A 54,870-nucleotide genomic window follows, 5' to 3' on the forward strand; every position below is an offset into this window, starting at 1 on the left:
CGCCCGGCGGCCTATGTGTTCACCACCACCTATTGCCCGACCTGCCCGGACGCTTTTGAGCAGTTGAATGCCGCAGTGCTGGCGTCGCATAAAAAGGTCGAGTTGGCCGCCGTGGTGATGGATGTGCAGGGCGAGCGCGCGCTGGCCCACGCCCACCATTACCAGGGCGCCACCCGAATTTATGCCTTCGAGGGCTTCGAGCCCGAAATACGGCAGTCGGTTGACCCCAAGTGGCGCAACGTCACGCCCTACGTGGTGCTGATCGGGCGCAGCGGAGTGGTTCAACGCTGCATCGGCGCGCCCGATGCGGCGATGCTGAAAGCCTGGCTGGACTGAGCAACTTCGCATAAACAGGGCCTAAACAGGGTGCCTGGACATCGATATTTGGTGCGCATTGGGGTAAGCTGTCATCGGTTTAATTTAGACAACCCCAAGGAGCAAATATGAGTGATTCACAGAACACTGGTTTCGGTAAATTCGTCCCCGGCTTTGACTTTCTTCAGAACCTGACCAAAGGGGCCGCCGACAAGCTGCCGCAAATGCCGAACCTGGCCAGCTGGATTGCTCCGACCCTGAGCGTCGAGGAACTGGATAAGCGCATTTCTGAACTCAAGACCGTGCATTTCTGGCTCGATCAAAATTCCAAAGCCCTGGGCGCCACCATTCAGGCGCTTGAAGTGCAAAAAATGACGCTCGCCACGCTCAAGGGCATGAACGTCAACATTGGCGATATGGCCAATATGTTCAAAATGAAGGCCGCGCCCGAAAGTGCTGCCCCTACCTCCAAGACTATTTCGGAACTGGCCGCTGAAGCAGAAGCCGCCGCCCACAAAGTGCGCGAAGCCAGCAAGGCAGCAGCCGCTGCCGCCGCTTCCGCTGCTGCGCCAGAGGCGGCCGAGGCCGTTGTTACGCCGACACCTCCGATGGTGGATCCGATGCTGCTCTGGGGTGCGCTCACGCAACAGTTTCAGAACATCGCCGCCAGCGCACTGAAAGAAGTCGGCGCCAATGCCGCGATGGACGCCACCAAAAACCTGGCCGCCGGCATGGCCAAGGACGCGGTTGAGGCGACCAAAAAAGTAGTGGCCAGCGTTGTCAAAACCAGCACCCCAGCCAAGCCAGCTGCCAAAGCTCCGGTGAAGGCGGCTGCCAAGCCAGCAGCCAAGCCGGCCGCTAAGAAAACAACCAAATAATCTGCCAAGCGCGGCAGGATCGACACAACGAGCGAGTTCGGTGATGAAGCTTTTTCCCTATGGCCATGCCACGCACCCCCAGTGGCGCATGGCGGCCGGTTTGGTGTTGGCACAACTGCGGGCCCAAATGGCCCTGCACGGCTACGCCAGCAACCCGACGCTGGCGCTGCTCTACATCACCGACCATTACGTGGGCCATGCCCAAGAGATATTGGATCACCTGAGCGCCGAGTTGCCTGAGGTCACCGACTGGTCGGGCACCGTGGGCATTGGCGTGGCGTCCAACAACGTTGAGTATTTTGACGAGCCCGCGATGGTCGTCATGCTGTGCGATATACCGCCAGACCAGTACCGGGTGTTCTCCGGTGTCGCGCCTTTGGGTTTGGGTTTTGAAGCCCACACCGCCCTGATTCATGCCGATGCTGAAACCCACGATGTGGCCGAATTGATCGAGGAAATGGCTTCACGCACGACCTCAGGCTATCTGTTTGGCGGCTTGTCGGCGAGTCGTTCCAAGTCGGTTCAGTTTGCCGTGGGCGGCAACGGCAACATCAGCGGGCAGGGCGCTGCCAGTGGCGTCTTTAGCGGTGGCCTGAGCGGTGTGGCCTTTGGCGACGGCGTGAACCTGGTGTCGCGCGTGACGCAGGGTTGTTTGCCGGTTTCCAAGGCGCACCGGGTGACCGAAGCCGACAACCATGTGGTGTTCGGACTGGACGGTGAAGCGGCGCTGGATGTGATGTTGCGCGAACTCAATGTGACGCTGGAGCAGCCCGAGCAAGCGCTCATGGCGGTGCGCGCCACGCTGGTGGGCGTGATGCAGTCGGCTGACAGCGGTGGCCTGGCCGGTGATGGCGTGGCCGTGAGCCGCACCGGCAACTTTGGCAGCGACGTGCTGGTGCGCCACATCATCGGGCTGGACCCGGCGCGCCGCGGTGTCGCCGTGGCGACCGAGCTGCACGAAGGCATGCAACTGGCCTTTTGCCAGCGCAATGCCAAGGCCGCCAAGGCCGATTTGATGCGGGTGTGCGCCGAAATTCGCGAAGAACTGGAACCGCAGGAATTGCCGGTAGAAACTGTGAGCGCGCTGCTGGCCTCGGAAGCTGACGCAGCCCCGCATCCGGCACGCGGCATTGCGGGGGCGATTTACGTGAGTTGCTCCGGCCGTGGTGGCCCGCACTTTGGCGGCCCCAGTGCCGAACTGCAAATCGTGCGCCGGGCGCTGGGTGATGTACCGCTGGTCGGCTTCTTTGCCAGTGGCGAAATCGCCCGTAATCACCTGTATGGCTACACCGGTGTACTCGCCGTATTTACAAGTAATTAGCCTCTAGCCCCCGTTCTGCTTGCGTGAGTAGCTATTTATTTAATAGCGATTCAGGGCTTAAACCCCGCGCGCCCGATCAGCCTTGAATTGCACCCGGAACGCGGCAAACGCGCCCACGTCAAGCGCGGCGCGCACTTCGGTCATCAGCGCCAGGTAGTAATGCAGGTTGTGAATGCTGGCCAGCATGGGGCCGAGCATTTCGCCGCAGCGGTCGAGGTGGTGCAGGTAGGCGCGGCTGAAACCGGCGCGACCGCCATCGGCCCACGACACGCCAGCGCTGCCGGCGCAGGCGTAGCAGGTGCAGGTGGCGTCCAGCGGTTGCTCGTCGAGCTTGTGGCGGGCGTTGCGGATTTTGAGGTCGCCAAAGCGGGTGAACAGGGTGCCGTTGCGGGCATTGCGGGTCGGCATGACGCAGTCAAACATGTCTACACCCTCACTCACGCCTTGCACCAGGTCTTCCGGCGTGCCAACCCCCATCAGGTAGCGCGGTTTGTGCGCCGGCAGGCGGTGCGGCGTGTGCGCCATGATGCGCAACATTTCGTCCTTGGGCTCGCCGACGCTCACGCCACCCACGGCGTAACCGGGGAAATCCATCGCCACCAGCTGCTCCAGCGACTCCTGGCGCAGGTGCTCAAACATGCCGCCTTGCACGATGCCAAACAGCGCGTTGGGGTTTTCCAGTTTGGTGAATTCGGTCTGGCAGCGCTTGGCCCAGCGCAAGCTCAGTTCCATCGAGTAGCGCGCCTCGGCTTCGGTGGTGAGCTGGCCTTTGGTTTTGGGCTCGACCGAAATATAGGGTGTGCATTCGTCAAACTGCATCACGATGTCGCTGTTGAGCACGGTCTGGATTTGCATCGAAATCTCGGGCGTCAAAAAGAGCTTGTCGCCGTTGACCGGGCTGGAGAATTTGACGCCTTCTTCGGCAATCTTGCGCATTTCGCCCAGGCTCCAGACCTGAAAACCACCGGAGTCGGTGAGGATCGGTTTGTCCCATTTTTCGAACTGGTGCAGGCCGCCAAATTGGGCCATCACGTCCAGCCCGGGGCGCATCCACAGGTGAAAGGTGTTGCCCAGAATGATTTGGGCACCCATGTCTTCGAGGCTGGTCGGCGTGACACCTTTGACGGTGCCGTAGGTGCCCACGGGCATGAAGATGGGGGTTTGCACCACACCGTGGTTGAGCGTGAGTTGGCCACGACGGGCGTGACTGGTGGGGTCGTTTTGGAGCAGTTCAAATTTCAGCATGGGCGCTATTGTCTTTCATGCGCCCGACCGGTCTGCCAACCCGTCACATCTCAAAATGCTGGCGCACGCGGTCTTCGAGCAGTTTTTTGGTGTCGATCTCAGAGCAACCGGCCAGACGATCAAAAATGTCGCGCGCCATCGGGCGAAACACCGCCATCACGGCCGGGTCGAAGTGGCTGCCGGTGTCTTTCTCCAGAATCGCCATGGCGGCATCGAACCCCATCGGTTCCTTGTAAGGGCGCTTGGAACAGAGGGCATCAAAAACGTCGGCAACAGCGAAGATGCGGGCTGACAGCGCAATGTCGTTGCCGGCGAGTTGGCGCGGGTAGCCCGAGCCATTCCACTTTTCGTGGTGCCCGGCCACCACCGCATTGGCGCCATCGAGCCAGCCCATGCCGGTGACGATTTCTTCGCCCTGCGCGACGTGGGTGCGCATGATGACGAACTCGGCCTCGTCCAGCTTGCCGGGTTTGAGCAGGATGGCGTCCGGGATGCCGATCTTGCCGACATCGTGCAAAAAGCTGCCGGCTATCAGGGCCTGCATGGCGCTGCCGGTGATGCCCATTTGTTCGGCCATGCTGGCGCTGATCCAGGCCACCCGGTAGTTGTGCGCGCCGGTGTCGGAGTCGCGCTTGGCAATGGCACGCCCAAGCGCTTCCATCATCGAGATGTGAGAGTCGAGCACTTCACGTGCCTTGCGCTCGTTGTCGGCTGACAAGCGCACCACCACCGGGTACAGCACCCCGCCGCACAACAAGGAGGCCAGGCAGACCATCAGGGCGACGCTCAAGGCGTTCGCGCGAATCTGCTCACTTTGCCATGCGGGCACCACCCGCACGCCTTCAAAATAGCCTGTGACGGGCAGGCGCAGGTCGGTGGCCGAATCGCGCAGCGGCACGAATACGCGCATGACCCAGAGATCGCCGGGGAGTTTCAAACTTTCGTAGGAGGCCGTCACGTAGTTGGGCGCGCCATGCTTGGGCACCGAAGACTCTACGGCTTGACCTTCCCGGGTCATCGACTCGGCCATTTTTTCACCTTGGCGGTCGTAGATTTCTGCGATGTCAAACAAACCCCCCACAATGGTCTTGGCTGCTTTGGTTGCGTGCTCAGTGGCATCGGGCCCGGTCAAATTGATGGCGTTATGCTGGTGCAGCAGGCGCCCGGACTCCTCCATGGCCAGCAAAACAATGCCTTCTTCAGCATGTTCTCGGGCCACGAACCAGGCCACAGGGCTGGCCAGCGAAGCCAGCAAGATGCTGACGGCGGCGATACGAATGGCGGTGCGCTTTTGGAACGGGTTCATTTCGTTTGATTACTCAAATAAACAAGTTTATCGTTCAAAGCGTTGTTTATTCGACGTTAAATCAACGTTCTGAACGTGCCAATAACATCGCATCGCCATAGCTGAAAAACCGGTATTCGGTGGCAATAGCGTGGCGGTACAGGTCCATGACGCGCTCGTAACCGGCAAACGCGCTCACCAGCATCATCAGACTCGACTTGGGCAGGTGAAAGTTGGTGACCAGCACGTCCACCACCTTGAACTCAAAGCCCGGCGTGATGAAAATCTGGGTGTCGCCGGTGGTTTGGCCCGTTTGCGCCCACGACTCCAGTGTGCGCACGGTGGTGGTGCCGACCGCAATGATGCGGCCACCCCGCGCCCGACACTGCTCAATCGCGTGCTGGGTGGCGCCAGGCACCTCGTACCACTCGCTGTGCATCTGGTGCTCGGCCAGATTTTCAGTTTTGACCGGCTGAAACGTGCCCGCGCCCACATGCAGCGTGACATGGGCGCGCTCCACGCCCATGGCATCGAGTGCGTCCAGCAGTGCATTGTCAAAATGCAGTGCAGCGGTCGGTGCCGCCACGGCGCCCGGGTTTTTGGCAAACACCGTCTGGTAGCGCGCGGCATCTTCGGCCGAGTCAGCGTGGGTGATGTACGGCGGCAACGGCACATGACCGTGCAGCGCCATCAAGGTGTGAGGGTCGTCGCCCGCATCGTTGGACAGCACAAAGCGGAACATCGCCCCTTCGTCATCCGGCCAGCGGCCCAGCAGCGTGGCGCGCAGGTTGTCGTGCGTGCCGGGTGCGCCGACCAATGCAACGGTGGTGCCGACCTCGGGTTTTTTGCTAACGCGCATGTGGGCCGCCACCTGGTTGCCGCCCAGCACGCGTTCGACCAGCAGTTCCAGTTTGCCGCCGGTGGGCTTTTCGCCAAACAAGCGGGCGTTGAGCACTTTGGTGTCATTGAAGATCACCAGATCGCCCCGGCGCAGCAAGCTCGGCAGTTCGCGAAAAATCCGGTCCGAGGGCGTGGCGTTGGTGCCGTCGAGCAGCCGGGAGCCGCTGCGCTCGGTGGCGGGGAATTGGGCAATCAGTGCTTCTGGCAGTATGAAGTCGAAGTCGCTCAAACAGTAAGTGCGAGCGGCGTTGGGCGTAGATATAGGCATAGTGCTTGAGGGTTGGACGAACCCGTACCAAGTTGGATAAAGACCGGGATTGTCGCAGTCTGGGGCGTGATTCGCCGACCATGAACGGGAAACGTGGCAGGTGACTATTGAAGGGATGCCGCCTTAAGTAAACAATTTCCCGAGTTGAATAGTTGTAAGCGTGCGCAGCACGTGAGACTGTTATTAATTTTAAAAAATAAAGCAGCTCAAAGGCTGCTTTATTAATTCAGAACTTGGGAGGACGTATCGAAATTGCCAATCACCAATTTTCTACCATTTTTATGGTGTCACTCTTTGGCTTTGAGGTAAGGTCCGTTGGGTATGGCGTTGGGCCCCAGTACAAAAACTTGCTGGTTGGCCTGTTGGGTCAACGGCATGTAGTTCGGCGCTGCCCGAGCCACGGCTGCATTGATGGCCGCAGTAATCAACATGGCAAGTGGATTTCCCGAATTGTTGTTTTGCGGGGCGTACTGCATTTTTTGGTTGGCCTTCCAGATTTCGGTGCCGTCTTTGGCCACCATCCGATAGTCAAATTCCACAGTCACGGTGGTCGTGATAAGGGCGTACTGGGCATCCCAGCGCTTGATCGTGACGTACAAAACCGCATCGGCACCAAACAAGTTGGCAAGCACCTCGGGTGGTTGGTTGTGGATTTGTTCACCCTCGTAAAAGCCTTCCTGTTCAAGGACAAACTTGGCGGTGTTCACCGGGAAAACGTAGAACCCTTTTTCGGCCAGCGGAATGGTCAAGGTCGACAGCAGGTAATTGGGCGCATCAACGTCCAGCGTTTTGTTGATGACTGGAACCACCAGAATCGAACGGGGCGCAGCCGTGTTGAAGGCACTCAGGTCTTTTTTGGCCGGCGCAGTCACACAACCCGTCAGCACAACGGCGAATAAACACAGCAGCAGTTTGATCATTTTCATGATTTCACCTCTTTCTTGACGATGGCACGCTTGCCAACGTTGTTGATCAGCGAGTCCATCAGTCCCTTGCTTTCCGGCCAGGCATCGCGTTCTTTGGTATACATCGCCACGGCCTTGGTCGCGTCACCTTCTTGAAGGTACAAGGTGCCCAGTTCTGCGTACAGACCCGGTGCCGTTTTTTGCTTGTTTTGTTCCATTTTCCCAATATGAAGCTCAAGACTCTGGCGGAGTTCCAGCGACTTTTCGGGGTTCTTGTACGACTGGTAAAGCATGCCGTCATAGCCGCCCCACTGGTACAGACCGCCGCGATTGGCGCAACCAGTCATCAGCAGACCGCATACCAGAAGCAGAAATAATTTCATGTGTTGAGTTCTCATTTGACGTTGAACGGGCGAGCCACGCCGTCTCCCAGGTAAGCGCGTTCATTTAGCAGCACCTCAGCGCCACTGACAACCTGAACCGCGTGCGTGCCAGACAAGACCCGCAAGGCGCCTTTGCCATCCATGAAGTCGCCCAGGCGACCCGAGTCGAGGCCATTGACCAGTACGCGCGCTTCGTTCATGCGTGCATCGGTCGGGTCAAAGCGGAATGAAATTTGCGGACGCAAGTCCACCACGCTTTGCTTCTCCGTGGGAAACTGAACACAGCCCACGAGACCCGTCAGGGCGAGCGTCAGCAGTCCAGCAGTCAGATATTTTTGGGTAACCATTAGGAAGCCTCCTTGACACGAATGACCAACTGTTCAATTTTGAAACCCTGAATCGAGCCACTCACGAGACTCCCGACGGAACCCTCAGTCGCTTCGGAGTCGCCAAAGTTAGCGTCGATGCGCAGTTGAGCAATTTCACGACCTGGCAAAGAGATTTCAAACCCGGTTTGCGGTGACTTGATCTTGGCTCCCAGCGTTTGCACTGAGAAGACCATTCCCGGCCGCAGGCCTTGTGATTTGCCGCCAGCAACAAAGTACTGGTTTTGCTCGGCAGACAGGAAGAAGGTTTGCCATGGCCGCCCTGCCATCTCGGTGGAAAGACGGTTCACCGCCTCGGAAATGGCTTGCCGGATGGCCGAGTCATTCAGCGTGCCGTCATAAGACGCTTGTGAGCCGAATCCGAAGGTGGACGCCGATTCGGTCGACGATTCGCCTGCGCCTGAGGTGGCAAAGAACACTTGTCCAGTGGTGACGTCGACCACGCGCAAATCTACTTTGGCAAAGGCCACTTGTTTTTTGCTGGAAGAGACAAAGCCGGACTGCCCCACCGTCTTGCGGCCAAATTCGGTCAGAGAACCAATAATCAGCGCATCCACGCCAATGATGTTCAGCTTCGCGCCAGTGAGGGCGCTTTCGTCCTTGAGCTTGCCGATGTCAGGACGCTCAAATACGACGTAGGCGCCGGATTCGGTCAGGGACTTGCTGAGCAAATCGGTTACCTGTTTGCCCAGAGGGTCGCCCGCTGAGTCGCGCAATAGCGAGCGACCAAATGACGTTTCATTGGTGATGCGGCCGAGAGCGATTTTTCGTTTTAGCGTGGGCTTGACCGGCGCCGCTGCGACCACTGTGAGCTGGGCGGTTTTTTGGGCTGCGGTGGATTGCGGAGACTCTTTAATTGAAACGGGCGGCGTTTGTACGGCACACCCCGTAAAAAGTGCTGAGGCCGTGATGGCAGTGGCCATCCATCTGGTTTTGACGAAGCTTTGCTTGGCTAAAGTGACCATTGAGAAGATTCCCTTGGTTTTATTTTGGGTTGTTCTTGAGCGTTGTCAATTGACGTCGCTACGAAATAGGGCTGGTTAATGGATGCCAATCCATCACCGGTGATCGTAAGATCTAAAGCATGAAATTGATATCCCCCAAACGGGGGATATTGAAGAATAGATTTGAAATTTCGATAATCCAATATTCGGATCGTGGGCGTAGCGCACGTTCGATCAACATGGCAGCCTAGAAGTTGTTCGAGTCTGGCTACAACTCGGGCCGGCGCTTGACATGCGACTCTGGAGCTTTTTGAATCAGCCAACCAGACCGGGCAAAATCATCAAATGCCATCCCTACCCGCTAACCCACCCGCTAAACCCCTGACCGGCCCCCAAAAAGCCTTAAGCAAACTCGGTTTGGTGCGGGCGATTGACCTGGCGCTGCACCTGCCGCTGCGATACGAGGACGAAACCCGGCTCGTCAAATTGGCCGACGTGCGCGAAGGCGAGGTGGCCCAGATTGAGGGCGTGGTGACCCACTGCGAGGTCAAGATCACGGGCCACCGCCAGTTGCTGGTGACGCTTGACGATGGCACGGAGACCTGCATGCTGCGCTTTTTCAGCTTCTACCCGACGCAGCAAAAGGCGCTGGCCGTGGGCAACGTCATTCGGGCGCGGGGTGAGATTCGGGGCGGGTTCATGGGCTTGACGATGATGCACCCGGCGTTCCGACCCGCAGGCGGTGAGCTGGCGAGCGCGTTGACGCCTGTTTACCCGACGGTGGCCGGTTTGCCGCAAGCCTACCTGCGCCGGGCGGTGCAGGGCGGCTTGGCGCGGGCTGAGTTGTCAGACACGGTGTTGGCTGAAGATTTATATAAAATAGGCTTGCAGCCCTCGTGGATCCTACGTGAGGCGCTATATTTTTTGCATAACCCGACGCCCGATGTGGCGCTCGCCACGCTGGAAGACCACAGCCACCCGGCCTGGCAGCGCCTGAAAGCCGAGGAACTGTTAGCGCAGCAACTGTCGCAATTGCAGGCCAAGCGCGAGCGCGACAAGTTGCGGGCGCCGGTGCTGGCGCCGAAGCCAGCGCAGAGTCAGTCTGCGTCCTTGATCAAGGCTGTTGCCGATTTAACTGTTCGTCCTGAGCCGGTTGTTGGGCTTGGCCCTTTGCACGAGCGTTTGCTCGCCGCGCTTCCGTTTCAACTCACCGCCGCCCAACGCCGCGTCAGTGCCGAAATCATGCGCGACCTACACAAGCCGGTGCCGATGCACCGCCTGCTGCAAGGCGATGTGGGCTCAGGCAAAACGGTGGTGGCGGCGCTGGCAGCGGCCATTTGCATTGACACCGGTTGGCAGTGCGCCCTGATGGCGCCGACCGAGATTCTGGCGACGCAGCACTTTGCCAAGCTGGTGAGTTGGCTGGAGCCGCTGGGCATCAAGACCGCCTGGCTCACCGGCAGTCAGAAGACCAAGGAGCGGCGCGAGATGCTGGCGCTGATTGCCAGCGGCGAGGCCGGGTTGGTGGTGGGCACGCACGCCATCATTCAGGACAAAGTGGTGTTCAAAAACCTGGCGCTGGCCATCATCGACGAGCAGCACCGCTTTGGCGTGGCGCAGCGGCTGGCGCTGCGCAGCAAGTTGACGGCACCTACGGACGACTCTCCAGCCCTGCTGGAGCCACACCTCTTGATGATGACCGCGACCCCGATACCGCGCACGCTGGCCATGAGTTATTACGCCGATCTGGATGTGTCGACCATTGACGAATTGCCGCCCGGGCGCACGCCCATCATCACCAAGGTGGTGAACGATTCTCGGCGCGATGAAGTGATTGAACGCATTCGCGCCCAGCTGACCGAGGGGCGGCAAATCTACTGGGTGTGTCCGCTGATTGAAGAAAGCGAAGCGCTGGATTTGACCAATGCTACCGAAACCCACGCCCAGTTGAGCGCGGCGCTGGCCGGCTGTGTCGGGCCGACAGGCGTGCCGCTGCAAATCGGGTTGCTGCACTCGCGTATGCCGGTGGCCGAGAAGAAGGCGGTGATGGCCTTGTTCACCAGCGGTCAGATGGGCGTGCTGGTCAGCACCACGGTGATTGAAGTCGGCGTCGATGTGCCCAACGCTTCGCTGATGGTGATTGAGCACGCCGAGCGTTTTGGCCTGAGTCAGTTGCATCAGTTGCGTGGCAGGGTCGGGCGTGGAGCGGCGGCGTCGGCCTGCGTGCTGCTGTATTCCACCGGTGATGCGCCGCGCTTGAGTGAGACCGCACGCGCACGCCTGAAAGCCATGGCCGAGACCAACGATGGTTTCGAGATTGCCCGGCGTGATTTGGAGATTCGCGGCCCCGGAGAGTTTTTGGGTGCGCGCCAATCGGGCGCGGCGATGCTGCGTTTTGCCGATCTGGAAACCGATGGTGACTTGCTGGACTGGGCGCGCCGCTTGGCGCCTGTCATGCTGGACCGCCACCCGGCGCTGGCTGAAAAACACGTGCAGCGCTGGCTCGGTACAAAATCTGAGTATTTAAAGGCCTAGCCCCCGTATTTACTGTGGGAACAGCTATTTAGTTTGTAGCAAATTCTCACTATAACTGAGATAAATAATCCGCCACCGCCTTGGTTTCCAGTTCCGTCAGGCGCGAGGCCACAAGGTGCATGACGGCGTTGTCGTTGGTACGTGCACGCAGGTTGAAGTCTTTCAACTGGCCCATCAGGTAGCGTGAGTTTTGGCCTGCCAAGCGCGGCAGGGCGGTCGTGCCGTGGGCGTTGTCGCCGTGGCAACTGGCACACGCCGGCAGGGCGGACCAGCTGTTGCCCTTCTTGTAAATGTATTGGCCGACGGGCAGCAAATCTTCGTCTGAAACCCGGTTGACCTTGGCCGGTTTGGCTGCAAAAAAAGCGGCCAGTTCGCTGATGTTGTTCTCGGATAAATCTGCGACTTGGGGTGCCATGACATCGCTGACCCGTTTGCCGGCCTTGAAATCGTGCAACTGCTTGGCGATGTACTGCGGGTTTTGCGATGCCAGCGAGGGGAAAATCGGGGAGGTGGATTGCCCCATGGCCCCGTGGCAGGTCGAGCAACGGGTGGCCACCAGCTCAGCGGCAGTTTGCTCCACGGCAAAAACGGATCCACTGAGAAGGGCGATGGCGATCCAGTGTTGTTTCATATGTATCTCCAGAGTGTGAAGGCCAAAATCTCGGCCATCAGGACAAATATCTTACCCATGGCAACGGGACTTTGCACGTGCGGCGCTCAGGTAGGACAATAGCGCCATGACTCTCACTGAACTCAAATACATCGTGGCGGTGGCCCGGGAACGCCATTTTGGCAAGGCGGCCGAGGCTTGCTTTGTGTCGCAACCAACGCTGTCGGTGGCCGTTAAAAAGCTCGAAGAGGAGCTGGAGGTCAAGCTCTTCGAGCGCAGCGCCAACGAGGTGTCGGTCACGCATCTGGGCGAAGAAATCGTGCGCCAGGCGCAGAGTGTGCTGGAGCAGGCCGCCGCTATCCGTGAGATTGCCAAGCGTGGCAAAGACCCGTTGGCCGGGCCGCTCACGCTCGGCGTGATCTACACCATCGGACCGTATTTATTGCCCGATCTTGTGCGTCAGATGATCACGCACACGCCCCAAATGCCGCTCATTTTGCAAGAAAACTTCACCGTCAAGCTGCTCGAAATGCTGCGCACAGGGGAGATTGACTGCGCGATTCTGGCTGAGCCTTTTCCGGATACCGGCTTCGCCATTGCGCCGCTGTACGACGAACCGTTTCTGGCGGCCGTGCCCACCAACCACGCGCTGGCCGCGCAAGACCATATCAGCACCGAAGAACTCAAACGCGAAACTATGCTGCTGCTGGGCACGGGTCACTGTTTTCGGGACCATGTGCTGGAGGTGTGTCCGGAGTTCGCCCGTTTTTCAAGCAACGCCGAAGGCATTCGCAAAAGTTTTGAAGGCTCGTCGCTGGAAACCATCAAGCACATGGTGGCCGCCGGCATGGGTGTGACGCTGGTGCCGCGCTTGAGCGTGCCCAAGGAAGCGTTTGCCGCCAAGCCCAAACGCAAGCGCGACGAAGACCCGTACATCAAATACCTGCCCTTTGTGGGCGATCCGCCGACGCGTCGCGTGGTGCTGGCGTGGCGGCGCAGCTTTACCCGCTACGAGGCGATTGCCGCGCTGCGCAACGCCATTTACGCCTGCGAGTTGCCGGGCGTGCAACGTTTGTCCTGAACAGGAAGTGACCGCATGAGTAATTCGCAACCCGCCATTCTGGCGCCCGTACCGGCGATGGGGCGCTATCTCTTTTTCTCGATGGTGAACGTGGATGCCCTGTCCGCTGCGTTGACCCGACTGGTCGATGTAGCCGATGGCACGCAAACGTTGGTGGGACTGGGGCCCGAACTGGTCGCGGCGCTGGCAGTCCAGGTGCCGGGTTTGCATCCGATGCAGGCAATCTCGGGCCATGGCGTTGACGTGCCCAGCCTGCCGGTCGCCTTGTGCTGCTGGTTGCGCGGCAGCGACCGCGGCGATCTGGTGCATCTGACCCGAAAAATCGAGAAATCGCTGGCGCCCGCCCTGAAACTCACGCAACTGATTGACGCGTTTCGCCACGGCTCGGGCCGCGATTTGACCGGCTACGAAGATGGCACGGAAAACCCGGTAGACGAGGCCGCCGTGGAGGCTGCTCTGGTGCCGGGTGGGCAATCGGGTCTGGCCGGCTCCAGTTTCATGGCGGTGCAGCAATGGCTGCATGACCTGAACGCTTTCGATGCCATGGCGACTGTCGAGCAGGACAACACGATCGGTCGGCGCCTGAGTGATAACGAAGAATTGAAGGACGCACCGCCCTCGGCCCACATCAAACGCACGGCACAAGAAGACTTTGAGCCGCCAACTTTCGTGGTGCGCCGCTCGATGCCCTGGGCGCTGGGACAGCAAGCCGGGCTAGTGTTCGTGGCGTTTGGCAAGTCTTTTGACGCCTTCGAGGCGCAAATGCGGCGCATGGTCGGTCAGGACGATGGCGTGACGGATGCTCTTTTCAAGATTTCCAAACCCGTGACAGGCGCCTTTTTCTGGTGCCCGCCGCTGCACGAAGGCCGCCTTGACCTGCGCCTGCTCGGCTTGTGAGGGCGCCCACTGACGTGATGAACACGCGCCACAAACTGGCCTTGTATCTGGACCTCATTCGCTGGAGTCGCCCGGCCGGCTGGCTGCTGCTGCTGTGGCCGACTTTGAGCGCCTTGTGGATCGCCGCTGGCGGCTTCCCAGGGTGGCATTTGTTTCTGGTGTTTACCTTGGGCACGATCCTGATGCGAAGCGCCGGGTGCTGCATCAACGATGTGGCCGATCGGGAGTTTGACCGGCACGTCAAGCGCACGGCCCAGCGACCGGTGACCACGGGCGCGGTGTCCGTCAAGGAGGCATTGGTGCTCGGTGCGGTTCTGGCACTGCTGGCGTTGGCGCTGGTGCTCACCACCAACGCCGCCACCATTGCCTGGGCGTTAGGGGCTTTTTGTGTCACGCTGGCCTACCCGTATGCCAAGCGGTTTGTCGCCATGCCGCAAGCGGTGCTGGGTGTGGCCTTCAGCTTTGGGATTCCGATGGCCTTTTTGGCCGTGCACACCCAAGTGCCGCCGCTGGCCTGGTGGCTGATGTTGGGTAATTTGTGCTGGGTGCTGGCCTATGACACCGAGTACGCGATGGTGGATCGTGACGACGATCTGGCGCTTGGTATGAAAACATCGGCCATCACGCTCGGACGGATGGATGTGCCCGTGGTGATGTTGTGTTATCTGGGTTATATAGCTATTTGGGCTCTAGCCCCCGCTTCGCCTACGCAAGGAGCTATGTTTTATATAGCATGTTTGCTGGTGCTGGCGCAGGTGGTTTGGCATTTCACTCTGATTCGCAGACGCACGCGCGAAGGTTGCTTCAAGGCGTTTCGGTTGAACCACTGGCTCGGGTTCACGATGTTTGCGGGCCTTGCCGCTAGTTTTGCCCTGAAATAAAAAAGCCGCCTGGGAGGCGGCTTGGGTTGTGACAGGCAGCGTTGAAGCGCTGCTGTCGCAAGGCCTGCGATTTACTGTGCTGGCATGGCTTTGGCTTTGGAAGCCTTGGCCTTTTTAGCGTGCTTGGCTTTGTGCTTTTTAGCCGCTTTGGCTTTGGCTGGCTTGGCTTGCGTGGTGGACTGCGCACCAGAGGTCTGTGCGCCAGCGGTCTGTGCTGTTGCTGAAGTGGAAATCACAGCCAAAGGCAAGGCAATGATGGCTGCGCTGATCAGGGCGGAGAGAAGTTTTTTCATGAAGTGGTCCTTTGAGATAAATGTAAATCGCGTCTATCGGCCTCAAGGCCTGCTACGTGAAGCCCTACAACGTTCCCTGTGAGAAGGTGGTTGACTGTTTTTTCGCTGAATTGATAAGAATCAATTGCCGCCAAATTCATCGCCCAGTTCTTTGGCCCGTTGGCTGGCCGCGTGCATAGCCCGCACAAAGTGGGCTTTGATGTGGTCGTCCTCCATGGCGGTAAGTGCTGCATAGGTGGTGCCGCCCTTGGAGGTGACCCGCTGGCGCAGGGTTTCAGGGGTTTCATCTGAGGCGCGGGCCAGTTCGCCGGCTCCAATGAACGTGGCGACGGCCAGTTGGTAAGCCTGGTCGCGTCCGAGGCCAAGGTCCATGCCTGCTTCGACCATCGCTTCCATGAAATAAAACATGTAAGCCGGCCCGGAGCCAGACAAGGCGGTCACGGCATCAAGCTGCGCTTCAGCCTCTAACCAGAGAAACTGGCCGGTGGTGGCGATCACCTCACCCACCCACTTTTTATGTTCGGGCGTGACGGCGGGTCGGGCAAACAGGGCAGTGATACCTTTGCCGATCAGCGCTGGCGTATTGGGCATGGCGCGCACCACGAGGTCGGTGCCGAGCCAGTGGCCAATGCTGTCACTGCGGATGCCTGCGGCCACACTCAAATGCAGAGCGTTTGGGGTGTGAGGCTGGACCTGAAGTGCCGCTTCCTTGAAGGTTTGGGGTTTGACGGCCCAGATCACCAGATCGGCCGGGGCTAAAAATGCGCCAGCCTCGGCCTGCGCAGTGACGCCGTAACTGGACTGGAGTTTGTCACGGGCTTCTGCAAAGGGCTCGACCACCATCAAGTGGTCAGGGGCGAAGCCCTGTTTGAGTAAGCCGCCGATGATGGCGCTGGCCATGTTGCCGCCGCCAATGAATGCAATGCGCTTGCTCATGAGAGTCCTGTTCCGGTTGTCTGGGTGGTTTTGATATTAAATGCCACAAGGAGTGGCCACAGCACATGAGTCTAATCAATCACAGCCCCGTTACTTTCAACACATTTTTTGCACTCGGCGAAGAATTATTTGTGTTTGCCGTAATGAAAATGTTGACGGGTCGATAAAAGGGCTGCATAATCTAGGGCTTCGCTTGAAAAAGTATGAAGTGTCTGCCCAAAGGAAGTAGTGTGAGTGGTTCATGCTATGGACGACGGGCCCAAGACTGACTGGAAAGTTGCTAGCGGTAAGTTGAAAAACTGATGCGGGTAGTTCTGGTGCAAGTTGGGAATAATTGAAATGATCCAAGCTGAATCTCGATTAGAAGTTGCCGACAATACCGGCGCAAAGTCCGTCCTGTGCATTAAGGTGCTAGGTGGGTCAAAGCGTCGCTACGCAAGTGTTGGTGATGTTATTAAAGTAAGTATTAAAGAAGCTGCTCCACGCGGTCGCGTCAAAAAAGGCGAGATCTATAGCGCGGTAGTGGTTCGTACAGCCAAGGGCATTCGTCGTAGCGATGGCTCTTTGGTTAAATTCGATGGCAATGCAGCAGTGTTGCTGAATGCCAAATTAGAGCCCATCGGCACTCGCATTTTTGGACCAGTGACGCGTGAATTGCGCACTGAAAAGTTCATGAAGATCGTGTCTCTGGCTCCTGAAGTTTTGTAAGGACGCGCCATGAACAAGATTCGCAAAGGCGACGACATCATCGTGCTAGCAGGGCGCGATAAGGGTAAGCGGGGCAAGATTGCTTCGCGTAAAGACGACTCTTATGTGCTCGTCGAAGGCATCAACGTTGTTAAAAAACACACCAAGCCAAATCCTCTCAAGGGTACGGTTGGTGGAATCGTTGAAAAATCCATGCCAATTCATCAGTCAAACGTAGCCATTTTCAATGCTGCTACCGGTAAAGCTGATCGTGTTGGTATCAAGCTGGCTGCTGACGGCAAACGCTTTCGCGTTTACAAGTCCAGCGGCGAAGAAATCAAGGTGGCATAAGCATGGCTCGTTTGCAACAACACTATCGCGAAAAATTAGCACCAGAGCTGATGGCCAAGTTTGGCTATACATCTCCGATGCAAGTTCCTCGCTTGACAAAAATCACGCTCAATATGGGTGTGAGTGAAGCAGTGGCTGACAAGAAAGTCATGGATCACGCTGTTAGCGACTTGACAAAAATTGCAGGTCAAAAACCTGTGGTGACGATGTCCAAGAAAGCTATCGCTGGTTTCAAGATTCGTGAGAATCAAGCTATCGGCTGCATGGTGACACTTCGCGGTGTTCAGATGTTTGAGTTTCTTGATCGCTTCGTTACAGTGGCTTTGCCTCGTGTACGTGACTTCCGGGGTATCTCGGGTCGTGCGTTTGATGGTCGTGGTAACTACAACATCGGCGTCAAAGAACAAATTATTTTCCCTGAAATTGAATATGACAAGGTTGACGCCTTGCGTGGTCTCAATATCAGCATCACCACAACGGCCAAGACTGATGATGAGTGCAAAGCACTGCTCACAGGTTTCCGTTTTCCGTTCAAGAACTGAGGTGACCTGTGGCTAAGATGGCTTTAATCCAACGCGAAGCTAAGCGCGATAAACTGGTTGCCAAGTACGCGAAAAAACACGCGGAATACAAGGCAATTGCAAGCAACTTGAAGTGCACAGAAGAAGAACGCGCTGCGGCACGTTTGGCACTGCAAAAGCTTCCTCGCAATGCGAACCCGACTCGTCAGCGTAACCGTTGCGCGATCACCGGTCGCCCTCGTGGCACATTCCAGCATTTCGGTCTGGCTCGTGCAAAAATTCGTGAAATGGCTTTTGCTGGGGAAATTCCTGGCATGGTCAAGGCCAGCTGGTAAGCGGTAGGAGACATATATATGAGCATGAGTGATCCCATCGCCGACTTGTTGACACGCATTCGCAATGCGCAAATGGTAGCAAAAACTACTGTTAGCGTTCCTTCATCCAAAGTGAAGATTGCCATTGCACAAGTGTTAAAAGACGAAGGCTACATTGACAGCTTCAAGGTTAATGCCTTAGACGGCAAGCCAGAGCTTGAAATCGTTCTGAAATACTACGCTGGTCGTCCGGTTATCGAGCGCATTGAGCGTGTGAGCCGTCCTGGCTTGCGTGTTTACCGTGGCAGCGATGCCATTCCCCAAGTTCAAAACGGTCTGGGTGTGGCAATTGTCACAACTCCCCAGGGCGTCATGACTGATCGTAAAGCGCGCGCTACCGGTGTCGGTGGCGAAGTTCTTTGCTACGTCGCCTAAAGCGTGACATTGAGGAGAAACTGAAAATGTCCCGTATAGGTAAAATGCCCGTCGCCGTTCCGGCTGGCGTGGATGTCGTATTAAAAGATGACCAGATCAGCGTAAAGGGATCTGGCGGCGCTTTGTTCTTGACCCAAAATTCTTTGGTCAAAGTGACAAATGATGCTGGCAAGTTGAGCTTTCAACCTGCGAATGATTCCCGTGAAGCAAATGCCATGAGTGGCACTATGCGTCAACTGGTGAACAACATGGTCGTTGGTGTAACCAAGGGCTTTGAGAAAAAACTCAGCTTGATCGGTGTGGGTTATAAAGCCCAAGCCCAAGGTGCAAAACTGAACTTGACAGTGGGATATTCTCACCCAGTCAACAAAGATATGCCTGAAGGTATCACTGTGGCGACGCCAACACCCACGGAAATCGTGATTAAAGGTGCTGACCGCCAACGTGTAGGTCAAGTGGCCGCTGAGATTCGTGCAATTCGTCCACCAGAGCCTTACAAAGGCAAGGGTATCCGTTACTCGGACGAAAAAATCACAATCAAAGAAACCAAGAAGAAATAAGGAGCTGCAACATGTTGACCAAAAAAGAACAGCGTCTTCGCAGGGCTCGTCAGACCCGTATTCGGATCGCCTCACAAGGTGTAGCTCGTTTAACGGTAAACCGTACCAACTTGCACATTTATGCCAGCGTAATCTCTGGCGATGGTGGAAAAGTTTTGGCAAGTGCATCTACGGCAGAAGTCGAAGTGCGCAAAGCCTTGGGCGGCAAGGGTAGCAATGTTGCAGCTGCCCAAGCTATTGGCAAACGCCTGGCTGAAAAAGCCGTGGCGGTTGGTGTGGTTAAAGTTGCGTTTGATCGCTCAGGTTTTGCGTACCATGGCCGCGTTAAAGCGCTGGCTGATGCGGCACGTGAAGCTGGCTTGCAGTTCTAAGCAGATCGGAAATAAAGATGGCTAAATTTCAAGCAAAAATGCAGGGTAAGGCTGATGGGCCTGAAGACGGACTGCGTGAAAAAATGATCGCGATCAATCGCGTTACCAAAGTGGTCAAGGGTGGCCGTATTCTTGGTTTCGCCGCATTGACCGTAGTTGGTGATGGCGAAGGTCGCGTTGGTATGGGTAAAGGCAAGTCGAAAGAAGTGCCCGCAGCTGTGCAAAAAGCGATGGAAGAAGCTCGCCGTAATATGACCAAAGTCTCGTTGAAAAACGGTTCTATTCACCATAAGGTGATGGGTCAGCACGGTGCAGCTGCTGTCATGATGGCTCCGGCTCCTAAGGGAACTGGCATCATTGCTGGCGGTCCAATGCGCGCTGTTTTCGAGGTGATTGGCATTACTGACATCGTGGCTAAAAGCCATGGTTCAACCAATCCTTACAACATGGTCCGTGCCACACTAGATGCGCTCTCACATGCAACGACTCCGTCGCAAGTGGCAGCCAAGCGTGGTAAGACTATTGAAGAACTCTTCGTTTAATCGGGAGTCTCAATATGACAACACAACAAACTATCAAAGTGCAATTGATTCGCAGCCCTATCGGTTGCCAGGAATCGCACCGCGCCACCGTACGTGGCCTTGGTCTCCGAAAAATTCGCAGCGTTAGCGAGTTGGTGGACACGCCAGAGGTCCGCGGCATGATTAACAAGATCAGTTATCTGGTCAAAGTGCTTTAAGAGGTTGATGATGGAACTCAATGGCATCAAGCCTGCAGAAGGCGCTAAGCACTACAAACGTCGTGTCGGACGTGGTATCGGTTCTGGCATCGGTAAGACGGCTGGTCGTGGCCACAAGGGACAGAAGTCTCGTGCAGGCGGCTACCACAAGGTGGGTTTTGAAGGCGGTCAAATGCCTATGCAACGTCGTTTGCCAAAACGTGGTTTTAAATCACATTTGCTGAAATTCAATGCCGAAGTTACTTTAACTGCGCTCGAGCAGTTGGGTGCTACTGAGGTGGACTTGGTAACTCTGAAGCAAGCTGGTCTTGTTGGTGAGTTGGCAAAAGTAGTCAAAGTTATCAAGACTGGTGAACTCACAATTTCTGTGAAATTCACTGGGATTGGTGCGACTGCTGCTGCAAAGGTCGCGATTGAAGCGGTTGGCGGAAGCTTGGTCTAAGCTTGAAACTGAAAGAACACTCAAGTGGTAACTAACGCGTCTCAATTAGCAAAAACTGGTAAATTCGGCGACCTGCGTCGTCGACTTGTCTTTTTGTTGCTCGCGTTGGTTGTTTACCGCGTAGGTGCACATATTCCAGTACCTGGTATCGATCCAGCACAGCTAGCTCAGTTTTTCAAGGGTCAGCAAGGCGGCATTCTAGGTATGTTCAATATGTTTTCCGGTGGCGCTTTGTCCCGGTTTACTGTGTTCGCACTTGGAATCATGCCGTACATTTCTGCATCAATTATTATGCAGTTGCTCACTTATGTTCTTCCTGCCTTCGAGCAGTTGAAGAAAGAAGGCGAAGGCGGACGTCGCAAGATTACGCAGTACACACGGTATGGGACTCTAGGATTAGCGTTGTTCCAGTCAATGGGTATAGCTCTTGCCTTGGAAAGCTCCGCTGGCTTGGTGATTACACCTGGATTCGGTTTTCGTATAACGGCGATCGTAACGCTCACGGCTGGAACTTTGTTCCTCATGTGGCTCGGTGAACAAATTACTGAGCGCGGCTTGGGTAACGGAATATCGATTCTGATTTTTGGCGGTATTGCTGCTGGATTGCCAAATGCAATTGGTGGATTACTTGAATTGGTGCGTACAGGCGCAATGAGCATTATTGTTTCCTTGTTCATTGTCATTCTTGTCGCGTTAGTCACTTTCTTCGTTGTGTTCGTAGAGCGTGGACAACGAAAGATACTGGTTAACTACGCAAGACGCCAGGTAGGTAATAAGGTTTATGGCGGTCAGTCTTCCCATTTGCCGTTAAAGCTAAATATGGCGGGCGTGATTCCACCGATTTTTGCTTCATCGATTATCTTGTTGCCCGCTACAGTTGTTGGTTGGTTTAGTGCTGGTGATTCAATGCGTTGGCTCAAAGACATTGCTGGATCATTGACACCCGGACAACCCATCTATGTGATGCTTTATGCTGCTGCGATCATATTTTTCTGTTTCTTTTACACGGCATTGGTTTTCAATAGTCGTGAGACAGCCGATAACTTGAAGAAAAGTGGTGCGTTTATTCCTGGCATTCGTCCTGGTGATCAAACGGCTAAGTATATTGACAAGATATTGTTGCGTTTGACTTTCGCTGGTGCAATTTACATCACGCTGGTCTGCTTGTTGCCTGAGTTTCTTATTCTCAAGTACAACGTTCCGTTTTACTTTGGTGGTACTTCTCTTTTGATTATTGTTGTTGTGACTATGGATTTCATGGCGCAAGTTCAGAATTACATGATGTCGCAGCAATATGAATCGCTGTTGAAGAAGGCTAATTTCAAGTCTTCATAAGGCGATTAGGTTATATGTCAAAAGATGATGTTATTCAGATGCAGGGTGAGGTTGTTGAAAACTTGCCTAATGCAACATTTCGTGTGAAGCTAGAAAATGGTCACGTTGTACTAGGTCATATTTCGGGGAAAATGAGAATGCATTACATTCGAATTCTTCCAGGAGATAAAGTAACCGTCGAATTGACGCCTTACGACCTGAGTAGAGCGCGAATCGTTTTTCGAGCTAAATAATAGAAATATTAATGTTTGTGTCTTTCGTTCATTACGGCGAAAGGTTTCCATAAGTTTTAGGAGAATGATATGAAGGTTTCGGCTTCGGTCAAGAAAATTTGCCGTAACTGCAAGGTAATTCGGCGTAAGGGCGTTGTTCGCGTGATCTGTTCTGATCCACGCCACAAGCAGCGCCAGGGTTAATTGCAAGAGTTTTAGAGGACGAAAATGGCACGTATCGCTGGCATCAATATTCCACCGCAACAGCATTCTGAAATTGGTTTAACCGCCATCTTTGGAATCGGTCGCACCAGAGCTCGCAAAATTTGCGAAGCTTGTGACATTGCATATTCCAAAAAAATCAAAGATCTGACTGATAGCGACTTAGAAAAAATTCGCGATCAGATTGCTCAGTTCACCATCGAAGGTGATCTGCGCCGCGAGACCACGATGAACATCAAACGTTTGATGGACATTGGTTGCTATCGTGGATTTCGGCATCGTCGTGGACTGCCAATGCGTGGTCAACGCACACGCACAAATGCACGTACTCGCAAAGGCCCGCGTAAGGCTGCTGCTTCATTGAAGAAATAACAGGGATTGAAAGACCACCATGGCAAAAGCTCCCGCCAATAATGCAGCACAACGTGTTCGCAAAAAAGTTCGTAAAAATGTAGCTGACGGTGTTGCACACGTTCACGCTTCGTTTAATAACACGATCATTACAATCACCGATCGTCAAGGCAATGCGTTGTCTTGGGCATCGTCCGGTGGACAAGGTTTCAAAGGTTCGCGTAAGTCGACTCCATTTGCTGCTCAAGTAGCTTCTGAAGTTGCTGGTCGCGCAGCCATTGAACAAGGCATCAAGAACCTTGATGTCGAGATCAAAGGTCCAGGACCTGGTCGCGAATCTTCGGTTCGTGCGCTTGCCGCCCTTGGTATTCGTATCAATATGATTGCTGACGTTACGCCTGTGCCACACAATGGTTGCCGGCCTCAGAAGCGTCGTCGTATTTAATTTTTAACAAAGCCCACCGCCACTGGTTGCTCAACCGGTGGCTCCCGCATTTATTGCGGCAGTTGACATAAAGGAAGATCAGTGGCACGTTACCTCGGCCCCAAGGCCAAATTATCCCGCCGTGAAGGCACAGACTTGTTTTTGAAGAGCGCTCGTCGTTCAATTGGCGACAAGGCTAAATTCGATTCCAAGCCAGGTCAGCACGGTCGCACTTCAGGTGCCCGTACTTCTGACTACGGTCTCCAACTCCGTGAGAAGCAAAAAGTCAAACGTATGTACGGTGTGCTCGAAAAGCAATTCCGTCGTTATTTTGAAGAAGCTGATCGTCGTAAAGGTAATACGGGTGCAAACCTGTTGACTTTGCTTGAGTCGCGCTTTGACAACGTTGTTTACCGTATGGGCTTTGGATCAACACGTGCAGAAGCTCGTCAGTTGGTGTCACACAAGGCTATGACGGTTAATGGCAAGTCTGTCAATATACCTTCGTACATGGTTAAAGTTGGTGACGTCATCGCTGTTCGCGAAAAGTCAAAGAAACAGAACCGAATTGCTGAAGCGCTTCAGTTGGCCCAACAAGTTGGTTTGCCAGCTTGGGTTGAAGTCAGCGTCGAAAAAACAGAAGGTACTTTTAAGTCTCTTCCTGATCGCGATCAGTTTGCTGCTGATGTCAACGAATCCTTGATCGTTGAGTTGTATTCTCGCTAATTGCGAAATTTGGTCTATTCGAAATCGTTCCTGGGTTGTAGTTGCCTACAACCTAGGTGCTCCGTCAGCCTTACCGGTGTAACGTACCGGGGGTATTGAGAGGAAGTCTGCATGCAAAATAACTTACTGAAACCCAAAGCAATTAACGTTGAGCAGTTGTCTGCTAACCGTGCAAAAGTTGCTCTTGAACCTTTTGAGCGTGGTTATGGCCACACATTGGGTAATGCCCTTCGTCGGGTGCTTTTGTCATCGATGCCCGGTTTTGCAGCCACTGAAGTGACGATAGCTGGTGTGCTTCATGAGTACTCTTCGATTGATGGTGTCCAGGAAGATGTTGTAAACATTTTGCTTAACCTTAAGGGTGTGGTTTTCAAACTCCATAACCGCGATGAAGTGACATTGAGCCTTCGTAAAGATGGTGAAGGTGTGGTCACTGCAAGTGACATTCAAACACCTCATGATGTCGAAATCGTCAATCCAGGTCACGTTATTGCTAATTTGTCACACGGTGGCAAATTGGACATGCAGATCAAGGTTGAAAAAGGTCGTGGCTATGTTCCAGGAACTATGCGTCGACATGCAGACGAGCCAACCAAGTCGATAGGCCGTATTGTTTTGGATGCCTCATTCTCCCCGGTGAAGCGTGTTAGCTACACCGTGGAAAGTGCTCGCGTTGAGCAGCGTACTGACTTGGACAAGCTCGTTGTCGATATCGAGACTAACGGTGCAATATCTGCGGAAGATGCGGTTCGTGCTTCTGCTAAAATTTTAGTTGAGCAATTGGCTGTATTTGCGCAGCTTGAAGGTAGCGAGCTTGCCGCCTTTGATGCGCCTGCACCAAGAGGCAGCACACAGTTTGATCCGATTCTTCTGCGTCCAGTTGATGAACTTGAATTAACCGTTCGTTCAGCCAATTGTTTGAAGGCAGAAAATATTTATTACATCGGTGATCTTATTCAGCGTACAGAGAACGAGTTGTTAAAAACTCCTAATCTGGGCCGTAAATCATTGAATGAAATCAAAGAAGTTTTGGCTTCGCGTGGTTTGACTCTTGGTATGAAGCTTGAAAGCTGGCCACCGGCAGCTCTCGAAAAGCGTTAATTTTTGAGCTTCTTGAGCTCAGTGACTCGAGTAGTACCTAGTACGGCTACTTGTTAAATATAAATAGGAAATTAAAATGCGTCACGGACACGGACTACGTAAACTTAATCGCACTAGCTCACATCGTTTAGCTATGCTTCGTAATATGATGAACTCGCTCATTGAGCACGAAGTCATCAAAACAACGCTTCCAAAAGCGAAAGAATTGCGTCGCGTCATTGAACCAATGATTACATTGGCCAAGGTCGCTACCGTTGCAAATCGTCGCTTGGCATTTGATCGTTTGCGCGATCGTGACAGCGTTGTTAAATTATTCAATGTTTTAGGACCACGTTTTAATGCGCGTCCAGGTGGCTACACACGTATCCTTAAAATGGGTTTCCGTGTTGGTGACAATGCGCCTATGGCATTGGTTGAATTAGTTGATCGCGGTCCTGTTGAAAATGAAACAGTTGCCGAAGTTGAAGCTAATTAATCGGTTATAATATATGAATACCGCGCGATGGAGCAGCCTGGTAGCTCGTTGGGCTCATAACCCAAAGGTCGTAGGTTCAAATCCTACTCGCGCAACCAGATAGATATGGGGCTTTCCCCATAAGAAAACGCCAACTTTAGAGTTGGCGTTTTGCTTTGTGTCGGGTTATCTGTGTGCCGCAAATATGTGGATTCACACACCATGATTATTTCAATTTGGATTAAAGCAACCTATGGCGCGACCACTAACGCGTACAAACTTCCACAGCTCAAAACTCGTTCGCATTTTGGATGCACTGACCGTCGTGGTGTCCAGTGATTCGGAGATTGATTTTGCTGAAAAGTTGGGGCAATGGGTTGATATTGCTGATGCTATTAGACTTCGAGTTGCGACCAATTTAGGCCCGTTTACCACTGAATCTCCTGAGCAATCCAACACGTGCCCAGGCGCTGATGAAGAGTACACCCGAATTCGCGCTTCCTTGGAGAATTCCATCGCGATGCGTGGTTCGCCTACAGTGGATAGAGCGCAAATTCAAATCATGTCATCAACGCTTAACGAGACTATGGATGTTTTGTCAGCCTATGAACCCTATCGGCGCTTCTATCTTGCACATCAACGTGACATGGATTTGAGCGTTCGATCATTGCGGGTAAAGGTACGGGACATGCTTGTTAAGACTTCTCCAGCGCTCAAGCAACTTGCGACCATAGATGCGGCTTTCGACGAAATACTTTCTGAAAGAGAGGGTAAGTTGTTCGCATCAATACCTATGCTACTTTTAAAACGGTTTGAACAATTGAACTTGGAACATCGACAGTTGAATGTCGATACACCACAAGCATCTAGCTCTGACTTGAGGGTTAAACCGGGTGCATGGTGGGATCGTTTTTGTAATGAACTACGTACTGTATTGCTGGCTGAATTAGACGTTCGGTTGCATCCAATACAGGGGCTCATTGAAGCCTTTAATCACGAAAAAAGAATCAGCTATGAATAGACATTTTTTCACTGTCGTCTTTGTCATGGGTGCGATGGCCGTTGTGTGGGCTGGTTCCGGATTTATCGGTACGAATCATCTTGCGCTGTTGATGACCGTAATCATTGGCATGGTCTACGTATTCGGTTCTCTTGAATTATTCCGTTTTCGACAGGCAACTTCAACCTTGTCAACGGCGTTAGCGACGATTCCTGGCTCTCTCACTAATCTCGATGACTGGCTAGTCAACGTGCCATCTTCATTGCAAAATCCAGTGCGTATGCGCATAGAAGGAGAGCGCATTGGCTTGCCTGGCCCCTCACTGACACCCTATTTGGTTGGGTTGCTCGTGATGCTGGGGATGCTCGGCACGTTTTTGGGTATGGTTGTCACACTCAATGGCGCCGTATTTGCCTTGGAAGGCACGTCAGATCTTCAGTCGATTCGCTCAGCTTTTGCTGCCCCGATAAAGGGCCTGGGATTGGCATTTGGCACGTCGGTGGCTGGAGTTGCTTCCTCCGCTATGCTGGGGTTGATGTCAGCCCTCAGCCGCCGAGAAAGAATGCTGTCAGCGCAGTTGCTCGATGCAAAAATTGGCACTATTTTTCGCGTTTTTTCTCTTACGCATCAGCGTCAGGAAACTTTCAAGGCACTTCAGCTTCAATCACAAGCCTTGCCTATGGTGGTTGATAAGTTGCAAGCGATGATGGTGCAGATGGAACGCATGAGTCTGCAGTTGAATGATAGATTGATGACCAATCAGGAAAGCTTTCACATTGATGTCAAAAATGTTTATACCGAGTTAGCTCAGTCAGTTGATAAATCACTCCGAGACAGCCTGACTCAGAGTGCTCATATTTCCGGTGAGAGTCTCAAGCCTATTGTCGAATCCGCGATGGCGAGGATTGCACAAGAGGCGAAGTTGATGCACGAACGCATGATCGATTCAGCTCAGTTGCAACTCGATGGAATTTCTACGCGGTTCAGCACGACAGCCTCCATCGTGGCCGATACTTGGACGTCAGCGCTCAGCAGCCAAGAACGGTCAAATGAAACGCTGGTCACAGAGGTGGGGCAGTCGTTGGAAGCATTCAACGCAACATTCGATAAGCGTTCCGTGGCGCTTCTAGTTGCGGTTAACGATGCGTACGGCAAGTTACAGACCGACCAAACCTCAAATGACAAAATGCGCCTGGATGCGTGGTTAGGTTCGTTAGAGAAAATGGCATCGGAGCTGAATCTTGAATGGCAACAAAACGGATCGAAAACGCTCAACCAGCAGCAGGAAATTTGCAACACATTGGCCCAGACCGCTCATGCAATAACTGGGCAGGTGCAAATGAGTGCCAGCCAGACTCTCGGCGAGATTGCGCGCTTGGTGGCGAGTTCAGAAGAGTTGAATCGTTCTCGAATCGCTTCTGAATCAGACTGGGTCAAAGAACACAGCGAACGCATGGAGCAACTCTCCAACATGTTGCGTACCGAACTCGGCTCGCTCAGAGATGAGGAAGCGTTACGCGGGAACGCAGCCGTTGAGCGATTGGGTCAATTGCAGGCAGCACTGACCAGCCATCTAAGCACCTTGGGCATGGCACTAGAAGACCCGATAACCCGACTCATTGAAACCGCATCGGATGCCCCGCGCGCGGCGGCAGAGGTCATTGGACAACTACGCAAGGAGCTTACCCACAGTGTTGCTCGCGATAACGAGCTGCTTGAAGAGCGAAGTCGCATCATGGAAACGCTGAACTCACTACTCGGCGCAATCAACCAAGCCTCCGTTGAACAGCGTGCGGTGATCGAGACAATGGTGGCATCTTCATCCGTGGCACTCAACCACGCTGGCAGCGAGTTTTCAGAAAAGGTGGGTGCTGAAGCGGCCAAGCTTTCTGAAATTGCAGCCCACGTCACCAGCAGCGCGGTAGAGGTATCGAGCCTGAGCGAGTCCTTCAGTTTTGCTGTGCGCTCATTCAGTGATGCCAACGAGAAAATGATTATGAACCTGCAACGCATCGAAGGCGCGATGGATAAATCCATGGCGCGAAGTGATGACCAAATGGCTTACTACGTGGCTCAGGCACGCGAAATCATTGATCTGAGCATCATGTCCCAAAAAGATATTTTTGAAGAGTTGCGTCAACTCCCAAGCAAGCAAACCTTGTTAACTGACGAGGTCAACTGATGGTTGACAGAGATTCGGGCATGGAGGAAACCGCGCCAGTCTGGGCCGTTTTCGGCGACCTGATGTCGGGTTTGCTGGGGGCTTTTGTGCTGTTGTTGGTAGGCGTTCTGGTGGTTCAGTTGCAACTGACAATGCATTTGGAAACCGAGGTGAAAAAGCGGCAAGTCGAAGAGCAGCGTCGTATGGCCCTTGAAAAAGCGTTGGCCATTCCACTGGCCTCAGGACGAATAACTTTGAATAACGGACGTATCGGTATCAGCGGCCGAGTTTTGTTTTCCTTGAATTCTGACCAATTGCAACCCGGTGGTCGGCAGCTCTTGAATAGTCTGGTCATGCCATTGCGGGCATATTTGACGTCACGGGATGAACTACTGATGATCAGTGGATTTACGGATGACAGTTCGATTCGCGAAGGCAACAGCCGGTTTGCTGATAATTGGGAACTCTCAGCCCAGCGGGCATTGACCGTAACGCGTTCATTGATCGAGGAAGGAATGCCCTCGTCAATGGTATTTGCTGCAGCCTTTGGCGCTGAACAACCGGTCACGCCCAATGTGGATGAGTCGGCGCGCTCTCAAAACCGGCGGGTCGAAATGGCGCCCGTGCCGAAGAACAGCAACTCTAAAAATCCGTCGCCATGACTGCGTCTGAAGTCAGCGAAATACATATTTCGCCAGTGAGTCAGTCGATGGGTTTCAGTTGTGAGATCGCATCTTTACGCCAAGTCGGTGCAGATCAGTATGACCCGGTGCGCCTCCATTACCTTGAGGTTTTGGCTCAACGTGCGAACGCGCAGCAAGGAGCAGTCAAACGGATTCTCGATGCCAAACTGATGCAAGGACTGGCAGATTTTAGAGAGCGGTTCACGCAAGCGCAGAGTGATGCCGAGGATGCCATCACCCTTGTTGGGCTGCAATATCCGCAGGCAACTGTCGATCTGCAGAAGTTATTTAACGCCAGTAAATTCTCAGGCGTGAGCCAATACATCAAGGCGCTTAAAAGCAGTGACCCACGAGCGTCTTTGGGCGATCTCATCCGCTCGATTGATCAACATTCCCCGGGACCTGTTGAGGGTCGTCTGGATGCAAATATCGGCACCAAAACCGAGTTGAAATCGGTACATTATTTTAGAAATACCTGGTCCAAGCTCAGCGCGGATAAGCAGGTAACTAAAGCACTTGACCAGGCGCCCAAGAACGCCGGGCCCATCAATTCTCACAGGCTGGTGCTTCAGTCGCTGGCTTTAATGCGCGATATCTCGCCTGATTATCTGAATCGTTTTGTATCCTATGTTGACACCCTGCTGTGCCTTGATCAGCACAATGAAAAAAAACTAGCGCTTGCCAAAGTAGCCGCCGAGGCTGAAAACGGCAAAAAAATGAAAGCTCGCCGCGCCCGAACCCGCTGATATGACTTTTGTCCCAATGACTCGTGTTTTTGCAGCGGCTGCATGAAATGCAAGACGTGTAGTGGCTAGCCAATCAAGGCCACGGCCTTGATCTGTACCCAGACTAGCTTGTTCGAAGCCAGTTCCAAACTGGCCGCAGAGCGCCGGGTCAGGCGCGCTAGCAGGGGTGAAGCGCCCAAGCGCAAACGAAGCAGGGTCAGTGCAGGGTGGTAATCCGTAGCGATCTGGTCCACCGTGGCGGGCAGGCAGTTCTGGATGCTGATGCCGCTGACAGGCGCCAGCGCAATGCTGACATCACGCGCCAATATGCGCACCCGAACGCTCTTACCGATGGCGTGACCGGCGTCGCGTACCCACAGGCTGCCACCTGCAAATTCAACGCGTGCCAAGTGCCAGGCGGTATCAAGCTCGGCCACCACGGCTTGCAGCACGACACCTGCGTCCTCACCCAGATGCAGCGGAAGATCAAGTCGTGCCATGGTTTCGGTTAAGGGGCCGACTGCCAATGCGCGGCCTTGCTGCATGACCACGAGGGTGTCCGCCAACCGAGCGACCTCGTCCGGCGCATGGCTGACGTAGATCACCGGAATATCCAGCTCATCATGCAGGCGCTCCAGATAGGGTAGAAACTCGTTCTTGCGTGCGACGTCCAGGGCCGCCAGCGGCTCGTCCATCAGCAGCAAACGCGGGCTGGTCAGCAGCGCGCGGGCAATCGCCACTCGCTGGCGTTCGCCACCGGAAAGACCTTGCGGCATACGCTCCAGCAGATGCGCAATGCCCAGCAGGTCGACGACGCTATCAAGCTCGATGCGCCGTTCAGCCGGTGCCACCCGCGCCTGACCGTACAGCAGATTGCGCCGCACACTCAGGTGCGCAAAAAGGGCCGCTTCCTGGAAGACATAGCCCAGGGGGCGCTGGTGCGTCGGCATGAAAAACGCGTCGCTTTGCCAAACTTCGCCATTCACCGTGAGCTGCCCAACGGGGGTGCGGGTAAGACCGGCCATGCAGCGCAGCAAAGACGTTTTGCCGCAACCCGAGGGGCCGAACAGGGCGGTGACCCCTTTGCCTGGCAACTCCAGGTCCACATCAAGCTCGAAACCCGAATAGCTTAGTTTGAAGCGCGCCTGAATACTCATGGCTGGCGGTTCCATCCGCGGCTGTACAGCAGCAACAGCACCAGAAACGAAAAGCCCAGCATGCCACCGGCCAGCCAATGCGCATGGCTGTATTCGAGGGCTTCCACATGGTTGTAAATGGCCATGGACAGCACCTGGGTTTGGCCCGGAATGTTGCCGCCAATCATCAGCACCACCCCAAACTCACCCACCGTGTGGGCAAAACCAAGAACAGCTGCCGTGATGAACCCCGGAAGGGCCAAAGGCAGGGCCACGCTGACAAACGCATCCCAGGGCGAGGCGCGCAAGGTGGCGGCGGCTTCCAGGGGTTGATCCCCCATGGCGGCAAAGGCCTGCTGCAGGGGTTGTATGACAAAGGGCATGGAGTAGATGACCGAGGCCACCACCAAGCCCGAGAAGGTGAAAGGGAGCAGGCCCAGGCCCAGTGCTTGGGTAAGCTGGCCCACTGGCCCCTGCGGCCCCATCAGCACCAGCAGATAGAAGCCCAGCACGGCGGGTGGTAGCACCAGCGGCAAGGTAACGATCGCACCCACCACATTTTTAAGCCTTGAGCGGCTGCGCGCCAGCCACCATGCGATGGGCGTACCTAAGGCAAGCAGCAGCAGCGTGGTGAGACCGGCCAGCTTGGCGGTCAACACAATGGCGATGACATCAGGGGACATGGAGAAATTTGGGCTATTCTTATTTGGCGAAGCACATACTGTAGTCGCTGCATTCTCCTCTTGGTTCTGCACGCGTTCTTTGCATGTTTAAGACAATTCGTAGCCAAAGGACTTGATGATGGCCCGGGCTTTGTCAGTTTTCAGGAATTTCATCAGGGCCTCCGCGGCCGGTTTGCCTTTGCCCTTGTTCAGAATGACAGCGTCCTGACGGATGGGGGTATACAGGTTGGGTGGGACCAGCCACGACGAGCCTTCAATCTTGCCGCCTTTGAGCACTTGTGACAGTGCGATAAACCCGAGTTCGGCATTGCCGCTGCTGATGAACTGATAGGCCTGGGAGATGTTTTCTGCAGTCACGATCTTGGGCTGCACAACGCCATACACCCCCAACGCCTTCAGGGTCTGCATGGCCGCTGTGCCATAGGGGGCGAGCTTTGCGTCTGCCATGGACAGATGTTCAAAACGCCCCGTCTTCAAGACATCGCCCGCAGCATCCACCAGCCCCGGTCTGGCCGACCACAGCACCAGTTTTCCGACCGCGTAATTGAATTGGGTTTCTGCGACGGCTGTATTTTCTTTGACGAGTTTGGCCGGTGTTTCGTCGTCGGCTGACAGCAGCACTTCAAAGGGTGCGCCGTTTTTGATCTGGGCGTAAAACTTTCCTGTGCCGCCATAGGACGCCAGCACCTTGTGACCAGTGTCCTTCTCGAATTCGGCGGTAATGCGCTTCATGGGCCCAGTGAAGTTGGACGCCACGGCAACGGAGATTTCATCGCCTTGGACCGGACATGCCAGCACTATCAGGGAGGTCCAAAAAAAGGCTTGTAGATGCCAAAGTTTCATGCCAACACCAATATTTAAAACAAAAAATAAATCTAAGCCAACCGTCTATCATGCGTTGCCGGTGAAGCGCTGTTAGCTACCCGATTTGACGTCAACACCACGCTGTGAAAACTGCGCGATCTTTTCTCCGACTCACACCAATTAATTGTCATGCCAATAGGGAAGCATGCGTCGCCAAATAAATCACGAGCTGATTCGAGACCCCATCGATAATCATGATCGATGAAGAAGTTTCCTATTCACCCTGCTAATCCAGATCGAATCTGCTGGGGCTGTGACATTTATTGTTCGGTCAACTCGATGGCCTGTGCGAACGAACGCTCGCCACACCCATCAGAGTTGTTTGGTCCGGACTGGCTGGATTGGAGCAACGACCGACAAACGAAGCCTGCCATGTCGGAAGTTATGGATGACGTCAAGGCTCAATGTGTTCCGATCAAGTAATGTTGGCTGCCAAAGTCTAACTATTAAAGAAGCTAAGAATGATGTTCCATTCCAAAATAGGTAGTCGCTCACTGATCAAATTAATAGTTGTGGTGGCTGTCGTTATCCATCTGGCTGAGCTATTAATCATGCTGGCCATTCACTTTGTTCTGGTGCCGACCTTTGGGAAAATGGTGCCCTCCCTTTTTTGGGAGTTTTTAGATCCGTTCCTCCTGACCATTATTGTTGCTCCCACCCTCTATGCTTTGGTTTTTCTGCCCATGAGGAAGCAGCAGTTCGCGCTTAAGCATATTAATGAAGAACTCAGCCGCTACCAAGGTATTCTGGAAAAATCGAAGGCGAGTGAAGCACGATGGCATCGGGAGAAAATGTCTGCCCTTGCGGCCATGGCGACTACTGTTTCGCACGAGGTGGCTAATCCGCTGGCGACGATCACAGCGCTTGCCGAGCAGACTGCAGACCTGCAGGCGAACGGCACGAGTTGTGAATGCCAACCAGACATGCTTCTGGAGCAAACCATGCGCATTGCCGCCATGATGCGAAGAATGTCGGATTTCGTTTCGGCGCGCAACGAGACGCCCGAGCCAGTCGACGTGAATCAACTGGTTAAAGCGGTCTGCGACTTTATGAGTTTTGACAAGCGTTTTAGCGCCACAACCATCGAGTTTCAACAGGGTGTCAAGTTGCCGGCACGCGTCATCGTTCCGGATCACCTGACCGAGGCGCTCATGAACCTTTTGCAGTCGTGTGTCGAAGACGACGACGAGCGATGGCTCGCGCCAAGACGTATTGGTGTCGAAACCAAACTGTGTGAATTAGACGTGCGGATTCGCATCACCTGCGAAGGGGCGTCCAACGCACTCGTGTCTGTCGATGCAACGACGGGCGCACTGATACAGGGCATGGGTGGGAAAATTTCAATGTCCGACGGGGTGATCGAGATGCTTCTGCCGCAGCCTGAAGAGTCCATCTTGACGGCTTAGTTTTTTATAGATAGGGCTTGAGCCAGCCTAGCCCGGAAGACGTGCCTCCGACTTGCATGCCCGCGTTGGGTCGATATTCGCAACCCACCCAACCGGTGTAGCCCAACTCATCCAGCACCGAAAACAGATAGGGATAGTTCAATTCACCCAGATCGGGTTCGTGTCGCTGTGGCACACCGGCAATCTGAATATGACCAACATGACCAGTAGGCAGGTACTGGCGCAGCTTGATCGCCAGGTCACCTTCGACGATCTGGCAGTGGTACAGGTCCATTTGCACCTTGAGGTTGGAGGCGCCGACGTCTGCAAGTACCTGGTGGGCCTGGTCCTGTCGATTAAGGAAAAATCCGGGAATATCCCGGGTGTTGATAGGTTCAATCAATAGGTCAACCCCCTGCTTGACAGCTTCAAGAGCAGCCCAGCGAAGTTGGCTGATGTAAGTAGGGTAATAAGCGTCACGTGCTGCGCCAGCAGGCAGCGACCCTGCCATGACATGGAGGCGGGGGCAGTTGAGGGCTGCAGCGTAGGTCAGTGCTTTGCCAATGCCTTCGCGAAACTCGGCTTCACGCCCGGGAAGGCAAGCCAGCCCGCGCTCACCCGCCGCCCAGTCGCCGGGTGGGGTGTTGAACAGCACTTGTTGAAGGCCATGGGCTTTGAGCCGTTCGGCGATTTCTCGGCTTTCAAAAGCGTACGGAAATAAATACTCGACGGCTTTGAATCCGTCTTGTGCAGCGGCTTCAAAACGGTCCAGGAACTCAAGCTCGGGGTAAAGCATGCTGAGGTTGGCGGCAAAACGGGGCATGGCGTCCTTTCTATTTAACTTGCTATGGAGCGGTTAAGCATTTGCTTTGACCTCGACCAGATTGGACCTTGCCCCATGTGGCGCGGAATGAGGGGTGCATCATCGTTCCTCGGAGTGGCTTGCACAAAAACTGGCACATGTGGGGTTTTCTGAGCGTTCAAAGCAGCCCTGAGCATAGGCCAGAGGCGAAATTTTTCAAACGACTTTGGTTGCAATATGGGAGAAGATTTGTGCCAGTCAGGTTGGGTGTGTGGTCAAGCCGGCGCACTAGCTGAAATACCCCGCGTCAATGGGTGATGACCTGCGAAAATCGGTATTGAAATCCGCAAATTTTGTTGATTTTCATGATTTAAAGGATGGGAACATCTGACCACTCCGGTCGGGTAAGTCCACTTGGGGCATTGACTGGTTACATTAGAGGGGTACACGTTGTTGTTTACTCCACCAGACAACACACTGACCCAGGTCAAACCACACTGCTCTAAATCCCCTATGACAATTGATAATCACAAAAGAGCTGTGCTAACCATTGCAGCATTGACGCAACTGGTAGAGACTAAAAGACGATTGGCACCTGATGATGCTGCCGGTCGTGAAACGATGCTTTATCTTGAACGTTTGGTGATCAATGGCACCGTGACTGCGCGCGATGAGATCCTGAAATGTTTCGCGAAAGATGAGACGTTCACACGGGTATTAATGGAGAAGCGTGCGCTCGAGCTGACTTGATGACCTCGGCGCCCTCTCGGGGCAGGGGTGGCGAACGCGATGTCCCCACCCCCGAATAAAAACCGCTGGTTTAGTTGGTGCCAGCGTCAGCCGTAGCGGCTGACATAGCTGGCTGTGCCAGCATGTAGCTGCCGGCAGGTCCGGCCGTAATGCGACCCAACTCCATCAATTTCTTGAGCGCTGCAGTCATCGAGCCCAACGCAATATCAGCTTCTTTGGCCATGGCAGTTTGGCTGATTTCAGAGTAATCAGAGGTGTTGAGCACGCGCTCCAGTTTGGGCAGCAACTTGGCGGCATTGCCATTCAACTCGCCGGGCTGGGCTTTTACTTTGGTGCCTTTGGCGGCGACCGACTTGGCTTTGCTTGCTGCTGCCTTGGGTTTGGACTTGGCGGGTGCTGCAGCGACCGGAGCGCTGACGCTGGCTTTCTTGGACTTGGCGGCTTTCTTCTTGGCTTTGATCACCACATCGGTGGGTGCCAGGTCAATGATGACGGGCTTGGTTTTCTTGGCGTTCTTGGTCTTGCCACTGGCGACAGGCGCGGTGGCAACGGGTGCGACCACAGCTTTTTTGGCCGCACGTTGAGGGGTGGCTGCTACTGGCGAGGACACCACGCTGGGTTGGTCATCGCCGGTGAGCTTTGATGCGACCTGAAATACCTTTTTGATCTCCGCCTCGATCCCGGCCAGGGTTTGCGACAAGCGCGCCACTGTTTTCCAGTTCTCAATCAGGGCGTCATTGCTTGCGTTGTAAGGGTTGGCAGCAATCGCGGCATGGACGCGGTCGGCATAGTTCTTTGCCGCTTGTTTGAGCTTTTCGTCAGCGGTGAAGGCGGCAGCGCCGGCTTTTTGAATGGCGATGAGGGTCGAGCTGGAGAGGGACATAGGTAGAGGTCTTTGTAGTAATTGAACAAAAGAGCGGCGAGCGTTTGGTCAGGTAACCCACAAGAGCGGGGTAGGTGATCAACGAGCAACGAAGCCATCTCTGGACAAGTATTTTAGCGCGCAGTAGTTTTTAGTCAAAAAAGCTAGGAATAACGTGTGTGATTAATACTCATGAAATGTGTTCCTATTGCCCTCCTGCCGAGTGATGGAGCGCGGGTAACCGGGCACGGGCTGTGACCAGGGCTTCCCGGGTAACTTCGGTCATGATGACGGCCGGGCCGGTCTCGTGTTGCACCAGAACTTGCCCCCACGGATCGATCACCATACTGTGTCCCCAGGTGCGTCTTTGGTTGTCATGCACGCCGCCCTGCGCCGCAGCCAGTACATAGGCGAGGTTTTCAATGGCGCGTGCGCGTAGCAGCACCTCCCAATGCGCCTGTCCGGTAGTGAAGGTGAATGCACTCGGCACCAGCAGCACATCGGCGGCCAGTTCACGGTACAACTCGGCAAAGCGCAAGTCGTAGCAAACGCTCAGGCCGATCCGGTAAGTATGGCCATCGATGGACGGCAACTCGAAACTCACAGCTTGGGTGCCCGCTTGCAGCACGAGGGCCTCGTCATAGCGCTCGATGCCATTGTCAAAGCGAAACAGATGAATCTTGTCATAGCGCGACACGCACTGGCCCGTCGGATCAAAGACCAGACTGCTGTTGCGCACGCGCTGGGCTTCATTGGTAGCAATAGGCAGGGTGCCGCCTACGATCCACAGGCCCAGGTCACGGGCCGCCTGACTCAAAAAGTCCTGAATGGGTCCGTGTCCCATGGTTTCCTGGATGGCCAGTTTGTCGGTGTCCTGTGCTCCCATGAGGCAAAAGTATTCGGGCAAGACCGCGAGTTCGGCGCCTTGCTGCGCCGCCTGTGTCAGCAATTGTCTGGCCATGTCCAGGTTGCGTTGCAAGTCGGTGCCTGAGACCATCTGGAGGGCAGCAATTTTCATGACGTGAATTCCTTAATAGGGAGGTGCAGGCCTCTGGCGTTCGACAGCTTTGCCTGCGATCAGGAAATCGTACTATGACGAGACCACCCAGTTCGGGATAATCGTTGGAATCATCGCGAAATTCAACCTTTTAAAAGAAGATACCCATGAAAATTCTCATGCTCCATGGCATCAACCACGACATGTTTGGCAAGCGTGACCCGGTTCAATACGGCACCATCACGCTGGATGAAATCAATGCCAGGCTGACGGCGCTAGGTCTGGAGTTGGGTGCCGAAGTGGCCAACTTCCAGACCAATCACGAAGGGGCGATGTGTGAGCGCATTCATCAGGCCTATGCCGAGTGCGTGGACGCCGTGCTGATCAACGCCGGTGCCTGGACCCACTACAGCTATGGCATTCGTGATGCGCTGGCGATATTGACGTGTCCGATTGTGGAGGTGCACATGTCCAACATCCACGCCCGCGAGACCTTTCGCCACCACTCGGTGTTCGCCGAGATTGTCAAAGGCCAGATTTGTGGCTTTGGCGTGGACAGCTATCTGCTGGGGCTGCGAGCCGGTGTCTCGGCGGTTCAGGCCGCCAGTTCGGCCAGTTGAGCCTTGAGGGCGGCGTTTTCCAGGCTGAGCTCGGTGATGGTTTGACGCAGGCGGGCGATGATGCCTGCTGGCGTTTCCGGTTCAGAGCGCTCGACGGCGCGGGTTTCGCGCACTTGACGGGCCGCTTGTTGCAGTTCTTTTTTGCCGCCAGCCACGGCCGCGACTTGTTCATGCACTGGCAACGAGGCCACGCTGGCGGCTGCGTTGATGGAAATCGTGCCGGACTTGATGGCGGCCACCAACTCGGGCGCGGCTGATTTCTGGATCTTTTCGATCTGGCTGATGGTGTTGCTGCTGATGCGCGCAGCCTTGGCGATGGACTCGCGGGTGACCAGGGGCGCCGGCGTTGTGGGCGATTCCGATGGCGCTGCGTCACTCATTGGCACATGAACACGAGCCGCCAAAATGTCCTTTTTGCGCAAGGCCAGCACTCCGCGCTGAAAGTCAGACACGCTGCGCCGGCCCAGATGCTGGTCAATCATCCACAGGTGGACATCGTTAATCGAGTTGAAACGCGTGTTTTGCACTGTGTTGAAAGGAATGCCGTGCCGGGTGCAAATGCCAAAGCGGTTATGCCCATCCACCAGCACTTCGCCCCACAACACCAGCGCATCCCGGCAACCCTCAGCCAGCAGACTGCGCTCCAGGGCATCGTGCTCGTCGGGGGTCAGCGGGTCGATGTAGGCAAGCAGTTCTTCGTTGACCGTGATGTTCATGGTGGGCAGGCAGGTAATGGCAGGGGCGCCATTCTAAAAGCCCCCAGCGTTAGGCTGCCTCACCGGTGCCCGGTGCGCCATCGACGTAGACTTAAAAAAATTTAAGCCATTTAGGCCTCTAGCCCCCGTAGTAACTGCGCAAGCAGCTATATATTTCGGAGTGAAATTAGCCTGAGACCAGATTCTTGTAAACACCACAGCCGATATAAACATCATCGAGCTGCTGCACAAAAGACATTTTGGTTTGCACGCGCCCATTGGACGGGTTGGTGATGTCGTACTCCACCCAACCCGGCTCCCGTTCGGCTTGGGAGATGATCGAATCCAGCAGACCCGCACCATCGATGCCGGGAATGTCCTGCACGCGGGTACCTACTTTGGCCTGATTGCCGCCAAATGCCAGGTAGGCGCCGTTGCAATCCAGCGCAAACATGTACATGTCGCGGTCAAAAAAGCCTTTATCAGACTGCGTCAGATCCCGCAGATATGCATCCCGAGAGCCACATTGGCGACGGTAGTCAGCTGCCCGCTCCACAAGCGCCATGGCTTCATCGGCAGTGCCTTGCTGCAGCTTGAAAACAACCACAGCTTCAGACAGGGTGGCGGCGCGCACCTCCAGGTCATTGGCTTGGTTGACCGCCCGCTCAACCAGCGCAGCGTTTTGCTGGGTGATCTCATCCAGTTGGCGAATGGCCGCCGTGATTTCGGTCAGGCCCGCGCTTTGCTCGGCACTGGATGCCGAGATTTGCGACATGTTGGTGGCCACCCCCCGGATACCGTCCACCACCTGCGTCATGTTGACGCCCGCTTTGCGGATCTGCGCCACGCCGGTTGCGACCTGGGTAGAAGACGCTTCAATCAATTGCCGGATCTCCTTGGATGACGCGGCTGAACGCTGCGCCAGCGAGCGCACCTCGCTGGCCACGACGGCAAAGCCACGGCCAGATTCGCCGGCACGCGCCGCTTCCACTGCGGCGTTGAGCGCCAGGATATTGGTCTGAAATGCCAGACCATCAATGACGCTCACGATTTCATCCATCCGGCGGGTGCTCGACTGAATGGCCTCGACCGAGCCAATGGCCTCTGTCATTGCCCGGGCGCCGTGCTCGGCCACATCGCGCACCCCACCGGCCATGCCGGCCGACTGTTGTGCTGCGCGCGCATTGTCTTGTACGGTGGCAGACAACTCCTGCACACTGGCAGCGGTTTGCTCCAGGTTGGCGGCTTGCTGCTCGGTGCGGTCAGACAAGGCGCGATTGCCCTGCGCCAAGCTCCCGCCTGCACTCGACACCAAGGCGGAATTGCTGCGAACACTGGCCACCATCGCTGAAAAATTATTGGCCATGGTGTCCATGGTGAGAGACATTTCGGCCAACTCGTCTTTGCCCGCAATGCGCCGACGTTGGCCCAGATTGCCGCTTGCTGTCTGCTGCATGCCGACCAACATCTGGCGTAAATCCGCAATAAAGCTGATGTGAAAAGCCAGCAGGAAATACAGCATGACCAGCACGCAAAAGCCGCTGCCCAGTGTTGACAGCCAGAGCAAGCGCTGGGTGGTTTCATAACGGGCCTGCAGAAGTTTGCCACTGGCGGCTATGGCAGAACGCTGGTAGTCCGCCACCGCCTCAATGGCTTGTGTGCCCGCTTGGAAGAAAATCTGCGGCTCACCCGTGGCCGCATTCGGTGCGAACCGCAGTCGAGCATTTTGAGAGAACTGGGTGCTGGCTTGCAAGGCTTTGTCTGCCAGGAGGTCCGTCACCGCAGCGTCTTTCAACGCCATTAAATAATATTGAAGATCTCGGACGCCCGCGTCCAGCGCATCAAGTTGGGTGCGCACCCGAACAGCGCCGGCCTCATCCAGCGTTGGCTGGCTCAAGATCCCCGCGCCTTGGCCGCGCAATTTGCCCAACTGTTCAGCCAAGGGGTGGGTGCGTGAAACAACCATATCAATCAACAAGTGGGTCGCCGGATCGGGGTCAAAAAGCAGGCTTGATTGCTTGGCCATCCCGTAAACAAAACGCCCCAAGTCATCGATTAACTCGGTGTGCAGGGTGAAACTGGCCGCGGCGGTCTTGCCCTCAAGTGCGGGCACCAGCCCCTCAAGCCGTGAACGCAGACCGGTCCATTCGCCTTGATAGGGTGCGGTTTTGTTGGATAAAAGCTTGCGATCAAGGGCGTCGCGGGATTGATTCATGGCGGTGCGGCTGTTGTCGCGCTCCGCCTGCGCCGCCGTGTTGCCCGATAAAACCATATTGGTTTGGCCACGGTGGGCCTGCAATTGGCGAATCAGCGTGTTGGCATCGCCCACCATGCCAATGCCTTGCAACTCGTCGCGGGTCAGATTCAGCGAATGGTTTTGTATCCAGACCAACTGCAGGAGGACCAACAGCAAAGGTCCTAACAAGGCCAATGCCATCAAGGTCAGTTTGATGCCAAAGTGCATCTGGCGCATGATCCAAATGCCGGGGGAAAACAGTGTTTTCAAGTTCAAGGTGCTACTTTCCAATATTTTTCTCCCTGGTGAATTAAACAACTTTTTCTGCCGCAAATGCAATGAAATACCGGGTACAAACCCTTGCCCGAAATGACCGAAGTCCTGCTGAACTCGGTGGGTCGTGGCGATGAATGGCTTGTCACAATTCTTTGTAAGAATTGGAAACCATGGGCCAGTCTCCGGTGAATTTCGTTCAAGATCAGCAGCCTCCTTTTGTAAAAACGCGTGGCGCTCGTGGTCCCATCCCCGTATTCAAGAAAGCGAAAGTTGGACATTAAAAAATCACTGCTTCTGGTCCTTTTGGGCCTTTCAATCATGCCGACGCACGCTGCCGACAGCTTAGTTTTGACCGGCGCAGGTTCGTCGGCCGCCGCGCCCATTTACCGGAGTTGGGGTGAGGAATACCAAAAGAAAAGTGGCATCAGTCTGGCCTATGAGTCCATCGGGTCTTCGGCGGGCATCAAAAAGATCCAAGCCAGTCAGACGGGTTTTGGTGCCTCGGATGTGGCACCCCCGTTGGCTGAACTTAAAAAGAACGGGCTCGTCCTGTTCCCCATTGCAATTACAGGCATCGCTCCGGTCATTAACTTGCCCAAAGTGGGCGACGCTCAGTTGCACTTGTCGGGCCCGGTGCTGGGGCAGATATATCTGGGCCTCATCTCGCAGTGGAACGACCCGGCCATCGCCCAACTCAATCCTGAGCTGAACTTGCCCGCCTTGGCCATCAAAGTGGTGGTGCGCAGCGATGGTTCCGGAACGACCTACAACTTTGCGGACTATCTGGCCAAGGTCAACCCCCTTTGGAAAGAAAAGCAGGGTGTGAAAACCAGCTTTGTCTGGCCCGCCCAGTTTCTGGCGTCCAAGGGCAGCGAAGGTGTGGTGAATGCGGTCAAGGAGACCGTCGGGGCGATCGGCTATGTGGATTACGGCTACGTCAAGGTGAACAAGTTGCGTACGGTTCAGTTGGTGAATGCCGAGGGTGATTTGTTGGCGCCCTCCATCGGCGCCTTTCGGGCGGCTTTGCACAATAGCGACTGGGGCAGTAGCGGTACTTTTGCCAGCACCCTCACCAACATGCCCGGCAAGGGCACGTGGCCGATCACGATGGGCACCTTTGTATTGGTACCCCAAGTTGCCCAGAATGCCGAGCTCACACGTCAGGTATTGCAGTTCTTTGTCTGGGCGTTCATCAATGGCGATACGCTGGTCCAGCAAAACAACTTTGTCAGGCTACCGGACCGCATTCAGGCCCTGGCTTTCAAGGCGATCTCATCGGTCAAGGATCCAGCCGGGAAAACGCTCAATCTGAGTCTGAAGTGAGTCCTTATTTTTCGACCTTGACCGGCGGTTTGCAGTCAAAGCAAAAGAACATGGGTGAGTTGAGAAACCGCTTGATGGTGCCGTTTCTTCTCAGTCGGTGATGGCCGCATTTGATGCAACTCATTGTTTCACCCGTGCCGCCCACCCCTTGAAATGGGGAACCATTTTCTTTAGAGGTGTAGCGCAAGCCGGTTTGGGAGATGAGTGTTTCTGCGTTGTTGTACATATTTTGGCCCGTCCCTCAGTAGTAATTTGATTTTGATCGACCACGGTTTCATTTTTATGACACTGAAACTATTTCATATTAATGATAAACAAGTGACGCGAGTTCATCATTGCGCAACTGCTTGTCAGATGGTGGAAAATTAAAAACAGGAATCGGGCCACTCAAAGGCGCAGAATTAGGCCCCACGCCATTCAGGTTGGCGACAGGACTATCCAGTAAATTAACATCGGTCAAACTAATTAACCACAAGTAAGAGGACATCAATGGCTGCCGGAAATTCAAAAATTATCTATACGCTCACTGACGAGGCGCCGTTGCTGGCGACTTGTTCTTTTCTGCCTGTCATCCGGGCATTTGCCGGCCCCGCAGGAATCGACATCGTCAAGAGCGACGTTTCGGTGGCGGCCCGTATTCTTTCCGAGTTTTCTGACTGCCTCACGCCCGAGCAGCAAGTGCCCGACAACCTGGCCGAATTGGGGCGTCTGACCCAGTTTGCTGACACCAACATCATCAAGCTGCCCAATATCAGTGCCTCGGTGCCGCAGTTGACTGCTGCGATCAAAGAACTGCAGGCGAATGGCTTCAAAGTCCCTGACTTTCCTGAAAATCCAAAAACCGACGAAGAAAAGGTCATCAAGACCCGTTATTCCAAGTGCTTGGGCAGTTCGGTAAATCCGGTGCTGCGCGAAGGTAATTCTGACCGCCGTGCACCCATGGCCGTCAAGCGCAACGTGCGCAAGCACCCGCATTCGATGGGCAAGTGGAGCATGGCTTCGCAGACCCACGTCGCGCACATGACGCACGGCGACTTTTACCACGGTGAAAAGTCGCTGACGCTGGACAAGGCGCGTGACGTCAAGATGGAATTGATCACCAAGAGCGGCAAAGCCATTGTGCTCAAGCCCAAGTTGGCCCTGCTTGACGGTGAAATCATCGACTCGATGTTCATGAGCAAGAAAGCCCTGTGCGAGTTCTATGAAGATCAACTCGAAGATGCCCGCCAAACCGGCGTGCTGTTCTCGCTGCACGTCAAGGCGACGATGATGAAGGTTTCGCACCCGATCGTTTTCGGTCATTGCGTGCGGATTTTCTACAAGGATGCTTTCGCCAAGCACGCCAAGCTGTTCGAAGAGTTGGGTGTCAATGTCAACAACGGCATGTCCAACCTGTACGACAAGATCGCCAAGTTGCCTGAGTCACTGCGCGAAGAGATTGAGCGTGACCTGCACGCCTGCCACGAGCACCGTCCCGTGCTGGCGATGGTCGACTCGGCCAAGGGCATCACCAACTTCCACTCGCCAAGCGATGTGATCGTCGATGCCTCCATGCCCGCCATGATCCGCATCGGCGGCAAGATGTGGGGACCAGACGGCAAGCCAAAAGACACCAAGGCCGTCATGCCTGAGTCCACCTTTGCCCGCATCTACCAGGAGATGATCAACTTCTGCAAGACCAACGGCAATTTTGACCCCGTCACCATGGGCACGGTGCCCAACGTTGGCCTGATGGCCCAGCAGGCTGAGGAATACGGCTCGCACGACAAAACATTCGAAGTGCCGGAAGACGGCGTGGCCAATATCACCGACCTCGCCACCGGCGAAGTGCTGCTGTCGCAAGACGTTGAAGCCGGCGACATCTGGCGCGCCTGCCAGGTCAAGGATGCCCCGATCCGCGACTGGGTCAAACTGGCCGTGAACCGCGCCCGTAATTCCGGCATGCCCGCAATTTTCTGGCTGGACCCGTATCGTCCCCATGAAAACGAACTGATCAAGAAGGTCGAGCTGTACCTCAAAGACCACGACACCACCGGTCTCGACATCCAGCACATGTCGCAAGTCCGCGCCATGCGCTTCACGCTGGAACGCGTGATTCGCGGCATGGACACCATCTCGGTGACCGGCAATATCCTGCGCGATTACCTGACCGACCTGTTCCCGATCATGGAACTGGGCACCAGCGCCAAGATGCTCTCCATCGTGCCTTTGATGGCCGGTGGCGGCATGTTCGAGACTGGCGCGGGCGGCTCAGCTCCCAAGCACGTCAAACAGTTGGTGGAAGAAAATCACCTGCGTTGGGATTCGCTGGGCGAGTTCCTGGCCTTGGCGGTGTCGCTGGAAGACATCAGCCAAAAGACCGGCAACAAAAAGGCGGCACTGCTGGCCAAGACGCTCGACGATGCCACGGGCAAGCTGCTCGACAACGGCAAAGGTCCTTCGACCCGCACCGGCGAGATCGACAACCGTGGTAGTCATTTCTACCTCGCCATGTACTGGGCACAGGCGCTGGCTGAGCAGACCGAAGACAAGGAAATGCAAGCGCATTTCGCAGCGCTGGCCAAAAACCTGACCGACAACGAGCCACAAATCGCTGCCGAGTTCAAGGCCGTCCAGGGCAAGCCGGTGGACATCGGTGGTTATTACGTCGCCGACCCCGTCAAGGTCAAAGCCGTCATGCGCCCAAGTGCTACGTTCAACGCTGCCCTGAAGGCTGCGCGCATCTAACGCTCAAGCAAGAGCGATAGAGAGTCAAAGAGGCCCCTCGGGGCCTCTTTGCATTGGAACGACATAAACCCTCGTCAGCGTCGCCGGAAAAGATCGACTTTCCATCTGGAAAATTACGAAACAGGCGCAAAAATGTTCGTCATCCATCGACATTCCGGAATAACAATAGCAACTGTTTGAGTCGTTGAAGGTCGATCCGCGCCATGAACCCTGAACTCTCCCTGAAGCTGGCGGCAGCCGTTGAAAACATGCCGGCATTTCCTAAAAGCGTCCAGAAAATTCTGGAACTGACGCGTGACGTCAATTGCTCGCCCAAGGACCTGGTGCAGGTGATTGACAAAGACCCGGTGGTCACCGTCAAGGTGCTGCGGGTCGTCAACTCCGCCTATTACGGCCTGCCCAAGCAGATCACCTCGGTCAACCATGCGGTGGTTTACCTGGGCTTTAACGCGGTCAAGAACCTGGCCTTGAGCATTGCCGCCATCGGCATGTTGCCGGCCGAAAATGCGGCCGGGTTCAACGGCCAGCAGTATTTGGTGCACTCGCTGGCCACCGCCAGCATTGCCAAGCAACTGGCGCTGCGCCTGCCCACTGCCGATCCGATGGACTGCTTTATTGCGGGTTTGCTGCATGACTTTGGCAAGGTGGTGATCGCCCAGTTCATGCCCAGGGAATTTCGTCGCGCACTGGAAACCAGCGTCTGGAACGAGATCGCACTGCACCTGGCCCTGCGTCAAGTGATGGGAGTGGATCACGCCATGGTGGGGGCGATGCTGGTTGAAAAGTGGCGGTTTCCTTCTGATTTGGTGGAAACCATTCGCTACCAGTACAGCCCGCAAAGCATGGACACGCCTATGCTGGCCTGCGTTTTTTCTGCTAACCAGATCAGCAAGCAACTTGAAACCGGGCGTGCCTTCGCGCCCCTTGTGCAAGAGTTGCCGCTCACCATCTCAACACGACTGGGGGGCTCGCTCAGCGAAGTGATGGCGTCTCTTGGCGACTTGGATATGGTGTTGCATGAAGCACGGCAATTTTCAAAATTCTGAGCCGTCGCGCATAATTATTTTGCTATTTTTTGTGTAGCTACTTGCGCAGGCGTGACGAGGGCTACAGCCTGATTTCATATAAATTCAGGGGTCTCCACGATTTTCAGGGAATGCTGTTTAATACGGTTTGTAGTGCTCAAAATCACGATTTTTTGAACCCAAAATGCTGCCGCTCTATTTTCCAACGGTGCCTGTCATCACGAAAGCCTTGCCATGAAGTTTGAGCCTTCCAAGTCGATTGCAGCGCAACATAGTGCCAAACAGTTGCTGGACGTCATCGCCGACGGTTCCTCGGATGCGATTTTTGCCAAAGACCGGGAAGGGCGCTACCTGCTGGTGAACCCGGAGACGGCACGGGTGATTGGTAAAACCGCAGATCAGGCGCTGGGGCATGATGATCGGGACCTGTTTCCGTTGGCGCAGGCCGAGATGATCCGCGCCAATGACGTGCGGGTGATGGCTGACAGCCAGACCCATACCTACGAAGAAACCCTGCAAACCACCCAAGGCGAACGCACTTTTCTGGCCACCAAAGGGCCGTTGCTGGATGCACAAGGGCAGGTCGTTGGCATGTTTGGTATCTCGCGTGACATCACGGAGCGCAAGCAAGCCGAAGCCAGGATATTGCGTCTGACCCAGGTCTATGCCGCCCTTAGTCGTTCCAACGAAGCCATTGTGCGCAGCCATAACGAGTGGGTGCTGTTCCCGAAAATATGCCAGGCCACGGTGCAGTCCGGGGGCATGAAAATGGCCTGGATTGGCTGGTTTGACGAGGTCACCCAATGTATCAAGCCCGTGGCTTCTTTTGGTCAGGGTGAGGCGTACCTGGCCGACATCCGGATTACAACCGATGCCGCTGATCCTCATGGCCAGGGTCCGAGTGCCCAAGCTCTGCGTGACAACCAGCCACAGTGGTGTCAGGACTTTCTCAACGACCCCGCCACTGCGGCGTGGCACGAGCGTGGTGCCCAATTTGGCTGGGCCGCCTCGGCCGCCTTGCCATTGCGCCAAAACGGCGTGGTGGTGGGCACCTTTAATCTGTATGCGGGCGAGGTCAATGCTTTCGACGCCGACAACCGCAATTTGCTGCTGGAGATGGCCACCAACATCAGTTTTGCCCTCGATGGTTATGCCAACGAAGCCTCGAGAAAAGTAGCCAATGAAGCGCTGCGCGCGAGCGAGGAGCGTAATCGTTCGATCACACGGGCAGTCTTTGACGCCATCATCACCTCTGACAGTGCCGGAAATATTGCCGGCTGGAACCTGGGTGCAGAGCTGATTTTTGGCTACAAGGAATCCGAAGTGATGGGCCAGCCCATGACCTTGCTGATGCCCGAGCGCTTTAAGGCGGGACATCTTGCGGGCATGAGTCGCATGCATGCTGTGACTGAGCATCATTTTTCCGGCAAAGCAATGGAGCTGAAGGGCCTGCGTAAAAATGCGACCGAGTTCCCCATGGAGCTGACGCTGGCCCGCTGGGAAAGCAGCAAGGGCTGGTTTATCACCGGGGTGATTCGCGACATCACCGAACGCAAGGCCCAGCAAGCCCAGCTCAAAGTTACCGCCCAGGTGTTTGCCCAAGGCAAGGAAGGCATTGCGGTCACCGATGCCAGCGGCAACATCCTCATGACCAATGCGGCCTTCACCAAGATCACCGGCTACACCGAGGACGAGGTGCGGGGCAAGAACCCGCGTATCCTGACGTCGGGGCGGCAGAGTCCGGCTTTCTACACCGCGATGTGGGAGGCGCTGCGGGCCGAGGGGCAGTGGGCCGGTGAGATCTGGAACCGGCGCAAGGAGGGCACGGTTTACCCCGAGTGGTTGACGATCACCGCCATGCGGGATGCGAACCGGCAAATCACACACTATGTCGGCAACTTCAGCGACCTGAGTGACGCCAAGGCCGCCGAGAGCCGGATTCAGTGGTTGTCTCATTTCGATGTGCTCACCGGTTTGCCCAACCGCACCCTGCTGCAAGACCGGACCGAGAGTGCCATCAACCGAGTGCAGCGCGCGAATGAGCCCCTGGCCATGATGATGATCGGCATTGACCATTTCAAAAGTGTCAACGACACACTGGGCTACCGCGTCGGCGATGAACTCCTGCTGGAGATGGCCAAGCGGCTCAGCAGTTCGGTGCGCGACCAGGACACCGTGGCGCGACTGGGCGGCAAAGAATTCGTACTGGTACTGCCCGATACCCCCGCCAGTGGCGCCGCGCACCTGGCCAGTGATTTGCTATGGAAACTGGCCCAGCCCTACCAGTTGAGCGGCCATGAACTCACGCTCACCGCCTCCATCGGCATTGCCAGTTTTCCGGAAAACGGGGCTGATTTCAATGCCCTGTTCAAGTCGGTGGAAATCGCCATGCACCGGGCCCAGGCCAGTGGGCGCGACAGCTTTCAGTTTTACAGCGAGGCCATGTACCAGCAAGTGCTGGCGCGTGACCTCATGACCAAGGCGCTGCGCCATGCGATTGAGTTGGATCAGTTGCAGTTGGTCTACCAGCCCTTGGTGGATTTGCAAACCGGGAAAATCAGCGGCATGGAGGCGCTGTTGCGCTGGTCTCACCCCGAACTGGGTTCGGTTTGTCCGGTTGAATTCATCCCGTTGGCGGAAGAGTCCGGTCTCATCAAGGGCCTGGGCGAATGGGTGCTGCGCCGGGCCTGTCGAGACATTCGCCACTGGCTGGACAAGGGTATTGAGGTGCCGCATGTGGCCGTCAACGTCTCGCCCCTGCAGTTTCGCGACATCGACCTGTTGGCCCAGATCCGCCAAGCTCTGGCCGAGTTCAAGGTAGCGCCAGAGTGCCTCTACATTGAAGTGACCGAGAGCGCACTGATGGATGATGTGCCGCGCAGCGAGGCCATGCTCAATGAGCTCAAGGAATTGGGCTTGAAGCTCTCACTGGACGACTTTGGCACGGGCTACTCGTCGCTCAGTTACCTCAAGCGCTTTCCGTTTGACAAGGTCAAGATCGATCAGTCTTTTGTGCGCGACATCACCAGTAGCCAGAGCGACCAGGTGTTGGTCAAGGTCATCATCTCCATGGCGCATGGCTTGGGGTTGAAGGTCATCGCCGAGGGGGTCGAAACCGAAGCTCAGTGCGAAATCATGCGCACCAGTGTGTGCGACGAAATTCAGGGTTATTTCTTTTCGCGGCCCATTTCGGCGCAGGCCATTGAAGAGATTTTCAGCGAGGGTCGGCAGTTGTCGCCCCATCTCTTGCGGCTGAAAAAACCACAGCGCACCCTATTGCTGGTGGATGATGAGCCCAATATTCTGTCCGCACTCAAACGACTATTCCGCCGGGATGGTCACGCCATCCTGACGGCCAACAGCGGCCCCGAGGGCCTGGAGGTGCTCGCCCAGCACAAGGTCGACATCATCATCTCCGACCAGCGCATGCCGGGCATGACGGGGGTGGAGTTTTTGCGCATTGCCAAGATCAACTGCCCCGACACGATTCGCATCGTCTTGTCGGGCTACACCGAGTTGCAGTCGGTGACCGACGCCATCAACGAAGGGGCGGTTTACCGCTTTTTGACCAAGCCCTGGGAAGACGATCAGTTGCGCGAACATGTGCAAAAAGCGTTTGAGTACAAGGAGCTGCTCAACGAGAACCAGCAACTTGACATCAAAATCCGCACCACCAACCAGGAATTGATTGCCGCCAATCGGCAACTCGGTGAGGTGCTGGAGAAAAAGCGCCATCAAATTGAGCGCGATCGCACCAGCCTGGCGATCGCGCGCGAGGTGCTGCAGCACATGCCCTTGCCGGTGATTGGTGTCGATGACGAAGGCCAGATCGCCTTCGTCAATGCCGCTAGTGAGCGGCTATTCAGTTCTGCAGGCCCGATTCTGGGTAGCGATCTGGCCTATGCCTTGCCAGCCTTGCAGGTGGCCGTTGAGGCGATGCTCGAGGGTGAATGGTGCAAGCTGCTGCTGGCCGATACGCACTACACCATCAAGTGGAACAACATGGGCGTGCATTCAGCGGCCCGAGGCAAAATCATCACCTTGAACCCCACAGAGTCAACGCCATGAACCCGCCCGAAACGACCTTGCCACCCCCGCCCAAGGCGCCCGATGCAGCCGCGCTGCGCCAGCTTCAGCAGGAGCGACTGTTACGCCTGTTCAGGCAGGTGTCGGACCGGCCAGACGATGTCTATTTGAGGGGCCTGATGGTGCGCTACCGGGGAGCCACGCCGACATGAATAACCTGGCCGCCGACGAGATTCTTCGCAAGATTCACAATTTGCCATCCTTGCCGACCGTGGTGTTGGCCTTGCTGGCCAGTCTGGGGCAGGACGATGTCAATACCCCTGAGCTGGCCGACAAAATTGAACAAGACCAGGCCCTGGCGGCCAAAACTTTGCGACTGGCCAACTCATCTTTTTATGGCATGGCGAAGCAGGTCACCACCATTCACGAGGCCATCACCATTCTGGGGTTCAGAACCGTGCGCAGTCTGGCCACGACGGCGGCACTGATCACAGCGTTTGCCGGGAAGAGCGCCAGCGGGTTCAATGCCATGCCGTTCTGGCGGCATTCGATTGCGGCGGCGGTGTGCGCCAGGGCACTGGCCTCCCACCTGCCAGTCAATCCCGATTACGCCTACACCGCCGGTTTGTTGCACGACATGGGTCGCTTGGTGCTGGTCACCCAGTTTCAGCCCCAATACGAGGCCACCATGGCTTACCGCGCCCAGCATGACTGCACGCTGCTGGCAGCAGAGCACGCTATTTTGGGGATTGACCATGCGCGGGTCGGCCAGGTGGTCACCCAGCACTGGAAGTTCCCGGAGGAACTCCAACAGGCCCTGGTTCAACACCACAACCTGCGCATGGAAAACCCGGCCATCCTGACGCTGGTCGTCATTGCCGCAGACGCCATTGCCCATGCACTGGATCTGGCGATGAGCGAGGATGACATGGTGCCCTCGGTGCCTGACGGTTTTTGGGCGCATCTTGGACTGGATGACGAGGTGCTGCTGTCGGTTTTCAAACAAACCGAAAAGCAGTTCGAGGTGGTTAGTTCGGTCTTGAATCCTTGACGGAGAAATTGATTTGACCCCTTTGAATCAGGCTGGTTTGGTGGCATTCAACGCCGATGCCAAGGCCCCCACGATCTTGTGTGTGGACGATGAGCCCAATATTTTGTCGTCGCTCAAACGGCTGTTTCGGGCCAAGGGCTTTCAGGTGCGCGTGGCAGAGAGTGGGGCGGCGGGCCTGGCCTTGCTGGAGACCGAACCCATTGACCTGGTAATTTCCGACATGCGCATGCCCGAGATGGACGGCACGCAATTTCTGGCGCAGGTGCGGGTGCGCTGGCCTGACACGGTGCGTTTGCTGCTCACCGGCTACTCGGATATCAACTCCATCATTGACGCCATCAATCGGGGTGAAATTTTTCGCTACATTGCCAAGCCCTGGGATGACAACGACATCGTGTTGATCGTGCGCCAAGCGCTGGAGCGCAAAGCCCTCGAGGAAGAAAAAAGACGGCTGGAAGCGCTGACCCAGCGCCAGAATGAAGAGCTCAAGGCGCTCAACGCCAGCCTGGAGGCGCGGGTGTTGGAGCGCACGGCGGAGCTCAGCGTGGCCAATGAGTTGCTGCAAGGCGCCAACGAGAAACTCAAGACCAACTTCGTCACCTCGCTCAAGGTTTTCTCTACCCTGATCGAAATGCGCGGCGGCAATATGGCCGGGCACTCCCGTCGCGTGGCCGACTTCGCACGGCGCATCGCCCTGAAACTCGGGTTGGACAGCAAGCAGGTACAAGAGATTTTTGTCGCCGGCTTGTTGCACGAAATTGGCAAGGTGGGCTTCTCCGACGAGCTGCTCAACACGCCCGTCGGCATGATGAAGACGCCTCAACTGGAGGCCTTTCGCAAACATACGGTGCTGGCCGAGCAGTTGTTGTTGCCGCTGCAGGATTTGAAGGAAGTCTCCGACCTGATCACCGGCCAGTTTGAGCGCTTTGATGGCACAGGTTTCCCGGCGCAACTGGCAGCCGATGCTATTCCCTTGGGGACACGCATTTTGAGTCTGGCCAGCGACTACGACAGCATGCAAATGGGCGCGCTGAGCCACAGCAAGCTCAGCGCCGAAGAAGCCAAAATCATCATCCTGCACAGCAGTGGCAAGCGCTACGACCCCCAAATCGTGGCGGCCTTCATGGATGTTCTGGGCGGTGTGCCACGTGAGGAAGCGGAACGCGCCCGTGTGCGGGAGCGGCCGGTCAGCTCGTACGATATGAAAGTGGGCATGGTGTTGTCGCGCGATCTCATCACGCCCAGTGGCTTGCTCATGCTCTCCACCGACCATGTGCTCGATGAGCGCCTGATCCGCAAGATCAGGGATTTTGAGCGCTCCGGCAGCATGAAGCTGACGCTCTACATCCGCGAGGAATAAAACGGAATAAAGCGCGGCGTCAGGCGCTGGGTAGCCAGACCGTGAAGCGGCTGCCCTGGCCGGGGGCGCTATTAACCTCAAGGCGTCCGCCGTGTTTCTTCACGACGATGTCCCAGGAAATAGAGAGGCCCAGTCCGGTGCCTTTGCCGACTGGCTTGGTGGTGAAGAAAGGCTCAAACAAATGCTGGCGCACGTCATCGGTCATGCCGCAACCGGAGTCGGTGATCTCAATCCATACCCCCAGTGCATCCGTGCCACTGCGCAGCGTGATGGTGCCGTGGCCGTCAATCGCCTGCGCGGCATTGACCAGCAGGTTCATAAACACCTGGTTGATCTGGCCCGGCACACATTTCACCGGCGGCAGGGGCGTCAACTCGCGCACGATATCGGCCTTGCAGCGGAGTTGGCTCGCCACCACGTTGAGCGTGCTCTCCAGCCCTGCCAATAAATCTGTGTAGACCATTTCTCCGCTGTCAGGATGGGCAAAATCCTTGAGGGCTTGCACGATGTGTTTGACGCGGTCGAGGCCGTCTTGCGACTCTTTGAGTAAATCGCTCAAGTCTTCGCGCAAAAAGGGCAGGTCGGCTGCGGTCTTCATTTGCTTGAAGCGGGAGGCCAACGCGGGATGTTCGGCACAGCTCACTTCGCAGGCGTCGATGATGTCGAGCAACTGCTTTGTGTAGTGGCCCAGGGTGCCCAGGTTGGAGTTGACAAAGCCAATCGGGTTGTTGATCTCGTGGGCCACGCCGGCCGCCAGTTGGCCCACCGCCGCCATTTTTTCGGATTGCACCAGTTCGCGTGAGCGGGCCGCCACTTTTTCTTCCAGTAATTCGTTGGCCTCGGCCAAGCCCTTGTTTTGCAGCGCCAGCAAGTGGTAAAGCTGGTGCATGGCGGCCAACAGGATGGCGCTGGTGTTGTCGGCCTCCTGTTCTTCGTGCTGCAAGGCTGCCTCGGCGGGGGTGCCTTGCTGGACGAGTGTCATCTGCCGCGCCATCGACTGGTCTTCTTCAAGAATATGAAAAGTGAGCCACGACGAGAGAAAGCCATGCAACACTTCGGCCGGGTTGGACAGGTTGGCGCGGCCTTTCCACATTTGGGTGAGTTGGGCGACAAATTGCCGGTGGTGTTGCTGGTGCAGTGCTACATGGCGGGGGGCCAGGCCAGCCTCGCGCATCAGTCGCTCTTCATCGGCAAAATGTCGCTGAGCGTAATTGGCCAACTCGACGAACACGCCGGAGATGGCCTCTGGCGCGGCGCCGCCGTCAATCAGGATCGTGCCCATCCGGTTCACGATGTCGACCAGTTGGCGGTGCTGCGCGTCGACCAGTGCGATGCCGGTTTCAAAGCGTGAGTTCCAGACGAAGGCTTGCATGGAGGATGTTTTGTGGGTGTTAAGGCGCTGCGTCAGGGTGCAACAACCGGGGGTCAATCGGCAGAATCAGGGTGAACGTGCTCCCTTGCCCGGGTTGCGAGTTGACGAGGATCTGGCCGTGGTGGCGCTCGACGATGCCCCAGGCAATCGACAGCCCCAGACCGGTGCCTTGCCCCACCGGCTTACTGGTGTAGAAGGGCTCAAAAATGCGCGCCAAGTGCGCTTCGTCCATACCGCAGCCATCGTCCTGCACTTCAATCCACGCATTGGCGCCTTCGGTGCCGGTGCGCACCGTGATGTGGCCCCGCTCGTTGATGGCCTGGGCTGCGTTGACCAGCAGGTTCAACACCACCTGGTTGATTTGCGAGGCCAGGCAATAGACCTCGGGCAAGGCGCCAAAGTCACGCGTCACTTCGGCTTTGTACTTGAGCTGGTTCCAGGCCACGCCCAGCGTGCTTTCCAGTCCGGTTTGCAGGTTGGACCACTGCCAGTCGTTGTCGCCCGCGTGGGAGAAGTCTTTCAGGTCCTGCACGATTTTGCTGATGCGGTCCACCCCATCGCGCGACTCGCGGATCAGCTGTTGCAGGTCGGTGATCAGAAATTCATGGTCGGCCGCCTGCTTGCGCGCCTGCACCACCTTGAAGGCATCGGCACACGGCGCGCCCAGTTGCGCCTCGGCCTCGGCATAGGCGCTGGCAATGCCCAGAAGGTCATCCACGTACTGGGTCATCGAGCTGAAGTTGGACTTGACGAAGCCAATCGGGTTGTTGATTTCATGCGCCACGCCCGCTGCCAGCAGGCCA

General features: G+C 55.6%; 61 protein-coding genes and 1 tRNA gene (1 of these 62 only partly in view). 41 read left to right on the forward strand and 21 right to left on the reverse strand.

Annotation, left to right across the window (positions count from 1 at the left end):
- The 3 genes from WCG50_RS00750 to WCG50_RS00760 form a co-directional block, all read left to right on the forward strand.
- A partial coding sequence (locus tag WCG50_RS00750; protein WP_336897644.1) for a hypothetical protein occupies positions 1 to 336 on the forward strand: 336 nt, incomplete at its 5' end.
- A 107-nt stretch (positions 337 to 443) separates the two neighbouring features.
- Positions 444 to 1,193 (forward strand): PhaM family polyhydroxyalkanoate granule multifunctional regulatory protein, encoded by a 750-nt coding sequence (locus WCG50_RS00755; protein ID WP_336897645.1) that lies wholly within the window; start codon positions 444 to 446, stop codon positions 1,191 to 1,193.
- 43 nt (positions 1,194 to 1,236) lie between these two features.
- Complete coding sequence (locus WCG50_RS00760; protein ID WP_336897646.1) at positions 1,237 to 2,514, forward strand: FIST C-terminal domain-containing protein; 1,278 nt, start codon at positions 1,237 to 1,239, stop codon at positions 2,512 to 2,514.
- 57 nt (positions 2,515 to 2,571) lie between these two features.
- On the opposite strand, the gene tgt is transcribed toward WCG50_RS00760, so the two are convergent.
- The 7 genes from tgt to WCG50_RS00795 all read right to left on the reverse strand — a co-directional run bounded on the left by tgt (position 2,572) and on the right by WCG50_RS00795 (position 8,809).
- Positions 2,572 to 3,759: a tRNA guanosine(34) transglycosylase Tgt gene (tgt, locus tag WCG50_RS00765; RefSeq protein WP_336897647.1), complete on the reverse strand. Its 1,188-nt coding sequence runs from the start codon at positions 3,757 to 3,759 to the stop codon at positions 2,572 to 2,574.
- 43 nt (positions 3,760 to 3,802) lie between these two features.
- Positions 3,803 to 5,065, reverse strand: coding sequence for an HD domain-containing phosphohydrolase (locus tag WCG50_RS00770; RefSeq protein ID WP_336897648.1), 1,263 nt, complete (start codon positions 5,063 to 5,065; stop codon positions 3,803 to 3,805).
- Positions 5,066 to 5,126: 61 nt separating this feature from the next.
- On the reverse strand, positions 5,127 to 6,212 hold the full coding sequence (gene queA, locus WCG50_RS00775; RefSeq protein WP_336897649.1) for a tRNA preQ1(34) S-adenosylmethionine ribosyltransferase-isomerase QueA: 1,086 nt from the start codon (positions 6,210 to 6,212) through the stop codon (positions 5,127 to 5,129).
- Positions 6,213 to 6,499: 287 nt separating this feature from the next.
- Positions 6,500 to 7,138: a GNA1162 family protein gene (locus WCG50_RS00780; RefSeq protein ID WP_336897650.1), complete on the reverse strand. Its 639-nt coding sequence runs from the start codon at positions 7,136 to 7,138 to the stop codon at positions 6,500 to 6,502.
- Positions 7,135 to 7,500, reverse strand: coding sequence for a DUF4810 domain-containing protein (locus WCG50_RS00785; protein WP_336897651.1), 366 nt, complete (start codon positions 7,498 to 7,500; stop codon positions 7,135 to 7,137). The genes WCG50_RS00780 and WCG50_RS00785 overlap by 4 nt, the downstream gene beginning before the upstream one ends.
- A gap of 11 nt (positions 7,501 to 7,511) precedes the next feature.
- A complete protein-coding gene (locus tag WCG50_RS00790) occupies positions 7,512 to 7,847 on the reverse strand; it encodes a hypothetical protein (RefSeq protein ID WP_336897652.1) in 336 nt (111 codons plus the stop codon).
- Positions 7,847 to 8,809, reverse strand: coding sequence for a CsgG/HfaB family protein (locus WCG50_RS00795; RefSeq protein ID WP_336897653.1), 963 nt, complete (start codon positions 8,807 to 8,809; stop codon positions 7,847 to 7,849). Before WCG50_RS00795 ends, WCG50_RS00790 begins: the two co-directional genes overlap by 1 nt.
- Positions 8,810 to 9,175: 366 nt before the next feature.
- Here WCG50_RS00795 and recG point away from each other — a divergent pair, with 366 nt between their 5' ends.
- The gene (gene recG, locus WCG50_RS00800) at positions 9,176 to 11,365 is read left to right on the forward strand and encodes an ATP-dependent DNA helicase RecG (protein WP_336897654.1); all 2,190 of its coding nucleotides are present in this window, start codon (positions 9,176 to 9,178) and stop codon (positions 11,363 to 11,365) included.
- A 49-nt stretch (positions 11,366 to 11,414) separates the two neighbouring features.
- Here the strand turns inward: recG and WCG50_RS00805 are convergent, their stop codons facing one another.
- Entirely contained in the window at positions 11,415 to 11,996 is a 582-nt protein-coding gene (locus tag WCG50_RS00805; protein ID WP_336897655.1) for a c-type cytochrome, read from the reverse strand.
- 106 nt (positions 11,997 to 12,102) lie between these two features.
- On the opposite strand from WCG50_RS00805, the gene WCG50_RS00810 reads away from it, so the two are divergent.
- From WCG50_RS00810 to ubiA, 3 genes are read left to right on the forward strand one after another with little or no spacing between them, the layout of a single operon-like run.
- On the forward strand, positions 12,103 to 13,056 hold the full coding sequence (locus WCG50_RS00810; protein WP_336897656.1) for a LysR substrate-binding domain-containing protein: 954 nt from the start codon (positions 12,103 to 12,105) through the stop codon (positions 13,054 to 13,056).
- A 15-nt stretch (positions 13,057 to 13,071) separates the two neighbouring features.
- Positions 13,072 to 13,953 (forward strand): Dyp-type peroxidase, encoded by an 882-nt coding sequence (locus WCG50_RS00815; protein WP_336897657.1) that lies wholly within the window; start codon positions 13,072 to 13,074, stop codon positions 13,951 to 13,953.
- 17 nt (positions 13,954 to 13,970) lie between these two features.
- Complete coding sequence (gene ubiA / locus WCG50_RS00820; protein WP_336897658.1) at positions 13,971 to 14,834, forward strand: 4-hydroxybenzoate octaprenyltransferase; 864 nt, start codon at positions 13,971 to 13,973, stop codon at positions 14,832 to 14,834.
- A 71-nt stretch (positions 14,835 to 14,905) separates the two neighbouring features.
- Here the strand turns inward: ubiA and WCG50_RS00825 are convergent, their stop codons facing one another.
- Positions 14,906 to 15,127, reverse strand: coding sequence for a hypothetical protein (locus tag WCG50_RS00825; protein ID WP_336897659.1), 222 nt, complete (start codon positions 15,125 to 15,127; stop codon positions 14,906 to 14,908).
- 120 nt (positions 15,128 to 15,247) lie between these two features.
- A complete protein-coding gene (gene proC, locus WCG50_RS00830; protein ID WP_336897660.1) occupies positions 15,248 to 16,063 on the reverse strand; it encodes a pyrroline-5-carboxylate reductase in 816 nt (271 codons plus the stop codon).
- A gap of 339 nt (positions 16,064 to 16,402) precedes the next feature.
- Here proC and rplN point away from each other — a divergent pair, with 339 nt between their 5' ends.
- The 23 genes from rplN (at position 16,403) to WCG50_RS00945 (ending at position 29,898) form a co-directional block, all read left to right on the forward strand.
- Complete coding sequence (gene rplN, locus WCG50_RS00835; protein WP_114972526.1) at positions 16,403 to 16,771, forward strand: 50S ribosomal protein L14; 369 nt, start codon at positions 16,403 to 16,405, stop codon at positions 16,769 to 16,771.
- Positions 16,772 to 16,780: 9 nt separating this feature from the next.
- A complete protein-coding gene (gene rplX, locus WCG50_RS00840) occupies positions 16,781 to 17,101 on the forward strand; it encodes a 50S ribosomal protein L24 (RefSeq protein WP_336897661.1) in 321 nt (106 codons plus the stop codon).
- A 2-nt stretch (positions 17,102 to 17,103) separates the two neighbouring features.
- Complete coding sequence (gene rplE, locus WCG50_RS00845; protein ID WP_336897662.1) at positions 17,104 to 17,643, forward strand: 50S ribosomal protein L5; 540 nt, start codon at positions 17,104 to 17,106, stop codon at positions 17,641 to 17,643.
- An 8-nt stretch (positions 17,644 to 17,651) separates the two neighbouring features.
- Positions 17,652 to 17,957: a 30S ribosomal protein S14 gene (gene rpsN, locus WCG50_RS00850; RefSeq protein WP_336897663.1), complete on the forward strand. Its 306-nt coding sequence runs from the start codon at positions 17,652 to 17,654 to the stop codon at positions 17,955 to 17,957.
- 18 nt (positions 17,958 to 17,975) lie between these two features.
- Entirely contained in the window at positions 17,976 to 18,371 is a 396-nt protein-coding gene (gene rpsH / locus WCG50_RS00855; RefSeq protein ID WP_336897664.1) for a 30S ribosomal protein S8, read from the forward strand.
- 26 nt (positions 18,372 to 18,397) lie between these two features.
- The gene (gene rplF / locus WCG50_RS00860) at positions 18,398 to 18,931 is read left to right on the forward strand and encodes a 50S ribosomal protein L6 (protein ID WP_336897665.1); all 534 of its coding nucleotides are present in this window, start codon (positions 18,398 to 18,400) and stop codon (positions 18,929 to 18,931) included.
- 11 nt (positions 18,932 to 18,942) lie between these two features.
- On the forward strand, positions 18,943 to 19,302 hold the full coding sequence (gene rplR, locus WCG50_RS00865; protein WP_336897666.1) for a 50S ribosomal protein L18: 360 nt from the start codon (positions 18,943 to 18,945) through the stop codon (positions 19,300 to 19,302).
- Positions 19,303 to 19,319: 17 nt separating this feature from the next.
- Positions 19,320 to 19,844: a 30S ribosomal protein S5 gene (rpsE, locus tag WCG50_RS00870; protein ID WP_336897667.1), complete on the forward strand. Its 525-nt coding sequence runs from the start codon at positions 19,320 to 19,322 to the stop codon at positions 19,842 to 19,844.
- Positions 19,845 to 19,858: 14 nt separating this feature from the next.
- Complete coding sequence (gene rpmD / locus WCG50_RS00875) at positions 19,859 to 20,041, forward strand: 50S ribosomal protein L30 (RefSeq protein ID WP_336897668.1); 183 nt, start codon at positions 19,859 to 19,861, stop codon at positions 20,039 to 20,041.
- 10 nt (positions 20,042 to 20,051) lie between these two features.
- Entirely contained in the window at positions 20,052 to 20,483 is a 432-nt protein-coding gene (rplO, locus tag WCG50_RS00880) for a 50S ribosomal protein L15 (RefSeq protein WP_336897715.1), read from the forward strand.
- 24 nt (positions 20,484 to 20,507) lie between these two features.
- Positions 20,508 to 21,818, forward strand: coding sequence for a preprotein translocase subunit SecY (gene secY / locus WCG50_RS00885; RefSeq protein WP_336897669.1), 1,311 nt, complete (start codon positions 20,508 to 20,510; stop codon positions 21,816 to 21,818).
- Between the two features lie 14 nt (positions 21,819 to 21,832).
- The gene (gene infA, locus WCG50_RS00890) at positions 21,833 to 22,051 is read left to right on the forward strand and encodes a translation initiation factor IF-1 (protein ID WP_007869286.1); all 219 of its coding nucleotides are present in this window, start codon (positions 21,833 to 21,835) and stop codon (positions 22,049 to 22,051) included.
- 69 nt (positions 22,052 to 22,120) lie between these two features.
- A complete protein-coding gene (gene rpmJ / locus WCG50_RS00895; RefSeq protein WP_301077293.1) occupies positions 22,121 to 22,234 on the forward strand; it encodes a 50S ribosomal protein L36 in 114 nt (37 codons plus the stop codon).
- A 24-nt stretch (positions 22,235 to 22,258) separates the two neighbouring features.
- Positions 22,259 to 22,624, forward strand: a complete 366-nt coding sequence (gene rpsM / locus WCG50_RS00900; protein ID WP_336897670.1) for a 30S ribosomal protein S13 — start codon at positions 22,259 to 22,261, stop codon at positions 22,622 to 22,624.
- 19 nt (positions 22,625 to 22,643) lie between these two features.
- Entirely contained in the window at positions 22,644 to 23,048 is a 405-nt protein-coding gene (gene rpsK / locus WCG50_RS00905; protein ID WP_114972515.1) for a 30S ribosomal protein S11, read from the forward strand.
- A gap of 81 nt (positions 23,049 to 23,129) precedes the next feature.
- Positions 23,130 to 23,753: a 30S ribosomal protein S4 gene (gene rpsD / locus WCG50_RS00910; protein WP_336897671.1), complete on the forward strand. Its 624-nt coding sequence runs from the start codon at positions 23,130 to 23,132 to the stop codon at positions 23,751 to 23,753.
- 111 nt (positions 23,754 to 23,864) lie between these two features.
- Positions 23,865 to 24,854, forward strand: a complete 990-nt coding sequence (gene rpoA / locus WCG50_RS00915; RefSeq protein WP_336897672.1) for a DNA-directed RNA polymerase subunit alpha — start codon at positions 23,865 to 23,867, stop codon at positions 24,852 to 24,854.
- A gap of 76 nt (positions 24,855 to 24,930) precedes the next feature.
- Positions 24,931 to 25,329 carry a 50S ribosomal protein L17 gene (gene rplQ / locus WCG50_RS00920; RefSeq protein ID WP_336897673.1) on the forward strand — a complete coding sequence of 133 codons (399 nt, stop codon included), beginning with the start codon at positions 24,931 to 24,933 and terminating at the stop codon, positions 25,327 to 25,329.
- A 21-nt stretch (positions 25,330 to 25,350) separates the two neighbouring features.
- Positions 25,351 to 25,427 (forward strand) — tRNA-Met (locus WCG50_RS00925).
- A 134-nt stretch (positions 25,428 to 25,561) separates the two neighbouring features.
- A complete protein-coding gene (locus WCG50_RS00930; protein WP_336897674.1) occupies positions 25,562 to 26,329 on the forward strand; it encodes a DUF3348 domain-containing protein in 768 nt (255 codons plus the stop codon).
- Positions 26,322 to 28,490 carry a DUF802 domain-containing protein gene (locus WCG50_RS00935; RefSeq protein WP_336897675.1) on the forward strand — a complete coding sequence of 723 codons (2,169 nt, stop codon included), beginning with the start codon at positions 26,322 to 26,324 and terminating at the stop codon, positions 28,488 to 28,490. Before WCG50_RS00930 ends, WCG50_RS00935 begins: the two co-directional genes overlap by 8 nt.
- Complete coding sequence (locus WCG50_RS00940) at positions 28,490 to 29,131, forward strand: OmpA family protein (RefSeq protein WP_336897676.1); 642 nt, start codon at positions 28,490 to 28,492, stop codon at positions 29,129 to 29,131. Before WCG50_RS00935 ends, WCG50_RS00940 begins: the two co-directional genes overlap by 1 nt.
- A complete protein-coding gene (locus WCG50_RS00945; protein WP_336897677.1) occupies positions 29,128 to 29,898 on the forward strand; it encodes a DUF2894 domain-containing protein in 771 nt (256 codons plus the stop codon). Before WCG50_RS00940 ends, WCG50_RS00945 begins: the two co-directional genes overlap by 4 nt.
- Before the next feature lie 65 nt (positions 29,899 to 29,963).
- Here WCG50_RS00945 and modC read toward each other — a convergent pair whose 3' ends face one another.
- The 3 genes from modC to modA form a co-directional block, all read right to left on the reverse strand.
- Entirely contained in the window at positions 29,964 to 31,034 is a 1,071-nt protein-coding gene (gene modC / locus WCG50_RS00950) for a molybdenum ABC transporter ATP-binding protein (RefSeq protein ID WP_336897678.1), read from the reverse strand.
- On the reverse strand, positions 31,031 to 31,696 hold the full coding sequence (gene modB / locus WCG50_RS00955) for a molybdate ABC transporter permease subunit (protein WP_336897679.1): 666 nt from the start codon (positions 31,694 to 31,696) through the stop codon (positions 31,031 to 31,033). Before modB ends, modC begins: the two co-directional genes overlap by 4 nt.
- Positions 31,697 to 31,783: 87 nt before the next feature.
- Positions 31,784 to 32,539, reverse strand: a complete 756-nt coding sequence (gene modA / locus WCG50_RS00960) for a molybdate ABC transporter substrate-binding protein (protein ID WP_336897680.1) — start codon at positions 32,537 to 32,539, stop codon at positions 31,784 to 31,786.
- Positions 32,540 to 32,761: 222 nt separating this feature from the next.
- On the opposite strand from modA, the gene WCG50_RS00965 reads away from it, so the two are divergent.
- Positions 32,762 to 32,983 (forward strand): DUF3079 domain-containing protein, encoded by a 222-nt coding sequence (locus tag WCG50_RS00965; RefSeq protein ID WP_336897681.1) that lies wholly within the window; start codon positions 32,762 to 32,764, stop codon positions 32,981 to 32,983.
- A 38-nt stretch (positions 32,984 to 33,021) separates the two neighbouring features.
- Positions 33,022 to 33,966 (forward strand): hypothetical protein, encoded by a 945-nt coding sequence (locus WCG50_RS00970; protein ID WP_336897682.1) that lies wholly within the window; start codon positions 33,022 to 33,024, stop codon positions 33,964 to 33,966.
- A 4-nt stretch (positions 33,967 to 33,970) separates the two neighbouring features.
- On the opposite strand, the gene otnI is transcribed toward WCG50_RS00970, so the two are convergent.
- Positions 33,971 to 34,768 carry a 2-oxo-tetronate isomerase gene (otnI, locus tag WCG50_RS00975; protein ID WP_336897683.1) on the reverse strand — a complete coding sequence of 266 codons (798 nt, stop codon included), beginning with the start codon at positions 34,766 to 34,768 and terminating at the stop codon, positions 33,971 to 33,973.
- A gap of 492 nt (positions 34,769 to 35,260) precedes the next feature.
- Here otnI and WCG50_RS00980 point away from each other — a divergent pair, with 492 nt between their 5' ends.
- Positions 35,261 to 35,497, forward strand: coding sequence for a hypothetical protein (locus tag WCG50_RS00980; protein ID WP_336897684.1), 237 nt, complete (start codon positions 35,261 to 35,263; stop codon positions 35,495 to 35,497).
- A 70-nt stretch (positions 35,498 to 35,567) separates the two neighbouring features.
- On the opposite strand, the gene WCG50_RS00985 is transcribed toward WCG50_RS00980, so the two are convergent.
- Both WCG50_RS00985 and WCG50_RS00990 read right to left on the reverse strand, forming a co-directional pair.
- Complete coding sequence (locus tag WCG50_RS00985) at positions 35,568 to 36,380, reverse strand: hypothetical protein (protein WP_336897685.1); 813 nt, start codon at positions 36,378 to 36,380, stop codon at positions 35,568 to 35,570.
- A gap of 184 nt (positions 36,381 to 36,564) precedes the next feature.
- Positions 36,565 to 37,377, reverse strand: coding sequence for a carbon-nitrogen hydrolase family protein (locus tag WCG50_RS00990; protein ID WP_336897686.1), 813 nt, complete (start codon positions 37,375 to 37,377; stop codon positions 36,565 to 36,567).
- A gap of 146 nt (positions 37,378 to 37,523) precedes the next feature.
- Between WCG50_RS00990 and WCG50_RS00995 the strand changes: the two genes are divergently transcribed.
- Positions 37,524 to 37,976: a type II 3-dehydroquinate dehydratase gene (locus WCG50_RS00995; RefSeq protein WP_336897687.1), complete on the forward strand. Its 453-nt coding sequence runs from the start codon at positions 37,524 to 37,526 to the stop codon at positions 37,974 to 37,976.
- Here the strand turns inward: WCG50_RS00995 and WCG50_RS01000 are convergent.
- Together WCG50_RS01000 and WCG50_RS01005 are read right to left on the reverse strand one after the other, a co-directional pair.
- Positions 37,952 to 38,692, reverse strand: a complete 741-nt coding sequence (locus WCG50_RS01000; RefSeq protein ID WP_336897688.1) for a hypothetical protein — start codon at positions 38,690 to 38,692, stop codon at positions 37,952 to 37,954. The genes WCG50_RS00995 and WCG50_RS01000 overlap by 25 nt on opposite strands.
- A 166-nt stretch (positions 38,693 to 38,858) precedes the next feature.
- Positions 38,859 to 41,183 (reverse strand): methyl-accepting chemotaxis protein, encoded by a 2,325-nt coding sequence (locus WCG50_RS01005; protein WP_336897689.1) that lies wholly within the window; start codon positions 41,181 to 41,183, stop codon positions 38,859 to 38,861.
- A 318-nt stretch (positions 41,184 to 41,501) separates the two neighbouring features.
- On the opposite strand from WCG50_RS01005, the gene pstS reads away from it, so the two are divergent.
- A complete protein-coding gene (gene pstS, locus WCG50_RS01010) occupies positions 41,502 to 42,506 on the forward strand; it encodes a phosphate ABC transporter substrate-binding protein PstS (protein ID WP_336897690.1) in 1,005 nt (334 codons plus the stop codon).
- Between the two features lie 4 nt (positions 42,507 to 42,510).
- Here the strand turns inward: pstS and WCG50_RS01015 are convergent, their stop codons facing one another.
- On the reverse strand, positions 42,511 to 42,732 hold the full coding sequence (locus WCG50_RS01015; protein WP_336897691.1) for a hypothetical protein: 222 nt from the start codon (positions 42,730 to 42,732) through the stop codon (positions 42,511 to 42,513).
- Between the two features lie 263 nt (positions 42,733 to 42,995).
- Between WCG50_RS01015 and WCG50_RS01020 the strand changes: the two genes are divergently transcribed.
- The 6 genes from WCG50_RS01020 to WCG50_RS01045 all read left to right on the forward strand — a co-directional run bounded on the left by WCG50_RS01020 (position 42,996) and on the right by WCG50_RS01045 (position 52,695).
- Positions 42,996 to 45,233: an NADP-dependent isocitrate dehydrogenase gene (locus tag WCG50_RS01020; RefSeq protein WP_336897692.1), complete on the forward strand. Its 2,238-nt coding sequence runs from the start codon at positions 42,996 to 42,998 to the stop codon at positions 45,231 to 45,233.
- A gap of 203 nt (positions 45,234 to 45,436) precedes the next feature.
- Positions 45,437 to 46,279, forward strand: a complete 843-nt coding sequence (locus WCG50_RS01025; RefSeq protein WP_336897693.1) for an HDOD domain-containing protein — start codon at positions 45,437 to 45,439, stop codon at positions 46,277 to 46,279.
- Positions 46,280 to 46,492: 213 nt separating this feature from the next.
- Positions 46,493 to 50,326: an EAL domain-containing protein gene (locus WCG50_RS01030; protein ID WP_336897694.1), complete on the forward strand. Its 3,834-nt coding sequence runs from the start codon at positions 46,493 to 46,495 to the stop codon at positions 50,324 to 50,326.
- Entirely contained in the window at positions 50,323 to 50,496 is a 174-nt protein-coding gene (locus tag WCG50_RS01035) for a hypothetical protein (protein WP_336897695.1), read from the forward strand. The genes WCG50_RS01030 and WCG50_RS01035 overlap by 4 nt, the downstream gene beginning before the upstream one ends.
- A complete protein-coding gene (locus WCG50_RS01040; protein WP_336897696.1) occupies positions 50,493 to 51,335 on the forward strand; it encodes an HDOD domain-containing protein in 843 nt (280 codons plus the stop codon). Before WCG50_RS01035 ends, WCG50_RS01040 begins: the two co-directional genes overlap by 4 nt.
- A gap of 13 nt (positions 51,336 to 51,348) precedes the next feature.
- Positions 51,349 to 52,695, forward strand: a complete 1,347-nt coding sequence (locus tag WCG50_RS01045) for an HD domain-containing phosphohydrolase (RefSeq protein ID WP_336897697.1) — start codon at positions 51,349 to 51,351, stop codon at positions 52,693 to 52,695.
- A gap of 19 nt (positions 52,696 to 52,714) precedes the next feature.
- On the opposite strand, the gene WCG50_RS01050 is transcribed toward WCG50_RS01045, so the two are convergent.
- Both WCG50_RS01050 and WCG50_RS01055 read right to left on the reverse strand, forming a co-directional pair.
- Entirely contained in the window at positions 52,715 to 54,067 is a 1,353-nt protein-coding gene (locus tag WCG50_RS01050; RefSeq protein WP_336897698.1) for a bacteriohemerythrin, read from the reverse strand.
- 19 nt (positions 54,068 to 54,086) lie between these two features.
- Positions 54,087 to 54,870 carry the final stretch of an ATP-binding protein gene (locus WCG50_RS01055; protein ID WP_336897699.1) on the reverse strand. 941 nt of this gene lie beyond the right edge of the window, so the window shows 784 of its 1,725 coding nt (coding positions 942-1,725); the start codon falls outside the window, past its right edge — the gene reads right to left on this strand; its stop codon occupies positions 54,087 to 54,089.

The organism is Rhodoferax sp. (assembly GCF_037143375.1).
Classification (GTDB): Bacteria; Pseudomonadota; Gammaproteobacteria; order Burkholderiales; family Burkholderiaceae_C; genus Rhodoferax.

Excerpts from the sequence above, each read along its gene's own strand:
- WCG50_RS00995 (WP_336897687.1), top strand. The coding sequence starts at position 37,524 with ATGAAAATTCTCATGCTCCATGGCATCAACCACGACATGTTTGGCAAG.
- rplF (WP_336897665.1), top strand. The coding sequence starts at position 18,398 with ATGTCCCGTATAGGTAAAATGCCCGTCGCCGTTCCGGCTGGCGTGGAT.
- WCG50_RS00940 (WP_336897676.1), top strand. The coding sequence starts at position 28,490 with ATGGTTGACAGAGATTCGGGCATGGAGGAAACCGCGCCAGTCTGGGCC.
- rpmJ (WP_301077293.1), top strand. The coding sequence starts at position 22,121 with ATGAAGGTTTCGGCTTCGGTCAAGAAAATTTGCCGTAACTGCAAGGTA.
- WCG50_RS00970 (WP_336897682.1), top strand. The coding sequence starts at position 33,022 with ATGATGTTCCATTCCAAAATAGGTAGTCGCTCACTGATCAAATTAATA.
- pstS (WP_336897690.1), top strand. The coding sequence starts at position 41,502 with ATGCCGACGCACGCTGCCGACAGCTTAGTTTTGACCGGCGCAGGTTCG.
- modA (WP_336897680.1), bottom strand. The coding sequence starts at position 32,539 with ATGAAACTTTGGCATCTACAAGCCTTTTTTTGGACCTCCCTGATAGTG.
- recG (WP_336897654.1), top strand. The coding sequence starts at position 9,176 with ATGCCATCCCTACCCGCTAACCCACCCGCTAAACCCCTGACCGGCCCC.
- queA (WP_336897649.1), bottom strand. The coding sequence starts at position 6,212 with ATGCCTATATCTACGCCCAACGCCGCTCGCACTTACTGTTTGAGCGAC.
- WCG50_RS00770 (WP_336897648.1), bottom strand. The coding sequence starts at position 5,065 with ATGAACCCGTTCCAAAAGCGCACCGCCATTCGTATCGCCGCCGTCAGC.
- WCG50_RS00945 (WP_336897677.1), top strand. The coding sequence starts at position 29,128 with ATGACTGCGTCTGAAGTCAGCGAAATACATATTTCGCCAGTGAGTCAG.
- WCG50_RS01025 (WP_336897693.1), top strand. The coding sequence starts at position 45,437 with ATGAACCCTGAACTCTCCCTGAAGCTGGCGGCAGCCGTTGAAAACATG.
- otnI (WP_336897683.1), bottom strand. The coding sequence starts at position 34,768 with ATGCCCCGTTTTGCCGCCAACCTCAGCATGCTTTACCCCGAGCTTGAG.
- WCG50_RS01050 (WP_336897698.1), bottom strand. The coding sequence starts at position 54,067 with ATGCAAGCCTTCGTCTGGAACTCACGCTTTGAAACCGGCATCGCACTG.
- WCG50_RS00755 (WP_336897645.1), top strand. The coding sequence starts at position 444 with ATGAGTGATTCACAGAACACTGGTTTCGGTAAATTCGTCCCCGGCTTT.
- WCG50_RS00760 (WP_336897646.1), top strand. The coding sequence starts at position 1,237 with ATGAAGCTTTTTCCCTATGGCCATGCCACGCACCCCCAGTGGCGCATG.
- rpsE (WP_336897667.1), top strand. The coding sequence starts at position 19,320 with ATGGCTAAATTTCAAGCAAAAATGCAGGGTAAGGCTGATGGGCCTGAA.
- rplR (WP_336897666.1), top strand. The coding sequence starts at position 18,943 with ATGTTGACCAAAAAAGAACAGCGTCTTCGCAGGGCTCGTCAGACCCGT.
- WCG50_RS01040 (WP_336897696.1), top strand. The coding sequence starts at position 50,493 with ATGAATAACCTGGCCGCCGACGAGATTCTTCGCAAGATTCACAATTTG.
- WCG50_RS00825 (WP_336897659.1), bottom strand. The coding sequence starts at position 15,127 with ATGAAAAAACTTCTCTCCGCCCTGATCAGCGCAGCCATCATTGCCTTG.
- WCG50_RS00935 (WP_336897675.1), top strand. The coding sequence starts at position 26,322 with ATGAATAGACATTTTTTCACTGTCGTCTTTGTCATGGGTGCGATGGCC.
- WCG50_RS00795 (WP_336897653.1), bottom strand. The coding sequence starts at position 8,809 with ATGGCCACTGCCATCACGGCCTCAGCACTTTTTACGGGGTGTGCCGTA.
- rplN (WP_114972526.1), top strand. The coding sequence starts at position 16,403 with ATGATCCAAGCTGAATCTCGATTAGAAGTTGCCGACAATACCGGCGCA.
- modC (WP_336897678.1), bottom strand. The coding sequence starts at position 31,034 with ATGAGTATTCAGGCGCGCTTCAAACTAAGCTATTCGGGTTTCGAGCTT.
- rplE (WP_336897662.1), top strand. The coding sequence starts at position 17,104 with ATGGCTCGTTTGCAACAACACTATCGCGAAAAATTAGCACCAGAGCTG.
- modB (WP_336897679.1), bottom strand. The coding sequence starts at position 31,696 with ATGTCCCCTGATGTCATCGCCATTGTGTTGACCGCCAAGCTGGCCGGT.
- WCG50_RS01000 (WP_336897688.1), bottom strand. The coding sequence starts at position 38,692 with ATGAACATCACGGTCAACGAAGAACTGCTTGCCTACATCGACCCGCTG.
- rpsM (WP_336897670.1), top strand. The coding sequence starts at position 22,259 with ATGGCACGTATCGCTGGCATCAATATTCCACCGCAACAGCATTCTGAA.
- WCG50_RS00785 (WP_336897651.1), bottom strand. The coding sequence starts at position 7,500 with ATGAAATTATTTCTGCTTCTGGTATGCGGTCTGCTGATGACTGGTTGC.
- rpsK (WP_114972515.1), top strand. The coding sequence starts at position 22,644 with ATGGCAAAAGCTCCCGCCAATAATGCAGCACAACGTGTTCGCAAAAAA.
- WCG50_RS01020 (WP_336897692.1), top strand. The coding sequence starts at position 42,996 with ATGGCTGCCGGAAATTCAAAAATTATCTATACGCTCACTGACGAGGCG.
- infA (WP_007869286.1), top strand. The coding sequence starts at position 21,833 with ATGTCAAAAGATGATGTTATTCAGATGCAGGGTGAGGTTGTTGAAAAC.
- ubiA (WP_336897658.1), top strand. The coding sequence starts at position 13,971 with ATGAACACGCGCCACAAACTGGCCTTGTATCTGGACCTCATTCGCTGG.
- WCG50_RS00815 (WP_336897657.1), top strand. The coding sequence starts at position 13,072 with ATGAGTAATTCGCAACCCGCCATTCTGGCGCCCGTACCGGCGATGGGG.
- WCG50_RS00790 (WP_336897652.1), bottom strand. The coding sequence starts at position 7,847 with ATGGTTACCCAAAAATATCTGACTGCTGGACTGCTGACGCTCGCCCTG.
- WCG50_RS00985 (WP_336897685.1), bottom strand. The coding sequence starts at position 36,380 with ATGTCCCTCTCCAGCTCGACCCTCATCGCCATTCAAAAAGCCGGCGCT.
- rpsH (WP_336897664.1), top strand. The coding sequence starts at position 17,976 with ATGAGCATGAGTGATCCCATCGCCGACTTGTTGACACGCATTCGCAAT.
- WCG50_RS00930 (WP_336897674.1), top strand. The coding sequence starts at position 25,562 with ATGGCGCGACCACTAACGCGTACAAACTTCCACAGCTCAAAACTCGTT.
- WCG50_RS00965 (WP_336897681.1), top strand. The coding sequence starts at position 32,762 with ATGAAGAAGTTTCCTATTCACCCTGCTAATCCAGATCGAATCTGCTGG.
- WCG50_RS00780 (WP_336897650.1), bottom strand. The coding sequence starts at position 7,138 with ATGAAAATGATCAAACTGCTGCTGTGTTTATTCGCCGTTGTGCTGACG.
- rpmD (WP_336897668.1), top strand. The coding sequence starts at position 19,859 with ATGACAACACAACAAACTATCAAAGTGCAATTGATTCGCAGCCCTATC.
- WCG50_RS00990 (WP_336897686.1), bottom strand. The coding sequence starts at position 37,377 with ATGAAAATTGCTGCCCTCCAGATGGTCTCAGGCACCGACTTGCAACGC.
- tgt (WP_336897647.1), bottom strand. The coding sequence starts at position 3,759 with ATGCTGAAATTTGAACTGCTCCAAAACGACCCCACCAGTCACGCCCGT.
- WCG50_RS00805 (WP_336897655.1), bottom strand. The coding sequence starts at position 11,996 with ATGAAACAACACTGGATCGCCATCGCCCTTCTCAGTGGATCCGTTTTT.
- WCG50_RS00980 (WP_336897684.1), top strand. The coding sequence starts at position 35,261 with ATGACAATTGATAATCACAAAAGAGCTGTGCTAACCATTGCAGCATTG.
- rpoA (WP_336897672.1), top strand. The coding sequence starts at position 23,865 with ATGCAAAATAACTTACTGAAACCCAAAGCAATTAACGTTGAGCAGTTG.
- rplQ (WP_336897673.1), top strand. The coding sequence starts at position 24,931 with ATGCGTCACGGACACGGACTACGTAAACTTAATCGCACTAGCTCACAT.
- proC (WP_336897660.1), bottom strand. The coding sequence starts at position 16,063 with ATGAGCAAGCGCATTGCATTCATTGGCGGCGGCAACATGGCCAGCGCC.
- WCG50_RS01015 (WP_336897691.1), bottom strand. The coding sequence starts at position 42,732 with ATGTACAACAACGCAGAAACACTCATCTCCCAAACCGGCTTGCGCTAC.
- WCG50_RS01030 (WP_336897694.1), top strand. The coding sequence starts at position 46,493 with ATGAAGTTTGAGCCTTCCAAGTCGATTGCAGCGCAACATAGTGCCAAA.
- WCG50_RS00810 (WP_336897656.1), top strand. The coding sequence starts at position 12,103 with ATGACTCTCACTGAACTCAAATACATCGTGGCGGTGGCCCGGGAACGC.
- rplX (WP_336897661.1), top strand. The coding sequence starts at position 16,781 with ATGAACAAGATTCGCAAAGGCGACGACATCATCGTGCTAGCAGGGCGC.
- rplO (WP_336897715.1), top strand. The coding sequence starts at position 20,052 with ATGGAACTCAATGGCATCAAGCCTGCAGAAGGCGCTAAGCACTACAAA.
- WCG50_RS01035 (WP_336897695.1), top strand. The coding sequence starts at position 50,323 with ATGAACCCGCCCGAAACGACCTTGCCACCCCCGCCCAAGGCGCCCGAT.